This is a genomic window from Streptomyces sp. NPDC048514 (genome assembly GCF_043199955.1).
Lineage (GTDB): Bacteria > Actinomycetota > Actinomycetes > Streptomycetales > Streptomycetaceae > Streptomyces.
This window is the reverse complement of the sequence record NZ_JBICWT010000002.1, coordinates 57672-115342: the sequence shown is the minus strand read 5'-3', so window position 1 is coordinate 115342 and position 57671 is coordinate 57672. Positions and strand designations below refer to the sequence as shown.

41 protein-coding genes and 1 pseudogene (2 of these 42 cut by a window edge) are annotated in these 57671 nt (G+C 74.3%); 19 read left to right on the top strand and 23 right to left on the bottom strand.

The annotated features are described in order from the left end of the window. A protein-coding gene (locus ACGFT2_RS03445) for a nitroreductase family deazaflavin-dependent oxidoreductase (RefSeq protein WP_393273037.1) crosses the window boundary here: on the bottom strand, nucleotides 1-83 show its beginning. 367 nt of this gene lie to the left of the window's left edge; the window shows 83 of its 450 coding nt (coding positions 1-83); its start codon is at nucleotides 81-83; its stop codon lies beyond the left edge, outside the window. Nucleotides 84-394: 311 nt separating this feature from the next. Here ACGFT2_RS03445 and ACGFT2_RS03440 point away from each other — a divergent pair, with 311 nt between their 5' ends. From ACGFT2_RS03440 to ACGFT2_RS03430, 3 genes are read left to right on the top strand one after another with little or no spacing between them, the layout of a single operon-like run. Next, a complete protein-coding gene (locus ACGFT2_RS03440; protein ID WP_393273036.1) occupies nucleotides 395-1618 on the top strand; it encodes a cytochrome P450 in 1224 nt (407 codons plus the stop codon). Between the two features lie 12 nt (nucleotides 1619-1630). Beyond that, nucleotides 1631-1837, top strand: a complete 207-nt coding sequence (locus ACGFT2_RS03435) for a ferredoxin (RefSeq protein ID WP_393273034.1) — start codon at nucleotides 1631-1633, stop codon at nucleotides 1835-1837. 50 nt (nucleotides 1838-1887) lie between these two features. Beyond that, a complete protein-coding gene (locus ACGFT2_RS03430; protein ID WP_393273033.1) occupies nucleotides 1888-2421 on the top strand; it encodes a flavoprotein in 534 nt (177 codons plus the stop codon). On the opposite strand, the gene ACGFT2_RS03425 is transcribed toward ACGFT2_RS03430, so the two are convergent. After that, complete coding sequence (locus ACGFT2_RS03425) at nucleotides 2418-3263, bottom strand: hypothetical protein (protein WP_393273032.1); 846 nt, start codon at nucleotides 3261-3263, stop codon at nucleotides 2418-2420. The two genes, ACGFT2_RS03430 and ACGFT2_RS03425, sit on opposite strands and share 4 nt — an antisense overlap. A gap of 98 nt (nucleotides 3264-3361) precedes the next feature. Next, a complete protein-coding gene (locus ACGFT2_RS03420) occupies nucleotides 3362-4213 on the bottom strand; it encodes an endo alpha-1,4 polygalactosaminidase (RefSeq protein WP_393273030.1) in 852 nt (283 codons plus the stop codon). A gap of 166 nt (nucleotides 4214-4379) precedes the next feature. Between ACGFT2_RS03420 and ACGFT2_RS03415 the strand changes: the two genes are divergently transcribed. After that, entirely contained in the window at nucleotides 4380-5348 is a 969-nt protein-coding gene (locus tag ACGFT2_RS03415; protein ID WP_393273028.1) for an aldo/keto reductase, read from the top strand. Here the strand turns inward: ACGFT2_RS03415 and ACGFT2_RS03410 are convergent. Continuing rightward, entirely contained in the window at nucleotides 5335-6165 is an 831-nt protein-coding gene (locus tag ACGFT2_RS03410) for a phytanoyl-CoA dioxygenase family protein (RefSeq protein ID WP_393273026.1), read from the bottom strand. The two genes, ACGFT2_RS03415 and ACGFT2_RS03410, sit on opposite strands and share 14 nt — an antisense overlap. A gap of 271 nt (nucleotides 6166-6436) precedes the next feature. On the opposite strand from ACGFT2_RS03410, the gene ACGFT2_RS03405 reads away from it, so the two are divergent. Further along, complete coding sequence (locus ACGFT2_RS03405; RefSeq protein ID WP_393273024.1) at nucleotides 6437-7447, top strand: helix-turn-helix domain-containing protein; 1011 nt, start codon at nucleotides 6437-6439, stop codon at nucleotides 7445-7447. Nucleotides 7448-7692: 245 nt separating this feature from the next. Beyond that, complete coding sequence (locus ACGFT2_RS03400; protein WP_393273023.1) at nucleotides 7693-9678, top strand: ricin-type beta-trefoil lectin domain protein; 1986 nt, start codon at nucleotides 7693-7695, stop codon at nucleotides 9676-9678. A gap of 18 nt (nucleotides 9679-9696) precedes the next feature. On the opposite strand, the gene ACGFT2_RS03395 is transcribed toward ACGFT2_RS03400, so the two are convergent. From ACGFT2_RS03395 to ACGFT2_RS03380, 4 genes are all read right to left on the bottom strand, one after another. Then, nucleotides 9697-10209, bottom strand: coding sequence for a universal stress protein (locus tag ACGFT2_RS03395; protein ID WP_393273021.1), 513 nt, complete (start codon nucleotides 10207-10209; stop codon nucleotides 9697-9699). Between the two features lie 43 nt (nucleotides 10210-10252). After that, nucleotides 10253-11506: an SLC13 family permease gene (locus ACGFT2_RS03390; RefSeq protein ID WP_393273859.1), complete on the bottom strand. Its 1254-nt coding sequence runs from the start codon at nucleotides 11504-11506 to the stop codon at nucleotides 10253-10255. A 609-nt stretch (nucleotides 11507-12115) separates the two neighbouring features. After that, entirely contained in the window at nucleotides 12116-12817 is a 702-nt protein-coding gene (locus tag ACGFT2_RS03385) for a DUF4232 domain-containing protein (protein WP_393273019.1), read from the bottom strand. A 152-nt stretch (nucleotides 12818-12969) separates the two neighbouring features. After that, complete coding sequence (locus ACGFT2_RS03380) at nucleotides 12970-14364, bottom strand: serine/threonine-protein kinase (RefSeq protein WP_393273017.1); 1395 nt, start codon at nucleotides 14362-14364, stop codon at nucleotides 12970-12972. 47 nt (nucleotides 14365-14411) lie between these two features. Between ACGFT2_RS03380 and ACGFT2_RS03375 the strand changes: the two genes are divergently transcribed. Continuing rightward, complete coding sequence (locus tag ACGFT2_RS03375) at nucleotides 14412-14960, top strand: RNA polymerase sigma factor (protein ID WP_393273015.1); 549 nt, start codon at nucleotides 14412-14414, stop codon at nucleotides 14958-14960. A gap of 154 nt (nucleotides 14961-15114) precedes the next feature. Here ACGFT2_RS03375 and ACGFT2_RS03370 read toward each other — a convergent pair whose 3' ends face one another. From ACGFT2_RS03370 to ACGFT2_RS03360, 3 genes are all read right to left on the bottom strand, one after another. Then, nucleotides 15115-17505: a SpoIIE family protein phosphatase gene (locus ACGFT2_RS03370; protein ID WP_393273013.1), complete on the bottom strand. Its 2391-nt coding sequence runs from the start codon at nucleotides 17503-17505 to the stop codon at nucleotides 15115-15117. Between the two features lie 422 nt (nucleotides 17506-17927). Then, nucleotides 17928-18650 (bottom strand): 2OG-Fe(II) oxygenase, encoded by a 723-nt coding sequence (locus tag ACGFT2_RS03365; RefSeq protein WP_393273011.1) that lies wholly within the window; start codon nucleotides 18648-18650, stop codon nucleotides 17928-17930. Nucleotides 18651-18682: 32 nt separating this feature from the next. Then, on the bottom strand, nucleotides 18683-19192 hold the full coding sequence (locus tag ACGFT2_RS03360) for a methylated-DNA--[protein]-cysteine S-methyltransferase (protein WP_393273009.1): 510 nt from the start codon (nucleotides 19190-19192) through the stop codon (nucleotides 18683-18685). 190 nt (nucleotides 19193-19382) lie between these two features. Between ACGFT2_RS03360 and ACGFT2_RS03355 the strand changes: the two genes are divergently transcribed. The 3 genes from ACGFT2_RS03355 (at nucleotide 19383) to ACGFT2_RS03345 (ending at nucleotide 22124) form a co-directional block, all read left to right on the top strand. Continuing rightward, nucleotides 19383-19622 (top strand): hypothetical protein, encoded by a 240-nt coding sequence (locus ACGFT2_RS03355; protein WP_393273007.1) that lies wholly within the window; start codon nucleotides 19383-19385, stop codon nucleotides 19620-19622. A gap of 3 nt (nucleotides 19623-19625) precedes the next feature. Further along, entirely contained in the window at nucleotides 19626-20003 is a 378-nt protein-coding gene (locus tag ACGFT2_RS03350) for a toxin Doc (RefSeq protein ID WP_393273005.1), read from the top strand. Between the two features lie 489 nt (nucleotides 20004-20492). After that, nucleotides 20493-22124 carry an RICIN domain-containing protein gene (locus ACGFT2_RS03345; RefSeq protein WP_393273003.1) on the top strand — a complete coding sequence of 544 codons (1632 nt, stop codon included), beginning with the start codon at nucleotides 20493-20495 and terminating at the stop codon, nucleotides 22122-22124. 227 nt (nucleotides 22125-22351) lie between these two features. On the opposite strand, the gene ACGFT2_RS03340 is transcribed toward ACGFT2_RS03345, so the two are convergent. Continuing rightward, complete coding sequence (locus tag ACGFT2_RS03340) at nucleotides 22352-23551, bottom strand: lactate 2-monooxygenase (protein WP_393273001.1); 1200 nt, start codon at nucleotides 23549-23551, stop codon at nucleotides 22352-22354. Nucleotides 23552-24012: 461 nt separating this feature from the next. Between ACGFT2_RS03340 and ACGFT2_RS03335 the strand changes: the two genes are divergently transcribed. Next, a complete protein-coding gene (locus ACGFT2_RS03335) occupies nucleotides 24013-24447 on the top strand; it encodes a protease inhibitor (protein WP_393273000.1) in 435 nt (144 codons plus the stop codon). A gap of 192 nt (nucleotides 24448-24639) precedes the next feature. Here ACGFT2_RS03335 and ACGFT2_RS03330 read toward each other — a convergent pair whose 3' ends face one another. The 5 genes from ACGFT2_RS03330 to ACGFT2_RS03310 all read right to left on the bottom strand — a co-directional run bounded on the left by ACGFT2_RS03330 (nucleotide 24640) and on the right by ACGFT2_RS03310 (nucleotide 28512). Beyond that, the gene (locus ACGFT2_RS03330) at nucleotides 24640-24810 is read right to left on the bottom strand and encodes a CDGSH iron-sulfur domain-containing protein (RefSeq protein ID WP_393273857.1); all 171 of its coding nucleotides are present in this window, start codon (nucleotides 24808-24810) and stop codon (nucleotides 24640-24642) included. Between the two features lie 22 nt (nucleotides 24811-24832). Then, complete coding sequence (locus tag ACGFT2_RS03325; RefSeq protein ID WP_393272998.1) at nucleotides 24833-25507, bottom strand: HemK2/MTQ2 family protein methyltransferase; 675 nt, start codon at nucleotides 25505-25507, stop codon at nucleotides 24833-24835. Further along, complete coding sequence (locus ACGFT2_RS03320) at nucleotides 25508-26521, bottom strand: iron-containing redox enzyme family protein (protein ID WP_393272994.1); 1014 nt, start codon at nucleotides 26519-26521, stop codon at nucleotides 25508-25510. Nucleotides 26522-26574: 53 nt separating this feature from the next. Continuing rightward, nucleotides 26575-26775 (bottom strand): hypothetical protein, encoded by a 201-nt coding sequence (locus ACGFT2_RS03315; RefSeq protein ID WP_393272992.1) that lies wholly within the window; start codon nucleotides 26773-26775, stop codon nucleotides 26575-26577. Nucleotides 26776-27012: 237 nt separating this feature from the next. Further along, nucleotides 27013-28512, bottom strand: coding sequence for an MFS transporter (locus tag ACGFT2_RS03310; protein WP_393272990.1), 1500 nt, complete (start codon nucleotides 28510-28512; stop codon nucleotides 27013-27015). 388 nt (nucleotides 28513-28900) lie between these two features. Between ACGFT2_RS03310 and ACGFT2_RS03305 the strand changes: the two genes are divergently transcribed. The 3 genes and pseudogenes from ACGFT2_RS03305 (at nucleotide 28901) to ACGFT2_RS03295 (ending at nucleotide 31746) form a co-directional block, all read left to right on the top strand. Beyond that, nucleotides 28901-29755 carry an SDR family NAD(P)-dependent oxidoreductase gene (locus ACGFT2_RS03305; RefSeq protein ID WP_393272988.1) on the top strand — a complete coding sequence of 285 codons (855 nt, stop codon included), beginning with the start codon at nucleotides 28901-28903 and terminating at the stop codon, nucleotides 29753-29755. A 6-nt stretch (nucleotides 29756-29761) separates the two neighbouring features. Then, nucleotides 29762-30631: pseudogene (locus tag ACGFT2_RS03300) on the top strand (DMT family transporter); the annotation flags it as partial. Between the two features lie 347 nt (nucleotides 30632-30978). Continuing rightward, nucleotides 30979-31746, top strand: coding sequence for a polysaccharide deacetylase family protein (locus ACGFT2_RS03295; RefSeq protein WP_393272986.1), 768 nt, complete (start codon nucleotides 30979-30981; stop codon nucleotides 31744-31746). Between the two features lie 35 nt (nucleotides 31747-31781). On the opposite strand, the gene ACGFT2_RS03290 is transcribed toward ACGFT2_RS03295, so the two are convergent. Then, nucleotides 31782-32891 carry a galactosyldiacylglycerol synthase gene (locus ACGFT2_RS03290; protein WP_393273855.1) on the bottom strand — a complete coding sequence of 370 codons (1110 nt, stop codon included), beginning with the start codon at nucleotides 32889-32891 and terminating at the stop codon, nucleotides 31782-31784. A gap of 197 nt (nucleotides 32892-33088) precedes the next feature. Here ACGFT2_RS03290 and ACGFT2_RS03285 point away from each other — a divergent pair, with 197 nt between their 5' ends. Then, a complete protein-coding gene (locus ACGFT2_RS03285) occupies nucleotides 33089-33940 on the top strand; it encodes a ribonuclease BN (protein WP_393272984.1) in 852 nt (283 codons plus the stop codon). A gap of 37 nt (nucleotides 33941-33977) precedes the next feature. On the opposite strand, the gene ACGFT2_RS03280 is transcribed toward ACGFT2_RS03285, so the two are convergent. The 4 genes from ACGFT2_RS03280 to ACGFT2_RS03265 all read right to left on the bottom strand — a co-directional run bounded on the left by ACGFT2_RS03280 (nucleotide 33978) and on the right by ACGFT2_RS03265 (nucleotide 40183). After that, complete coding sequence (locus ACGFT2_RS03280; protein ID WP_393272982.1) at nucleotides 33978-36803, bottom strand: NHLP bacteriocin export ABC transporter permease/ATPase subunit; 2826 nt, start codon at nucleotides 36801-36803, stop codon at nucleotides 33978-33980. Between the two features lies 1 nt (nucleotide 36804). Then, entirely contained in the window at nucleotides 36805-39027 is a 2223-nt protein-coding gene (locus ACGFT2_RS03275; RefSeq protein WP_393272980.1) for an NHLP family bacteriocin export ABC transporter peptidase/permease/ATPase subunit, read from the bottom strand. Further along, nucleotides 39024-39830, bottom strand: coding sequence for an HlyD family efflux transporter periplasmic adaptor subunit (locus ACGFT2_RS03270; RefSeq protein ID WP_393272978.1), 807 nt, complete (start codon nucleotides 39828-39830; stop codon nucleotides 39024-39026). Before ACGFT2_RS03270 ends, ACGFT2_RS03275 begins: the two co-directional genes overlap by 4 nt. A 137-nt stretch (nucleotides 39831-39967) precedes the next feature. Next, the gene (locus ACGFT2_RS03265; protein ID WP_393272976.1) at nucleotides 39968-40183 is read right to left on the bottom strand and encodes a type A2 lantipeptide; all 216 of its coding nucleotides are present in this window, start codon (nucleotides 40181-40183) and stop codon (nucleotides 39968-39970) included. 677 nt (nucleotides 40184-40860) lie between these two features. Between ACGFT2_RS03265 and ACGFT2_RS03260 the strand changes: the two genes are divergently transcribed. After that, nucleotides 40861-42327, top strand: coding sequence for a S1 family peptidase (locus tag ACGFT2_RS03260; protein ID WP_393273853.1), 1467 nt, complete (start codon nucleotides 40861-40863; stop codon nucleotides 42325-42327). A gap of 91 nt (nucleotides 42328-42418) precedes the next feature. Here the strand turns inward: ACGFT2_RS03260 and ACGFT2_RS03255 are convergent, their stop codons facing one another. Further along, on the bottom strand, nucleotides 42419-44569 hold the full coding sequence (locus tag ACGFT2_RS03255; protein ID WP_393273851.1) for a SpoIIE family protein phosphatase: 2151 nt from the start codon (nucleotides 44567-44569) through the stop codon (nucleotides 42419-42421). Between the two features lie 1151 nt (nucleotides 44570-45720). Here ACGFT2_RS03255 and ACGFT2_RS03250 point away from each other — a divergent pair. From ACGFT2_RS03250 to ACGFT2_RS03240, 3 genes are all read left to right on the top strand, one after another. Next, on the top strand, nucleotides 45721-46929 hold the full coding sequence (locus ACGFT2_RS03250; RefSeq protein WP_393272974.1) for a cytochrome P450: 1209 nt from the start codon (nucleotides 45721-45723) through the stop codon (nucleotides 46927-46929). A gap of 98 nt (nucleotides 46930-47027) precedes the next feature. Further along, entirely contained in the window at nucleotides 47028-48383 is a 1356-nt protein-coding gene (locus ACGFT2_RS03245) for a serine hydrolase domain-containing protein (protein WP_393272972.1), read from the top strand. Nucleotides 48384-48924: 541 nt separating this feature from the next. Next, nucleotides 48925-57671: the beginning of a non-ribosomal peptide synthase/polyketide synthase gene (locus tag ACGFT2_RS03240; protein WP_393272970.1), read on the top strand. The gene runs 10222 nt beyond the window's last position; the window shows 8747 of its 18969 coding nt (coding positions 1-8747); the start codon lies at nucleotides 48925-48927; its stop codon lies off the right edge, out of view.

Sequence of the window (57671 nt, the reverse complement as noted above, 5' to 3'; positions counted from 1 at the left end):
GTCCCGCCGGAGCTCTCGTACAGCTCGACCTGCTCGCGCACCCACTGCTCGGGGCTGGGCTCGTACTCACCCTCAAGAGGCATGGGATCCGTCTCCTTCGTCGATCCAACGGCTGTCTGCCACCGGCTTCAACACCGGTGCCCGCGTGGATCATCCGTACCTCGGCGCGTTTCACCCGACCGGGTGATCGCGTTCCGCGCCCGGGTCCGCCGGCGCACGGCCCCTCCGGCGTTCCCCCGGCGGCCGACGTAGGCTGGACGGGACCCCGGGGGCTCTGCACTTCGGCCAGATCCCACGCGTCACCGATGTGGCCGAACTTGTCATCGTCATATAGGTGCCTCGGGCATCTAATGAAGATCGGCACGACGCACTCTTCGTCTGCGAGGTCTCTCCCATGACGGAACTGACGGACACGAACGGCCCGGCACCGGCCGGCCCCGTCGCTTTCCCCCAGGACCGCACCTGCCCCTACCACCCACCCACCGGATACGGCCCACTGCGTGACAGCGAGCTGTCCCGCGTCACCCTCTACGACGGCCGCGAGGTCTGGCTGGTCGCCTCACACCCGACCGCCCGCGCCCTGCTGGCCGACCCGCGCCTGTCCAGCGACCGCCGCCGCGAGGGCTTCCCGGCGCCCACGCCCCGCTTCGCGGCCGTACGCGACCGCCGGCTGGCCCTGCTCGGCCTGGACGACCCCCAGCACCAGCAGCAGCGCCGGATGCTGATCCCGCCGTTCACCGTCAAACGCGCGACCGAGCTGCGGCCGAGGATCCAGCGGACGGTGGACGACCTGCTGGACGCGATGATCGAACAGGGGCCGCCGGCCGAGCTGGTCTCCGCCTTCGCGCTCCCGGTGCCGTCGACCGTGATCTGCGGCCTGCTCGGTGTGCCGTACGCCGACCACGAGTTCTTCGAGGAGCAGTCGCGCAGGCTGCTGCGCGGTCCGGAACCGGCCGACACGGAGGACGCGCGCGAGCGGCTGGAGGAGTATCTCGGCGGACTGGTCGACGGCAAGGCGAAGCAGGCCGAACCGGGGGACGGCGTCCTCGACGACCTCGTCCGGCGGCACCTGCGCGACGGTGTCCCGGATCGCCGGGAGATCCTGTCGCTGGCCCTCATCCTGCTGGTCGCGGGCCACGAGACCACCGCCAACATGATCTCCCTCGGCACCTACACGCTGCTCCGGCACCCCGAGCGGCTCGCCGAGCTGCGCGCCGACCCGGCGCTGCTGCCCGCCGCCGTCGAGGAGCTGATGCGCATGCTGTCGATCGCGGACGGGCTGCAACGCGTGGCGCTGGAGGACATCGAGGTCGACGGGCACACGATCCGGGCCGGCGAGGGCGTGCTCTTCTCGACCTCGGTGATCAACCGGGACGCCTCCGTGTACGAGGAACCCGACACCCTGGACTTCCACCGCCCCGCCCGTCACCACGTGGCGTTCGGCTTCGGCATCCACCAGTGCCTCGGCCAGAACCTCGCGCGCACGGAACTGGAGATCGCCCTGGGCAGCCTGTTCGGACGACTGCCCGGGCTGCGGCTGGCCGCCCCGGCAGAGGAGATTCCCTTCAAACCCGGCGACACGATCCAGGGGATGCTGGAACTCCCCGTGACCTGGTAAGAGGCTCAGCACATGCACATCGACATCGACATCGACAAGGACGCCTGCATCGGAGCCGGCCAGTGCGCGCTGACCGCGCCGGGCGTCTTCACCCAGGACGACGACGGCTTCAGCACCCTGCTGCCGGGCCGCGAGGACGGCGCCGGCGACCCGATGGTCCGTGAGGCGGCCCGCGCCTGCCCGGTCGGCGCCATCACCCTGTCCGGAGCCGGCGACTGACCGCCCGGCCGCCCCGGGAGCGGGAGCGGGCGCGTCGGTAGGGTGCCCGGATGACCGAACACGCCCGGAAGCCGTTCCTGTACGTCGTCGTCTGCGCCGCCGGAATCGCCGCGGGCGTGACGGAGCTGATCACCGCCGCACAGGAACGCGACTGGGAGGTCGGGGTCATCGCCACACCGGTCGCGATGGGCGGGTTCTTCGACGCCGGTGCCGCCGAGGCGCGCACCGGCCGGCCCGTCCGGTCGGCCTGGCGCTCCCCGGCCGATCCGCGCCCGTTCCCGCCGCCGGACGCCGTCGTGGTGGCACCCGCCACCTTCAACACCCTCAACAAATGGGCGGCGGGCCTCGCCGACACCCTCGCCGTCGGCACCCTGTGCGAGGCCGCCGGTCTGGGCGCTCCGATCGCCGTCCTGCCCTGCGTGGCCGACGCGCTGGCAGCCCATCCCGCCTATCGGGACAGCCTCGTACGGCTGCGTGGGATGGGCGTGCGCTTCGGCGATCCGTACACCGGGGAACCCCGGGCGGACGGCGGCCGCCCGGGGTTCGCCTGGGAGCGGGCCCTGGACCTGCTGGAGCGGCCCTAGCGGCAGGTCAGCGTCGGGCCCGCCAGCATGCCCCCGGTGTACAGGTCCTGGCCCCTGGGCAGCCAGTAGCCGAGTTTGGAGACCACGGTGGAGCAGGTCGCGCCGACGGTGACGCGGACCTTCACCTTCTCCGGGTGGCCGGGTTGCAGTTCGGTCAGCGCGCAGTCCAGCGAGTGCGGCAGGCGGTTCCTGGCCGGATACCGGCCTACCAGCGGATTGACGCAGCGGGCGTCGTCCGTGGCGATCCGCACGCCGGTGCCCGCCACGCCGACGAGCCCGAACCGTGCGCTGCCGTCGCCCTCGTCGCTGTTCCGGCGGATCGTGTAGGTCAGCGTCGTCGTGGCGCCCCGGCGCAGTGCGGTCCGGTCGACCGTGACGGCGTGGGTGGGACTGGTCCGCGGAGCGGTCAGCGTCAGCGTGGCCTGCACCGTGCCCTTCAGATCGACACCGGCGGGCGCCGACCGTACGTGCACGGCGGCGGTGATGTCGTACGTTCCGGAGCCCGGGTGGGCGAGCGAACCGGCCAGCGTGCCGGAGGCCAGCGTCCGCCCGGCCCGCCGGGCCGTCCAGGTGCCCTCGGTGCGACAGGCGTACCGGACCCGCATGCCGGCCCGCCGGCAGGTCGCCGGCGCCGAGACGACGAGCTGTGGGCTGCCGTCGCCCGCGCACAGACCGACCTCGGCCCGCTGGCCGTGGTCACCGCGCAGGGTGCCGGCGACCGCGCACACCGTCGCCGGGCTCTCGGGCTGCGCCGCGGTCCGCCCCCAGGCGGGGGTGACGAGGGCCAGGGGCAGCAGCGTCGCCCCGGCCAGGGTTCTCAGAGTGGTGGGACGTGTCGGCACCGTGTTCCTCCCGGGCGACCGGGACCGGCCGGACGCCGGTCCACTGCGCCGAGGATGAGCCGACGGTACGACCATCGGCCGGTTCCCACGCCGGACGGTCACCTGGGGGCAGCAACCCGTGCGTCCCCGTGTGCCTTGCGGACGTACTCCGTGCTGGCCGGAGTCGAGACGTCCCGGTCGCGGCGGACGATGCTCAGCCGCCCGCCCCAGCCGGTGACCGCCGAGCGCAGTCCGCCGTCGGTGTACTCGACGTCCACGACGCGGCCGTCGAACGCCTTCGCGTACACCCCGCACTCGTCGTACTGCCCGCACTCCTCGGCCACCGCGAAGTCCAGCCCGGTCCGCCCCCGCCGGCCGGCCAGTTCGGCGGTGTTCTTCTGGGCGATGGCCAGCCGCCGGGCGTGCGCGTGCCGGGAGAGAAGGGTCATGAACGCGGTCGCGTCCTCGGCGGTGAGCAGGTGATGGGAGCGGGTGTAGCTGTCGTAGTTGTCCGGCTCGACGGCGTCGAAGCCCTTCTCCGCGCAGCCGTCGACCCACCGGTTGACCCGCTTGGCGACCCGCTCCCGCTTGGCCGGGGTGCGCAGGTCCAGCAGCGGCTCGTTCCAGTCCTCGTCGATGACCACGTCGCCGTGCGCGTCGCGCAGCAGCAGGTCGCGCGGCCAGGAGGCGCGTTCGGCCGGCTGGGCCTGGAAGGCGTTGACGTAACAGATGTTGTACAGGCCGGGGGCGGGGGAGTCGGACCGGTCGCGGCTGACGATCCGCACACCCTTCGGCGGGGGATAGGCGCCGCCGATCTGGTAGTCGAACCCGGCGCCGCGCGGCGGCAGCCGCACCGCGGCGGGCTTCGGCGAACCGTCCTTCCTCTCGCCCGAGGAGCCGCAGCCGGCCAGTGCCGGCACGGCGGCGATCACGGCTGCTGACAAGGCGGCGAGGGTCCGGCGGGAACCCATGGCACGCAACACACCCTTCCGGGGCAAGTCCGCTCCATCCTGCCCACGCCGGGCGGCGCGGCACGTGGCAGGATCAAATCGCCCGCGCGCTCGCCTCGTCAAGTCGGCTCCGGGCCACGTCGTAGGCTCGGTCCAGACCATCGTCCCGAAGGCAGGAGCGGCAACGATGCAGTACGTGAAGCTCGGTTCGACGGGCCTGGACGTCTCGCGAGTCTGTCTGGGCTGCATGACCTACGGGCTGCCGGACCGCGGCACGCACGAATGGACCCTCGACGAGGAGGCCTCCCGCCCGCTGATCCGGCAGGCGCTGGAGGCGGGCATCAACTTCTTCGACACCGCCAACGTCTACTCCGACGGCACCAGCGAGGAGATCGTCGGCAGGGCCCTGCGCGACTTCGCCCGGCGTGACGAGGTAGTGCTGGCCACCAAGGTGCACGGCAGGATGCGGCCGGGCCCCAACGGCGGCGGGCTGTCCCGCAAGGCCGTCATGAGCGAGATCGACCACAGCCTGCGCCGGCTCGGCACCGACTACGTGGACCTGTACCAGATCCACCGCTACGACCACGCGACTCCGGTCGAGGAGACGATGGAGGCGTTGCACGACCTGGTCAAGGCGGGCAAGGTGCGCTACATCGGGGCGAGTTCGATGTACGCGTGGGAGTTCTCCAAGGCGCAGTACACCGCCGAGCGGCACGGCTGGACGAAGTTCGTGTCCATGCAGAACCACTACAACCTGCTCTACCGCGAGGAGGAGCGGGAGATGCTGCCGCTCTGCGCCGACCAGGGTGTCGGCGTGCTGCCGTGGAGCCCGCTCGCCAGGGGCCGGCTGACCCGGGACTGGAACACGGTCACCGAGCGCAGCGCCACCGACGACTTCGGCAGCCGGCTGTACCAGGAGGGCGACCGCGCGATCGTCGAGGCCGTCACCCGCATCGCGGACGACCGCGGTGTATCGCGCGCCCGGGTGGCCCTCGCCTGGCTGCTGCACCAGGACACCGTGGCCGCGCCGATCGTCGGCGCCGCCAAGCCGCGGCACATCGAGGACGCGGTGGCCGCCGTCGAACTGGAGCTGAGCGACAAGGAGATCGAGGAGCTGCGGCGGCCCTACACCCCACGCGCGATCAGCGGTCACTGACCGGTCGGCGGGGTCCGTGCGGTACGAACTCCGTGCCGCACGGACCGGCGCCCTCGCTCGCCGGCAGTGCCACCCGCGCGCCGGACATCGTCAGCGTCCGGTAGTACGCCCCGATGCGGGTGGCGGAGCGGGCCACGTAGTGCCCGACGAACGAGCGCCGGAAGCGGTCGGCGGTGCGGTTGGGGCCCGAGCCGTGCACCAGGCTGCCGTTGAAGAACAGGACGTCGCCGGGGGCCAGGTCCACGGGAACGGTGACGAGTCCGGGCGGCGGCGGCACGTACTCGCGGGCGAACGACAGCTCCGCGTCGGCGTCCTCGGGGCAGAACAGGCCCATCCGGTGCGTGCCGGGCACCACTTCCAGCCCGCCGTTGTCCCGGTCGGCCGGCTCGCAGGCCAGCCACGCGGCCACGCAGGTGCCCGGCTCGACCCGCAGATAGAAGTTGTCCTGGTGCAGCGCCTGTCCCCGCGCGCCCGGCGGCTTGAAGTAGAACATGCTCTGCGCGGCCAGTACCTCCTCGGCGAACAGCACCTCCAGTACGGCCCGCAGCCGGGCGTCCAGCAGGAAGTCCCGGGCCACGGCGTCGAACTCGTGCGGCTGCATCACCCGCGGGTACCGGCGCAGCGGATCGGGGTCGGCCGGATCGGGCGCGAAGTGGTCCGGCACCGGCCCTGCGGCGTGCAGCGCCGTGAACTCCGCGCACAGCGACTGGGCCTCGCCCACGCCGAACAGCCCGCGTACGACGGTGAATCCGTCCTCCTCGAAGGGGCGCAACAGCACCCCGGCCGGGACGACGGCACCGCCCACGCCCGCACCCACGCCTGCGTCCGTACCTGTGCCTGTACGCCTGCTGGTGCCATCCGCGCCCACGCCTGTGCCCGTACGCATGCTGGTGTCATCCGCACCCGTGCCTGTATCCGTGCCTGTGCCTGTGCCTGTGCCTGTGCCTGTGCCTGTGCCTGTGCCTGTGCCTGTGCCTGTGCCTGTGCCTGTGCCCGTGCTCATGTCTCCGGCTGTCATCGTCGCGCTCCTCGCCTCCGCCGGCCGCTGCCCGTCACGCTAGGGCGACGCGCCCGACGGGAGGATGCCCATGTGTGCTGAGAAGGTGCCCGAGCCCGCTGCCGCCGGTGACCCGTCCCCGCCGCCCGGCCTCGTGGTGACCGGCCGTTACGACCGGCGCCCCGGCTACCGCGTCAACCGCCCGCAGGGCTCGCCGAGCTGGTTGTTCACCTTCACCACGGGCGGTCGCGGTCTGCTCGGCCGGGGCGCCGCCCGCGTCGGGGCCGGCGTCGGGGACCTGGTGGTGCTCGCGCCCGGCACCGGCCATCGCTACACGGTCGCGCCCGGCGCGGCGCACTGGCGGTTCTGGTGGGCGCACTGCCAGGCCCGGCCGTCCTGGACACCCTGGCTCGCCCCGCACGCCCTCGCCGACGGCCTGTACCTCGTCCCCGGCCCGCCAGGCCCGCCAGGCCCGCCAGGCCCGCCAGGCCCGCCAGGCCCGCCCGGCGCGCCTGGCCCGCCTGGTCCGTCCGGGCCGCCCGGCGTCCCGGACCGGCGGATCGTGGCCGCGTTCGGCCGCATGCTCGCCCACGCCCGCGGGCCGGCCCAGCGCGTGTCACGGGGACGGGAGCCGGTGGCCGTGGCGAACGGCAGCCTGGCCCGGGAACTGGCCCTGTGCGCACTGGAGGAGGCCGTCCTGCTCGCCGCCTCCGCCGCGCGGCCCGCCCGCCTCGCGGGCGACGCCGACGACCGGGTGTGCCGCGCGGAGGAGCTGATCGCGGCTGATCCGGGAGCCCCGCACACCGTCCGCTCGCTCGCCGGGAGCGTGGGACTCTCCCCGTCCCGGTTCGCGCATCTGTTCACCCTACGGACCGGCCGGCCGCCCATGCGGGCCCTGCGCGAGGCCCGGCTGGGGCACGCGGCCCGGCTGCTGGAGGTCACCGATCTCACGGTGGAACGGGTGGCCGCGGCCTCCGGATTCCCGAGCCCCTTCCACTTCAGCCGGATCTTCAAGGCCCACTACGGCGTGCCGCCGGGCGCATACCGGACAGGCGGGCTGCCGCAATTGCCGAAAAGGATTCCTTTGACTTCGCGTCAATAAGGAATCAGTTCTGCGGCGTAATGCCGAAAATCGGAAGCTCTCTTGTTACCGCGAGTCGGACTGTGTAAAAGTGTGCGCTGTCGGCGCACGCTCGCCACACATTTTCCCGCTGTGCGCCAGGCTGCTCCCCGTACACCCCCCACGCTTCAAAAGAGCTGCCTCAGGTGGACGTTCGAGCTGCCTCGCGACGTCGCCACACCCGCTGGTACGGACTATTTCCGTATCTTGTCTGGAGGAATGCAGCCGTGAATGAGGCAGGCCTGTCGGACGAGCAGCTGAGTGCCGAACTGAAGAAGTGGACGGGAACGGCACCCGCGCTCCACCCCGTCGGCGAACTCCTCGACAGGCACTGGGAACCGGCCCTCGCCTACGCCCGGCTGTGCACCGACGGCCCGCACGCCGCCGGCATGCTCACCACCGCCGCCTTCACCCGCCTCTTCGGTGAATCGCTCCGGCACAGCGGCCCGACCGCCGCCTGGCGCCCCGAAGTGCTCGTCACCGTCCGCCGGATCGCGGCCGAATGGGAGGCCGGTGACCGCCGGGAGCTGCTGCACCCGCGGTTGCGGACGGGGGACGGCACCGGCGGGCGCGCCGCCGCGAGGCTGCTGCCGCCCGCCGAACGGCGGCTGCTGTCCCGCGCGTTCCAGCGGGTGCCCGCCACCTCCCGCGCGGTCCTGTGGCACATCGAGGTCGAGGCCGAGCCCCCGGCGGTGCCCGCCGCCCTGCTGGGCCTGGACGAGGAGGGCGTCCGCGTCGAACTCCACCGGGGGCGGGAGCGCCTGCGCGAGGAGTGCCTGCAGGCGCACCGCGAACTCGCCTCCGAGACGGAGTGCCGGCGCTATCTGCGCATGCTCGACGTGACCTTCCGGCGCAGCGGCGTCGACATCGATCCGGATCTGCGCCGGCACCTGGCCGGCTGCCCACACTGCAGCCGGACCGCCGAACAGCTCGCCCGGTTCAACACGGGTCTCGGGACGGCGCTGGCCGAGGCGGTGCTCGGCTGGGGCGCCCACGCCTACGTGGAGTCGCGGGTGAGCCGCGCCGAGGCGCCGGCCGAACCGCCCCCCGCCCCCGCCGCCGTGGCACCCACCGCCGGCGAGGCCTTCACCCCCGCCGGTGAGGCCTTCGCGACCGCCGGTGAGGCCTTCGCGACCGCCGGTGAGGCCTTCACCCCCGCCGGTGAGGCCTTCGCCCCCGCGGGCGAGACCTTCGCCCCCACCGGAACGCGGGCCTTCGGCGGCCCCGCGCGTCCGGCCGGCCCGACCGAGGGCGCCGGGTCCGCCGTTCCCCGACGCTCCGCACGCCGCACCCGGCCGGACAACGGCCGTTCCGCGCAGCACGCTCAGCCCGGCGCCGGCCGTTCCGCGCAGCGCGCCGCCCGCCGCGCCCGGCGCCGCAATCTCGCCCTGGCCGTCGCCACCGTCGGCGGCCTGGTCGCCCTGCCGCTGGTGCTGTGGTCCGTGCTCGGCTCCGGCGACACGCCGTCTTCCGGTTCCGGTGCCGGCTCCTCCCCGGCGCCGGGCAAGGTCTCGGCCTCCCCGGGCGCGTCCTGGGCCGGTGCGGGCGGCACCCAGGGCGCCCTGCACGGCCGGCTGCGCAACCTCGCCTCGGGCCTGTGCGTCGGCATCGTCGGCGACAAGGCCGTCGAGGGCGCCGAGACCGAACTCACCGGGTGCTCGGCGGCACCGAGCCGGCAGTGGACGTACGAGACCGACGGACTGCTGCGCAACGCCGCGGCCCCCGACCTGTGCCTGGACTCCCGCCTCGGCTACTCGGTCCGCCTCGCCCCCTGCACCGCCACCGGCTCGGCCGCCCGGAGCATCCGCTACGACTTCACCCTGCAGGGCGCCCTCATTCCCCGGTGGAACCAGGAGCTGGCCCTCACCCCGGCCGCCACCGACGGCTCGGGCGCGCTCGTCTCCAAGCTGCGCGCCACCGGAGCCGCCCAGCGCTGGTCCGTCGAGACCGCCGAGGCCGGCCTGGAGATGCAGAACGTCAACTGGGGCAGCGACAGCGCGCTCTCGCCGCCCCCCGCCACGGGGTCGTCCGCCACCGGCACCTCACCCGCCCCCACGGTGTCAGCCGCCCCCGAGGTCTCCCGGTCCGCCTCGGCGCAGGCCCCCACCCCGACCGCGACCGGTACGGCTTCCGCGTCCGCGCCGTCCGTCACCTTCGGTCCGTGCGGCGAGCATCACTACCGCTGCGGCGGTGGCGGGCGACGGCACCGCTGAGTCAACGGCATCGCTGAGTCAGTGGTGGTGCGGCGGCGGGATCGTCTCCAGGCCCGGAGCCGGTTCCGGCCACACCAGCAGTACCGGGCAGGGCGCGTGGTCGACGGTGAACCGGACGGCCGGGCCGAGGCTCTTCGGCCCCAGCCGGGACCGGTCCCCGTCCCGGGCCAGCACCAGCAGATCGGCGCCCTCGGCGGCGGCGACCACCTCCCGCTCGACCCGGCCCGACCGCTCCTCGCGGCGGCAGGGCCGGCCCAGGCGTTCGGCCGCCGCGGACAGGAGTTCGGCCGCCGAACCGGCGCCGAGCGCGTCCACCAGGTCACCGGGATCGCTGCCCCAGGACTCGTCCGGATGGTGCCCTCGCGTGCGGCCCCGGCCGAGCAGGCCCGCGAACGCACCGTGCGCGAGCCCGGGCACGTCGGGTCCGCTGACGTGCAGCAGCACCACCTCGGCGGCCTGCGGCACGTGGGTGCGCACGGCGTCCACACAGGCGGGCCAGGTGCCCTCGACGAGCCAGGTGATCACTCGCATCCCGCGGTCTCCCTCGGTCGGTGCGAGGGCCCTCGGCCGGCCCTCAGAGAACCTGCAGCGACCCCCACAGTGCCACCACCGCGACGACGAGGGAGGACGGCACGGCGATCAGCCCCAGCCGGGTGAACTCCCCGAGATCCACGCCGTGCTCGTGCTGGTGCACGATCCGCCGCCACAGCAGCGTGGCCAGCGACCCGGCGTACGTCAGGTTCGGGCCGATGTTCACGCCCAGCAGCACCGCGAGGACCGCGCCCGATCCGGCGGGCGCGGCCAGCGGCAGCAGCACCAGCACCGCGGGCAGGTTGTTGATGAGGTTCGCCAGCACGGCGGCCAGCGCGGCCGTCCCGAGCAGGGCGGGCAGCCCGGTGCCGCTCGGCAGGACGTGGGAGAGCGCGTCGGCCAGTCCGTTGTCGACCACCGCCCGCACCACGACGCCGAGCGCGAGCACGAACGCCAGGAACGCCGGCGCCGCCGCCCGGACGACGGCCGGCGCGGTCGCCGTCCCGCGCAGCAGCGCCCGTCCGGCCAGCACCAGCGCCCCGGCGGCGGCCACCCAGGCGGGTTCCACGCCGAACGCGGACGCCACCACGAACCCGGCCAGCGTGCAGGCGACGGTGACCAGCGCGAACAGGGGGGTCTCCGGCGCCTGGCCGGTCTCGCTGCCCGCGGGGGCCGCCGCCGCGAGGTCCCGGGCGAAGAACCGCCGGAACACCACGTACTCGACGCCGATGGCCGCCAGCCACGGCAGTGCCATCAGCGCCGCGAACCGGGTGAAGCCCAGCCCGCTCGCCGCGAACGCGAGCAGGTTGGTCAGGTTGGACACCGGCAGCAGGAGCGAGGCCGTGTTCGACAGATGGGTGCACGCGTACACGTGCGGCTTGGGCCGTACACCGGTCCGCGCGGCGGTGGCGAACACCACCGGCGTCAGCAGCACGATCGTGGCGTCCAGGCTGAGTACGGCGGTGATGGCGGAGGCCAGCGCGAAGACCGCCGTCAGCAGCCGCACCGGACGCCCCGCCGCCCGGTCGGCCATCCACGCCCCGCAGGCCCGGAACAGCCCCTCCACGTCGCAGAAATGGGCGAGCACCAGGACCGCCGCGAGGAATCCGACCACCGGGCCGAGCCGCTCCGCCTCCGCGCGGGCGTGGTCGAGGGAGATCGCGCCGGTCGCGATCGCGATGCCGGCGGCGGGGACGGCCATGACCGCCTCCGGCAGGCCGAGGGGCCGTACCACGGCCCAGGCGAGCACGGCGACGAGCAGCGCGACGGACAGGGCCTCGGCGAGCGGGGTGTTCAGGGCGGGTCCCTCCGGAAACGATCGAGGTGGTGCCCGCCCATGAAAACAGACGACGCCGCACGCGTGAGGAGGAGCGGGTGCCCGCCGCGCCCAGGAACTCGTCCCAGCCACCCTCGGGCGACCGGCCCGGCGTGAGCCTGCGCAGCACCGCTGGGTCCTGTTCCTCCAGCCAGGCCACCAACTGCTTGAAGGGCACGAACCGCACGTCGTCGTACCCCGCCATCCGGCCGGGCCTGCGCGGTACCCCTGCCGTCCGCCGGGTCCGGTCCGTCGACCGAGAGGCCGGTGCCGGAGTGGCAGGCGCCCAGCGTGCCCAGGGCGCCCGCCGCCGCGCCCGCCGCCGGTATCCGCCTGCGTGTGATCCCGCTCATCGTCTCCCCGAATTCCTCGTGCGGCCCCTGCGCGGGGCCTGTTCGCCGTGCGGTCCAGGGGTTCGATGGCGGCGGGGAGAGGAAAGATCGCGGCCGCCGGTGCCTGTGGCCGTGTGACAGTCGGGGCGCGGTCATGGCGAACCCCGCTGCCCGGGGAGTGGGGCAGCGGGGTTCGCGGGCCTGTTCCTGCCGCCGGGTGAGTGGGGCAGGGGGTTCGCGCGCCTTTTCTGCGGGCCGGTCAGGGAGCGGTGCCGGGGCCGAGCACCGTCAGGCGGACGGACGAGGAGTTGCCCGACACCGGCACGGGCCCGCCCGACCACGTCACCTTCAGGTGATCGCGCTCGTCCGGCGGGGTGACCAGCAGCGCGGCCGGAGTGGCCGTCTTCGCCCCGCTGACGCCCGGGTTGGAGAAGGTCAGACCGGCCCAGGCGCTCTGTCCGGGCTTGAGGCTGACCGTCACCGGCGAGCCCGGTTCCCGCTTGGGGTCGGCGCCGAGCGTGCTGCCGGAGCCGTTCACGAAGGCCGCGCCCGGATAGCCGTGCAGCGTGCAGGTCCGGGCGGACCTGTTGGTGAGGACGACGGGGAAGTTCTCCTGGCCGGCGCCCGGATCGTTGCGGCCCACGGAGGCGCGCAGCTCCGAGGTGTGGCATCGGGAGCTCGCGGCGGCCGTCTTTCCGTCCGTGGACGCCGTGGACGCCGTGGACGCCGCCACGCTCGGCGCGGAGGACGAGGCGGTGCCGGCGGAGCCGGACGCGTCGCCGGAGGTGGCCGCCGCCGGGCTCTTCGCGGTGTCCGTCGCGGGCGCGGCCGTACCCGGGGCCGTGATCGGTGGGTCGCTGTGGACGTCCTGGCCGTTGCCGCAGCCGGTCATGAGGCCCAGCACGGCGACCGTGCCGACGAGCAGGGCCCCGTGCCGTGCGGACCGGGGTGTGTACACCATGTCGCTCAACACTCCTGGATCTTCGGGGCGCGCGATGTGCCGCGTGCCTACGGCGCCGGGTGCGCCGTCATTGCGGTCCGATGCGCCCGACGCCGGAAAAGTTCGGCACGCACGGGGTTCTTTTCCCCGTCTTGACCGCGGGACCCGCGTCTTCAGGACACGCGCAGCGAACGGAGTATCCGGTCGGTGGCATCACCGGTGCCCCGCTGGCGCACCTGCACGTACACCTGCGGCTGCGCGGCGCCGCCCGACGGGGTCAGCGCCGTCTCCGTGACCGAGCCGCCGTCGGGGCAGCCGCTCCAGGTGCGTACCAGCCCGTGCCAGTCGGTGCCGGTGAAGGTGCGGCTGCCCGAGTACCGGCAGCCGGCGTGCGCGAGGTCCTTCACCGCGGCGGTCACCTCGCCGTGCTCGCTGACTCCGGCGAACACCCCGTCCACGGCGGCCGTCAGATCCGGCCAGCGCGCCAGATCGTCGGCCACCACCAGGCCCGGCTCGTGCCCCGGCCGCAGCCCCAGCGCATGCGGGTCCCAGCCGGAGCCGCGCAGCTCCCGGCCCCAGCCGGCGGGCACCTGGAGGGCCACCCGGCCGGTGCCGTCGGTGATCCGCGCCGCGTCCGGCGTGCCACCGCCGCGGTGGACCATCGCGGTCACCGCCACCGCGGCGGCCGAGGCCGCGAGGAGGGCGGCGAGCGCCAGGGCCACGGTGTCGAGCCGGCCGCGGAGGCCGTCCAGCCGGCGCGCGGGACGCCCCGCCGGCGGCCCCGCCGCCAGCCGGTCCAGCTCGTGCGCGAAGGCCTGCGCGCCGGGCCAGCGTCTGTTCCGGTCCGGCTCCAGTGCCCGCAGCAGCGCCCGCTGCACGTCCGCACCGAGGTCCGGCCGCAGCCGCCCGGGCGGCACGACCCGGCCCGGCGGCCCCGGCACGGCCCCGGTCACCAGCTCGTAGCCGACCGCGCCCAGGCTGTAGACGTCGGCCCGCTCGTCGATGCCCTCGCCGGGCTCGGCCTGCTCCGGCGGCTGGTAGCCCGCCGAGCCCGCCGCCAGCGTCAGCACCGAGGCCTGCGCGAGGCTCTTCGCCAGCCCCAGGTCGGCCAGCAGCACCCGCCGGGTACCGTCCGGGGCGGTGTGCAACAGCACGTTGGTCGGCTTGATGTCGCGGTGCACGATGCCCGCCTCGTGCAGTGCTGCGGCGCCGCGTGCGGCCTCCGCCGTCAGTGCCAGCGCGTCCCGCACCGGCAGCGGCCCGCCGGACAACAGGTCGGCGAGGGTGCCGCCGTCGGCGTACTGCATCACGAAGTACGGCCTGCCGTCGGCGAGTTCACCGATGTCGTAGACCTGAACCACCCGGCCCGAACCGGCCCGGCGCAGGTGCCGCGCCTCGGCCAGGAAGCGCTCCCTGACGTCGAGCCGGTGCGCCCAGTTCTCGGCGAGGACCTTCACGGCCACCGCGGCCTGCAGCTCGGGATCGTGGGCGAGCCACACCGTGGCGAAGGCGCCGGTGCCCAGCGGCCGTTCGAGACGATAGCGGCCGATCCGCTCCAGGGGGTGCATACGACTATCATGCCTGCCCTGAGATCGACCCGAAGGGGGACCCTTCCGTGCAGGACCAGGCGCCGATGGAAGACCTCGCCCGGCGCGCCGCCGCCGGCGACAGCGCGGCCCTGGACCGGCTGCTGAGCGAGATCCGGCCCGAGGTCCTGCGCCGCTGCGCGCGCTTCCTGCCCTGCCGGGAGGACGCCGAGGAAGCAGCCCAGGACGTACTGCTCCAGGTGGCCCGGCACATCCGTGCCTTCGAGGGCCGCAGCCGGTTCGGCACCTGGCTGTACACGGTGGTCGCCAACTGCTGCCGGCAGAAGTACCGCGAGCTGAAACGGCGGGCCGCCGAGCAGCCCGCCGCGATCGAGCCGTCCCAGGCCGTGGACCCGCGCACCACCAGCGTCATCGCCGGCTCCCGGGTGGACCTCCTGGAGGCGCTGGACCGGCTGGAGCGGGAGCATCCGCACCTGGTCGCACCGCTGGTCTACCGGGACATCTGCCAGCTGGAGTACGCCGAGGCCGCCGAGCGGGTCGGCATCCCGCTCGGCACCCTCAAGTCCCGCCTGCACGAGGCCCGCAAGCAGGTACGCCCCTGGCTGACGGCCCCCTGAGACCCACCGGTCCTACGCGGGCCGGCGTCAGACGTGCCACGGGCTGCACGTGAGCCGGCGTCAGCCGCGCCAGGGGCTCCCCGCGGGCCGGCGTCAGACGTGCCACGGGCTCCCCGCGGGCCGGTGTCGGCCCGCCACCCGTGCTACGCGGGTTCTACGCGGGCCGGTCGTCGCCCTCGTACAGCGGCAGCTCCGCCCAGATCGTCTTGCCCTCCGGGGTGTGCCGGCTGCCCCACCGCTGGGTGAGCTGGGCGACCAGCAGCAGACCCCGGCCGCCCTCGTCGAAGATCTTGGCGCGGCGCAGGTGCGGGGCGGTGGGGCTGGTGTCGGAGACCTCGCAGATCAGCGTGGAGGCGTCATGGATCAGCCGCAGCCGGATCGGCCGGGCGCCGTACCGGATGGCGTTGGTGACCAGTTCGCTGACCACCAGCTCCGTCGTGAACGCGGCCTCGCCCAGCCCCCAGGCGTCCAGCCGCTCGACGACCTGCTTGCGGATCGGGGCGACCAGCGCCGGGTCGTCCGGTACCTCCCAGGTCGCCACCCGCGAGGCGGGCAGGCCCCGGGTCCGGGCCAGCAGCAGCGCCACATCGTCGGGGACCCCGGCCTGGGGCAGCAGGGCCTGCAGGATCAGGTCGCACGTCTCGTGCAGGGAGTCCGCATGCGCCCGGATCGCTTCGAACAGCAGCCCCCGGCCGGCCTCCGGGTCCCGGCTGCGGGACAGCAGCAGGCCGTCCGTGTAGAGGGCCATGAGGGTGCCCTCGGGCAGTTCCACCTCGGTGGACTCGAACGGCAGCCCGCCCAGGCCCAGCGGGGGACCGGCGGGCAGGTCGAGCAGGCGCGGCCGGCCGCCCGGCGGCATCAGCACGGGCGGCGGATGCCCGGCGCGGGCCAGTGTGCAGCGCCGCGACACCGGGTCGTAGACGGCGTACAGACAGGTCGCGCCGACCTCGCCGGGGTTGCCGTCGCCGCTGTGCTCGTCCGACAGCCGCAGCACCAGGTCGTCCAGGTGGGTGAGCAGCTCGTCCGGGGCCAGGTCGATGTCGGCGAGGGTGCGCACGGCGGTACGCAGCCGGCCCATCGTGGCGGAGGCCTGGATGCCGTGCCCGACGACGTCCCCGACGACCATCGCGACCCGCATCCCGGACAGCGGGATCACGTCGAACCAGTCCCCGCCCACCCCGGCCCGCGCGGCCGGCAGATACCGGGAGGCCGCTTCGAGCGCCGCCGTGCGCGGGAGGGTGCGGGGCAGCAGGCTGCGCTGGAGCGCGAGGGCGGTCTCCCGCTCCCGCGAGTAGCGGCGGGCGTTGTCGATGCAGACGGCGGCGCGCGTGGTGATCTCCTCGGCCAGGAGTCTGTCGTCCGCGGTGAAGCCGTCCGGCCGCCGGTGCCGGGTGAAGACCGCCACGCCCAGGGTGAGCCCGCGGGCCAGGATGGGCACCGACATCGAGGAGTGGATGCCGAAGGCGCGCACCTGTTCCCCGCGCGCGGTGTTCCAGGTCAGCCACTTGGCCATGTCGCCCTCGGCCACCGAGGCGGTGATCGTGTGGCCCGCGGTGAGCGAGTCGGCCTGCGGGGAGCCGGCCGGGTACCGCTCGGTCTGCCCGGGCCGCATCACCGCCTCCGGCACGCCGCCGAGGACGGACCAGTGGGCGGCCCGGCGCAGGGTGAGCGGCGCCCTGATGCGTGCCGGGGGCTCACCGCCGTAGTCCTCGGGGTCCAGCAGGTCGACGGTGACGAAGTCGGCGAGGGCGGGCACGCACATGTGTGCCAGCTCCTGCGCCGTGCGGGTGACGTCGAGGGTGGTGCCGATGCGCATGCTCGCCTCGTTCACCAGCTGTAGCCGCTCGCGGGCGCGGTGGTTGTCGGTGACGTCGTGCGCGGCCACGCAGACGCCCCGCACCGTGCCGTCCGCGTCCCTGACCGGGGCCATCCGGGCGAGCCACGCGTGGGCCCGGTCCTCGCCGCCGCTGCGCATGAAGCTCTGCATGTCCAGCGACCGGCCCGAGGCCAGTACCTGGAGCATGCAGCTCTCCAGCTCCTCGCTCTGCGGCCGGCCGCCGATCTCCGACGGCCGCAACCCCCGCAGCCGCTCCTCGGGGAGGCCCACGACGGCGGCCATCCGGTCGTTCATCCGGCGCAGCCGCAGCTGGTCGTCGTACACGGCGACCGCGCACGGTGACTGGATCAGGGCCGCCTCGGCGAGCGGATCGCTCGCGGCGGGCGGATCGGCCGCCATGAGCGGGGTGACCACGAGCCAGTCGCCGCCGTGGTCGTCGCGTGGCGGCCGGCGGTGGGCGAGCAGCCACACCGAGAGGATCCGGCCGTCCCGATGGCGCAGTCCGACCGTGCCCTGCCAGCGGGACCCCGGCGGCGTGGCCGGGGCGCCGTCGCCGGCCAGCAGCTCGGCGGCCGGTCGGCCCACGACGGTGTCGGCCGGGTGGCCGAGCAGGCGCCGGGCGCCCTCGTTCCACTCCAGCAGCGTCCCGGCGTCGTCGATGACAGCCCGGGCCGTCGCCGCGTCGTCGAACGGATAGACCCGGCTCATCGTCGCCGCTCCCAAGCGCACACTCACAGTGAACAGGTGGCACCACTCGGGTTCCAGCCTAGTGCTTCCCGCACTCGCGTGGACCGTGTCCACCGGGCCGCCGTACGAGGGGCCGAACGGGCTCCGGCGGGAATGCGGCCGATCTCCCGACGTGTCCGGCTTCCGGAGACCGGACGGTTGAGGATCACATGTGGTGATCAGTCAGAGTCCGTTCGGTCACGTTCAGTTGTGAGTGAATCTGGGCCCTGATGAGGGACAGCCACCCATGGCGGTCACGCGCAGATCGGTTCTGGCCGCGGCGGGCTCCGTGCGGGTCCGCACCACACCGGCGCGGTCGGCCGCCGGCACCCCGGCCCCGGCTTCCGCCCGGCCATCCCGCGCCGCCGAACCACCCCCGCGCCGAAGCGAGTTGCCCTGCCCGGTCAGGTGGCGTCGTGGAACACCAGGCCCAGGGTCCGCCGCCGCCCCGACCGCACGGTGCTCACCCCGTGCCGCATCGCCCCGGCCGACCAGCCACGACGGGTGCGCACGGGGTGGTCCCGGGTCGTGAACACCAGGCCGTGCCCCTGCCGCAGGGCGGTCGCCGTGCCCCGGGACTGGGCGCGCGGCCGCTGCTCCACCATCAGGAACTCCCCGCCGCTGTAGTCGGTGCCGTACTCGTCGAGTCCCACCACGACCTGGAGCGGGAAGACCAGCTCGCCGAACACGTCCCGGTGCAGGGCGTTCCAGTCGCCCGGTCCGTAGCTCAGCAGGATCTGTGCCGACCGGTCCTGGCCGGCGGCACGGCAGCGCTCCAGCCACTCCTCGAGCGAGTCGGGCCAGGGGGCCGGACGGTCCAGCCGGGCCGCCCAGTCCCGGGCGACCGGCAGCAACCGGGGATAGAGCGCGGCACGCAGCGCGGCCACCGGAGCGGGCAACTCGTGCGTGAAGTAGCGGTACTCGCCGGAGCCGAACCGGTGCCGGGCCAGATCGACCGTCGTACGGAACAGCTCCGGCTCGTCGTACAGGGCCGCAAGGCCGGCGCACTCGGCGGGCGTCAGCAGCGGGCCGGTCGGCGCGCTGCCGTGCTCGTCCAGCCCGGCCGCGAGGGCCGCCCAGTCGGTGCGGGCGGCCCGGCGGTGCGCCTCGGCCGGAGTGAGGGTCATGGTCGCTCCTCCTGTCGTACTTCCTGCGGGGTTCAGGTCAGGGCGGGCTGCAGCGCGCCCTCGTGGGTGAGCAGCCACACCTTGTGCTCCACGCCGCCCGCGTATCCGCGCATCGAGCCGTCCGCGCCGATCACCCGGTGACACGGGCGGACGAGGAGGAGCGGGTTGGCGCCGAGGGCCCGCCCCACGGCGCGGATCTCGGACCGGGGGAGGCCGAGCCGGGCCGTCAGCTCGCCGTACGTGGTCGTGGTGCCGTACGGCACCTCCTCCAGGGCCTGCCACACCGTCCGCTGGAACGGGCTCCCCGTGACGGTGAGCGGCAGGTCGAAACGGGTCCGGCGGCCCGCGAAGTAGGCGTCCAGCTGACGGTGCGCCGCGGTGAACGGCCGGTCGTCGCGGTCCTCCGGACGGACACCGGGCGTGCCCTGCCGCCCGGGCAGGGACAGTGCTGTGAGGTTGAGGCCGGCGGGACCGGCCGCACCGGTCACCAGCAGGTCGCCCAGCGGGCTCGGATGGAGGGTGTGGACGGTACGCGTGTTCATGGCTGCTCCTTCTGCGGCGGTTCCGTGCCGTTCGCGGGCCTTCTCCTTCGGCGCTGTCGAGTCTGCTGCGCCGTGCGCCCGCTGACCGGCGGAAACCGGACATGGCGCTCCCGCCCCGCAGGTACCGTGAAGGCCGCCCTGTGACCTGCGGATATTTACGCGTGAGTACCCCCAGCGGTACCGTGAGGGCATGCCAGCTCTCAACGTGGAGTTCAGCGAACGGGAACTAGAGGACCTGCGGCAGATCGCCAAGGAGCGCGGTACGTCGATGAAGGCCCTGGTGCGTGAGGCGGCCGCCGCCGACATAGCGCGGCACCGGGCCCTGCAGGAGGGCGCTCGGGAGTTCCGGCGCTTCTTCGCCGCCCATGCCGAGGAGTTCGCGGCCGCCTTTCCCGACGACGAGCCCCCTGCCCGGGGCGAGGCCGCCTGAGCGATGGCCCCCGTCGTCCACATCGACGTCCCGTGGCTGCTGCAGCGGCACGAGGAAGTCCTGCCCGACCAGCCCGCGGTGGACGACTTCTCCGCGCTGGTCGCCGCCGTCGCCCGGCACCGGGTGGACCCGCCCCGGCTCGGCGTCGACTCCGACCCCGCCTGGCGCGCCGCCGCCCTGCTGCACACCCTGGCCCTGCTCAAACCGCTGCCCGCCGCCAACGCCCGCTTCGCCTGCGCGACGGCCGTGGCCTACATGTTCGTCAGCGACGTCGGCATCGACCCGCCCTACGGGGCCCTGGCCGACCTCGCCCGCGACCTGATCTCCGGCAAGACCGACGTGTACGGCGCCGCCGACCGGCTGCGCTCCTGGCAGATCTGAACCGGTCCGGCCGGCCGGTCCCGTCCGCTCGCCGGTGACTTCGGCCGGCGGGGGAAGCCGCCGGGGCCGCCGGCCGAGGGCGGAGAGAACGGGGCCGGCGGCCGCTTCACGCGCAGGGGAGCCGCCGTCCCGCGCGGGGCCCCCGAAGAGGGCCGGCATCCAGTCCACCCCAGCGCGCCCGTCCCCCGGGAGCGTGCGCGGACCGCCGATGCGTGCGTTCGCTTCACACGGGGCGCATGCGAAATCGAATGCGCTGGCGGTCGGCGTCCGCTCTGTTTCCTGACTTTCTTTCAAAAGGCTCGATGTCGTACGAGTGCCTTGTTGCCCGTGTGGAGGTTGTGCAAGGGTTGAATCGCCCGTGCGGGGGTAACAGCCGGGACTTTCAAGGTAGTTGGAGTTTGTACCGGCCTGGGTGCCGGTGAATTCCGGCTCCGCGCGGGCGTTCCGGAGCTACGCGACTACGCACCACCCACCAGAGGAATTCCTTCAGTGCCCACCCCCCACCCGCCTCGTCCCCCCTATCCGCCGTCCGGCGAAGACACGGGGGAATCCGACGAGTTCCTCGCCGGCCCGCTGCGCGCCGGCTCCGACGCGGAGGCCTCCCGGTCCACCGCCCTCCTGATGGCCCGGCACTGGCGGCCGGGCCGGGACTACGCGGTCGTCTGCCTGGCCGCGCCGGGATCCCTCGCCCATATGGTCACCGCGACCGCCTTCCACCAGGTCCTCGGCCGGCTCGCCCTCGGCGAACCCGCCGAGGCGCTCCGGCCCCGGCTGCTCGTGGCGGTCCGGGACACGGTCCTCGGCTGGTCCACCACGGACCGGATCACCGCCGTGCTGCCGGGTCTCGTGAAACCGGCCGGGGGCCGCGGGATGCGCGCCGCAACGACCCTGATACCGGAGAACCGCGCTCTCTCCGATCGCGCCTTCCACGGGCTTTCCCGACTCGAGCAGACGCTGCTGTGGCACACCGAGGTCGAGGCGGAGCCGATGGCCATACCCGCCGGACTGCTCGGCATCGACATCGAGAGCGCCGCGGCCGCCCTGGAACAGGCCCGGGAGAAATTCCGGGAAGGCCTGGTACGCGCCCACCGGGAACTCGCGCCGGGAAAGGACTGCCGCTACTACAATCGCCTGCTCGACGTTCCGATCCGCCGCGGCGGCAGCCTGCTGCCCGACGTGCAGGAGCACCTGGCCGCCTGTGCCTACTGCCGGCACGCCGCCGAGCAACTCGGCCATACCGACGCCGCCCTGGGCGTGCTGCTCGCCGAGGCCGTGCTCGGCTGGGGCGCCCGCCGCTACCTCGACTCGCGCCCCGGCCGCCGGCGGCCTGCTCCCGCCCGCGGCGGCTCACGCCGTTCCGGCGGCTCGCGCCGCGGCAGCCCGCGGCGGGGCGGCGGGAGATCCGGCCGGCTCGCCCGGGCCCGGCCGTCGCTGCGCGGCGAGCCCGGTGTCCTCTGGTCGTCCCGGGCGCTGCTCTTCGGCGTCGGCGTGGCCTCGGCAGGGCTGCTGGCCACCGTTCTCGCGATCAGCCTGTGGCCGGAGGGGGGTTCCGGCACCGGCCCGGTCGCCTCCGCCGGCGCCGGCCCCCAGTCCCCGGCCGCCTCCGCCACCGCGCCCGGCACCGCGGGCCTGCCCGCCGCCGGCCGGCCCGTGCGGCTGCGCAACGCCGGCGCCGGCCGGTGCCTGGACGTCGACGGCCGGCCCGCGGCCGGTGCCGGGGTGGTCCTGGCCGCCTGCTCCGGGGCCGCGACCCAGCGGTGGACGTACGAGGCCGACGGCCTCCTGCGCAGCGCGGCAGACTCGCATCTGTGCCTGGACTCGCACGCCGACGCCGGCGTGGTGATCCTCGGAACCTGCGCCGAGGCCGGGTCGGGACGGGGCGACGACGTTCGCTACGAGCTCACGGCACCGGGCGAGTTGCTGCCCCGCTGGGACCTGACCCTCGCGCTCGCCGCCGCCGGTGACGAGCCCGGCGGCGACCTGGTGGTCAGGGTCCGGGACCGCTCCGCCGGCCAGCGCTGGTCGGCCGGCCCGCCCGCGGCGAGCCCCGGTTCGCTCTCGATCGCCGGGGCGGACGGGCCGTCCACGTGGCGGGTGGAACGGCCCGGGAAGGCCATGTGACGCGCAGCCGCCGGGCCCTGGCCCGGGCCGGCCGGCCCGGGACCCGGTGGGCTCGGGCGGGCTCAGGTGGCCCGGGGCCGTCCGGGCCGGGAGCCGGCGGGCTCAGGTGGCGCCGGGGCGTTCGGGCCGGGACCAGGCGGGCTCGGGCCGGGCCATCCGGCCCTGGGCCTTCAGGCGGGGCCGTGCGGGGGGCCGGCCGCCGTGCCGGGCCATCCGGCCCCGGGCCTTCAGGCGGGGCCGTGCGGGGGGCCGGCCACCGGGCCGGGGTCCTGTGCGAGGTCGGCCGCCGTGACCGTTCCCGGTCCGGTGTGCCCCGACAGCGCGAGGGTCAGATCCAGCTCCGCGAGCAGGCAGCGGACGACGTGCTCGACGCCCGCCTGCCCGTCCAGGCCGAGCCCGTAGACGTACGGCCGCCCCAGCAGCACCGCCCGGGCACCGAGGGCCAGAGCCTTGAACACGTCGTCGCCGGTGCGCACACCGCTGTCGAACAGCACCGTCAGCCGGTCGCCGACCGCGGCCGCGACCCCGGGCAGCGCGTCGGCCGCCGCGACCGAGCCGGCCACCTGCCGGCCGCCGTGGTTGGAGACCACCACGCCGTCCATGCCGGTGTCCGCGGCGAGCCGGGCGTCGTCCGGGTGCAGGACGCCCTTGAGGACGATCGGGCCGTCCCAGCGCTCGCGCAGGAACGCCAGGTCCGGCCAGCGGTGGCCCGGGTCCCCGAACAGGCCGAGGAAGTGCAGCACCGCCGCGTTCGGGTCCTCGTGCACGGGCTTGGCGAGCCCCGCCCGGAACGCCGGATCGGTGAAGTAGTTCGCGGTGCCCACACCGTGCAGGAACGGCAGGTACGCCTGGTCCAGATCGCGCGGCCGCCACGCCAGCAGCGGGGTGTCCAGCGTGACGACCAGCACGCGGAACCCGGCCGCCCGCGCCCGGGCGAGGAAACTGCGGGTCACCTCACGGTCCTTGCCCCAGTACAGCTGGAACCACCGCTCGGCGTCCCCCATCGCCTCGGCCACCTGCTCCATCGGCGTGCTGGAGGCCGACGACAGGACGAAGGGCACGCCCTGGGCGGCGGCGGCCCGGGCGGCCGCGGTCTCCGCGTCCGGATGCATGAGCGAGAGCACTCCGACGGGCGCCAGCGCCAGCGGCGCGGGCAGCGCCCGGCCCAGCACCTCGACCGAGAGGTCGCGCTGCTGTACGTCCCGGAGCATCCGCGGCACGATCCGGTGCCGGGCCAGGGCCGCCCGGTTGGCGCGGGCGGTGCTGCCGTCGCCCGCGCTCCCCGCCACATAGCCCACCGGCCCGGGGCCCAGCCGGTGCTCGGCCAGTTCCTCCAGCCGGGTCAGGTCGGTCGGGAGCCGGGGCACGGCACCCGACATCCCGTTCAGATAGATCTCGTACTGGAAGTCGGCCCAGTGCTTCGCCATCTGCCCCTCCCGCTCCTCGGCACCGCCCCTGCGCGAGCCGACGATACCCGTGGGCGGACCCGGGACGGCCGGCCGTCCCGGAGTGGACCTTCCGGCGGCAGCGGTGCCCGGGGGACGGGCCGTCTCCGCTCCGGTTCGCGGTGATCACCGCGACGTGCGCGTGAACACGAGGCGTCACGGAGGGGTTTGGCACGGGCGGCGTCGGAATGTTTCAGGCCGATTAACGAAGAGCTGTTTTTCGGCCATCGGACCACTCGGACCGATCAAGAACCGCTCAGTTGCACGGCCGACCTGTTCGATTTCCGTAACTTCACGCCACTGCTTCAACACGAAAGGTTACCTAAACGTGGGGGGTCGATGTGAGTTTCGCTCGCGGACTCGGCAGAGTGGCGCTCGCCGCTCCCGGTGCCCGACCGGGCCGGAGCCGGCATTCCCGATGTTCGAGCGGAAGGATGCACACAATGCGGAACACCGCGCGCTGGGCAGCGGCCCTCGGCCTCACGGCCGCCGCCGTCTGTGGACCCCTGACCGGGGCCGCCGTCGCTGCACCGGGCGCCGCCCCGTCGTCGCTCTACGCCCCCTCGGCGCTGGTCATGACCACCGGTCACGGCAACGACGCGGCCACGGTCACCCCTGAGCGCGCCGTCACCCTCACCTGCGCCCCCACGGCTTCCGGCACCCACCCCGCCGCGACCCAGGCCTGCGCCGAACTGCGCGGGGCCAACGGCGACTTCGACGCCCTGAAGGGCAAGGGTGACGTGTGGTGCACGAAGCTCTACGACCCCGTGGTCGTCACGGTCCAGGGCGTCTGGCAGGGCCAGCGCGTCTCCTATGAGCGCACCTTCGGAAACGCTTGCGCGAAGGACGCCGCCACCGGCAGCGTCTTCGCGTTCTAGACCGGGATCGCACGGTCCTGCACGCCGGATCAGGTCCGTAACTGGGGAGTGCGGCCCCTGCAGCGGGAACCTGCGATCTCGCGCCGGGACCGACGGGCGGAGTGGGGCCGCCCGCCGGCTCCCGGGCACACAGCCGCTCCCCGGGCCGGCCCGTGGGGGGCCGTCTCGGGGAGCGGCGAAAAACAACCGGTTTCAACCGGCGTTCGGGTCCCTGCGCCGATGACTCGTGTCACACCAGGGATAGCGGCGACTGCGCCGGCATGTGCACAGAGCGACACGGAAACGGTCCGAGGAGACCGTGGTGCCGTCCTCCAGTTCGATCTCCACCGGCCCCTCCACCAGCAGCGGCCCACCCCGCCGCATGGTGATCCGGCGGGTGCGGTCGTCAGCGGACTCGTTCGGCACGGATGACCACCAGCTCTTCCCTGTCGTCGGATGCCGAGAGCAGCCCGCGCCGGCGCAGCCAGTCCTGCCGGGAGCGCAGCACCGGCCCGAAGCCGATCCAGTGGCGCCTGATCACCGCGGCCTTCAGTCCGGCCGCACGCAACAGCCCCACGGTGCGATCGGGATCGCTCAGCGTGGAGTGCACGATTAGCAGCACGCCCCCGGGACCCAGCAGCGCGGGGGCGTCCCGGCAGATCCGGTCCAGCAGCAGCCGTCCGTCGTGGCCCGCGTCCCATGCCCGGGACCGGCCGCGCGGGCCGCGTCCGGTATCGGGCGCCGGGACGTAGGGCGGGTTGGCGAGGATCACGTCGTACGTCCGGCCCCGGACCGGGCCGAAGAGGTTGCCGCGGTGGATGTGCACCGGGAGCCGGGTCAGCCAGGCGTTCAGCCTCGCCGTCCACACCGCCCGGCGAGAGACGTCCACCGCGGTCACCTCGGCGCCCCGCTGGGCTGCTTCCAGCGCCAGCGCCCCGCTTCCGGTGCCCACGTCCAGCACGCGCGCGCCGGGCGGCGGTGCCTCCTCTCGGAGGGCCTCGGCCAGTAGCTGCGTGTCGTCCTGCGGGGCGTACACACCCGGAAGCACCAATGCGATCACCCCGCGCGAGTACCCGCTCATTCAGGATGTATGACTCATTTCCGGCGCCAGGGGTGTCCGCAGGGACGACCGCCCGGCATGCCAGTCGTCGAGCAGCCGCCGGGCCAGCCGGTCCTCCAGGTACTCCGTCGCGTCGATCCCGAAGACGACGTCCGCCGTCAACTCCGGCTCCTGGGCGAGCAGTCCGCCGATCACGTCGTGGCGGACGATCTGCTCGTGCACCGCGTCCGCCTCCACATGCTCGTCGTAGAAGAACTCCGCCGCGGGACCGGCCCCGGTGCGGCGCATCGCCTCGGCGAGCCGCCGGGAACCGGGCGAGGAGGTGATCTCCACCTCGGCGAAATGACCCACCAGCGCGCCGCGCAGCTCGCGGTGCAGCCCGAACAGGGACATCAGGTTGACGACGGCCAGCATCTGCGCGCCCGCCGCGTCCAGATAGTGCCCGTACGCGGTCTCCAGTCCCAGGTCCTCCATCAGGTCGGCGAACAGGCGCGCGTGGACGCGTTCGGCCCGGCCGCCGCCGAACTCGTCGAACTCCACGGCCGCCATCGCCGCCTTGGCCCGGCCCCACAGGCGCGGCAGCACCCAGGCGTGCGGGTCGGCCTCCTTCAGGTGGTACAGGGAACGCTGGGCCGCGTACTCGCGCAGGTGCCACAGCTCGCCCTCGTCGCGCAGGAAGTGGGTGACGCCGGTGCCCTCGACGGGTTCCACCAGCAGGGCACCGAGCGCGTCGTCGAGGCTGTCGTGGCGCGGGGTGTCGGCGCGCAGCGCGGACAGGAAGCACTGCTCCAGCGCGCCGCGGACCCGGAGCAGCCCGGGGTCCCACTCGAGCCGCGGGCCGGCCTCCGCGAAGCCGCGGTAGTGCAGCTCGTAGCAGACGTACAGGGCGAGATGCAGATCGTCGCCGTACGGGTCCGCGTTCTCGGTGTCCACCGGGCCGGGCAGCGGGCCGGCGCCGCGCAGGTACGCGACGACCGCGGCGGACAGGGGACCCCGGGGCGCGGGCAGCCGGGGTTCTCGCACGTGCTGGTTCATGGCGCACGGGTACCCGCGACGCGTGAAAGCACTAGCGACCTGGAGGCACGGTCCTAGCGGTCCCGGTCGCCGTCGCCCTCCGCCTGTTCCTGTGCGCCGGTGTTCGGGGTGACGGCGTCACCGGCCTCCCCCGAACCGCGCTTGTCCTCGTCTCGCTTCTCGGCCTCCTCGACCTCCCGGAGCACCTCCTCCAGGGCCGTCTCGGGCCGTTCGGCGTGGCCGTCGTGGTCGTTGTGGTCGCTCCCGCCGGGCATGGCGCCTCCTTCCCTCACCGAACGCGCTTGATCCGCTGCGGGTTGCCCGCAGGCCACCGACTCACCCGCAGGCACCGACTCAAGCGTCCCGCCGGGGAGTGTGCTGCCGCCACCGGACCGGTACGGGGGCGCCCCCGGTAAGCGAACCGGCTCCGGCGGCCCGGGGGGCCGCCGTCACGCGAGGGGCCGCCGTCACCCCGCGGACGGCGGCCCCTCGGGCCGGGAAGGCGGACGCCGTCACATGTGGACGACCGGGGCGGCGCCCGTGTCCTGGGCCGGCACCCCGCGCCGGTAGAGCAGGAAGGCGATCACCGTACCCACGCCGAAGAAGACCGCGGACCACCAGAAGGCGGTCGTGTAGCTCTCGATCGTGGCCTGCGCCCGCACCGCCTTGCTCGCGGCGTCCCGGCCGGCGAGGTAGTCGGTGGCGGCGCTCGCGGCCAGCGTGTTCAGCAGGGCGGTGCCGATCGAACCGCCCACCTGCTGCATGGCGTTGACGGTCGCCGAGGCAACGCCCGCGTCCTCGGCCTCGACCCCGCCCGTGGCCAGCTGCATGGCCGGCGGCATGACCAGCCCGAGGCCCACGCCGATCACGATCAGCTGCGGGAGCACGGCGCCGGCGTAGTGCGCACCGAGCCCGATGCCGGTCAGCCAGGCCATGCCGGCCGTGGCGATCGCGAAGCCCAGCGGGATGACCGCCTTCGGGCCGAGCCGGGGCACCAGGATCGTCGTGCCGGCCTGCGCGGTCACCATCAGCGCGCCGACCATCGGCAGGAAGGCCACACCGGTCTTCGTGGGGCTGAAGCCCAGATTGAGCTGGAGGTAGTAGGTCAGGAAGAGGAACACGCCGAACATGCCCGCACCGGTGATCAGCACGGCGACGAAGGAGGCCGCCCGGTCCCGGTCGAGCAGGATCCGCAGCGGCAGCAGCGGATGCGCCGCCCGGGTCTGCCACCAGGCGAAGACGGCCAGCAGCAGCGCGCCGGCTATCAGGAAGCCCCAGGTGAGCGGGGAGTCCCAGTCGTGGGACTCGGCGTTGGAGAAGCCGTACACCAGGGAGAACAGGCCGCCGGCGACCAGGATCGTGCCCGGCACGTCGAGCTTGGCGTTCGCCCCGTCCCGGTGGTTGCCCAGCAGGACCCAGCCGCCCGCGAAGGCGACGACCGCGATGGCCACGTTCACATACAGGGTCCAGCGCCAGTCGAGCGCGTCGGTCAGCACACCGCCGAGCAGCAGGCCGACGGCGCCGCCGGCACCGGCGATCGCGCCGTACACGCTGAACGCGCGCGCCCGTTCCCGGGCGTCGGTGAAGGTGGTGTTGAGCAGTGACAGCGCGGCCGGTGCGAGGAGCGCGCCGAAGGCCCCCTGCAGGGCGCGGGCGACGACCAGCATGGTGAAGCCGTTCGCGGCGCCGCCGAGCGCGGAGGCCGCGGCGAAGCCGACGACGCCGACGAGGAAGGCGGGCTTGCGGCCGAACAGGTCGGCGATGCGGCCGCCGAGCAGCAGCAGGGAGGCGAAGGCGAGCGCGTAGGCGGTGACGATCCACTGCCGGCTGCCGTCGGAGAAGCCGAGGTCGGTCTGGGCGGACGGCAGGGCGATGTTCACGATCGTGGCGTCGAGGACCACCATCAGCTGGGCGATGGCGATGACCGCGAGGATCCACCACCGCCTGGGCCCTGCCTCGCCTCGTTGCCGAATCCCGCCTCGGGAGTCTTCGGCCAGGGTCTTCTGGGACATGGGGGAACCGCTCCAGGGAAAGTCGTTCGCGTGCGGGACACACGCTCGGCAAAGAGCGCGTAAACGAAACAGTTTCGTACACATCGAGCTTAGACGAGCGTCAACGAAACGGCAACGTTTCGCTGGAGGGGGCGACGACCGAGGCTTGCCGGGGCCGGCCCCTCTCTCGCGCCGGCTCGGCGAAGCCCCGCGTCCCGTCGCGGCGCCGTGCGGCGCGCAGCGCGGGTTGCGGCGGGTGCTCCGCCGTGCGGCTCGGGGTTCGCGGGGCCGGCGGTTGTGGGTGCTCCGCCGTGCGCGGTGCCTCAGTGTGTGGCGCCCTGGATACACCGCGAGAGTTCGGCCCCGAGGTCCGCGAGCCCGTGCACACCGTCGCAGTGAGGTCGTCACCATGTCCCACGCTCCGTCCCCCGCAGGACCGTCGAAGCGCACCGGGCCGCTCGCGACCACCGTCCCCGGGGCGGCCTCCGCCCCTAGGTCCGCCCGGGAAGGGTCCGGCCGGGGCGGCACCGCCCTGGTGACGGGAGCCTCCTCCGGCATCGGCGCGGCCGTGGCCCACCGGCTGGCCGCCGAGCCGGGCTGGCGGCTTGCGCTGAACGGACGCGACGTCACCCGTCTGGAGCAGGTGGCCACCCGGGCCGGTGCGATCGCCCTGCCCGCCGACCTGACCCGGCCCGGCGCCGAGCGCGAGATCGCCGGCCTCGCCCTGGACCACCTCGGCCGGCTGGACCTGCTGGTGGCCGACGCCGCGGTGGGCTGGGCCGGGGAGTTCACCCGGATGCCCCACGCCAGCATCGACGAGGTCGTCGGCGTCGACCTGCTCGCCACCGTGCACCTGGTGCGCGCCGTGCTGCCCCACATGGTGGCGGCCGGCTCCGGGCGCATCGTGCTGATCGGCTCCTTCGCCGGCACCGTGGGCGTGCGCGACGAGGCCGTCTACTCCGCGGCCAAGGCCGGCCTCGCCGTCTTCGCCGACGCCCTGCGCTACGAGCTGCGCCGCACCGGTGTGGGCGTCAGCCATGTGATCCCCGGCGTGGTCGACACCCCCTTCTTCCACCGGCGGGGCACCCCCTACACGCGTTCCTGGCCGAGGCCGGTGCCGCCCGAGCGCGTGGCGGACGCCGTCTGGTCCGCCGTCCTGCACGGCCGGGACGAGGTCTACGTCCCCGGGTGGCTGCGTCTGCCCGCCAGGGTGCGCGGGACCGCGCCCGGGCTCTACCGGCGGCTCGCCGCACGCTACGGGTGACCGGCCGTGACCGCCGTAACGGTGCTGCTGGCCCTGCTCGCGGCCCTGTCCAACGCCTCCGCGTCGGTGCTGCAGCGCCGGGCCGCCGTGCAGGAGCCGGAAGAGGGCACCGGGGCGAGGTCAGCGCTGCGCCGTCTCGGGCATCTGCTGCGGCGCCCGAACTGGCTGGCCGGCACGGGGCTGCTGGCACTGTCCAGCGTGCTGCAGGCCGGCGCGCTCGCGGTGGGCAGCCTGGCCCTGGTCCAGCCGCTGCTCGCCGCCGAGCTGCTGTTCACCCTGGCCGTGGGGAGTGTCGTCTTCCGGCGCCGGCCGGACCGCCTGACCTGGCTGGCGTTCGCCGCCCTCGCCGTCGGACTGGCCGTGTTCCTCCTGGCGGCCGCGCCGTCCCGGGGCCGGGCGTCCGCACCGCCGGAGGCCTGGCTGCTGGGCGGTGGTGGCGCGTTCGGCGCGGTCGTCGTGCTCTTGGCGATCGCCCGCCCGGCGCGGGGCGCACCCAGGGCCGCGTTGCTGGGCCTCGCCTCCGCGGTGTCGTTCGCCACCACCGCGGCACTGCTCAAAGAGGCCGTCGGGCATCTCTCGCAGGGGCCCGGTGCGATGTTCGCGTCCTGGTCGCTGTACGCCACCGGCGCCGCCGGACTCGTCGCCTTCCTGCTGCTGCAGGGCGCGCTCGGCGCCGGCTCGCTCACGGCCTCCCAGCCCGCCCTCACCCTCGGCGACGCGCTCACCAGCGTCGTACTCGGCTGGGTCCTGTTCGCCGAATCGATCCATCTCGGCCTGCACCTGATTCCGGAGGTGATCGGCGCTGCCCTGATCGGCGGCGGCAGCATCGGCCTGGCGCACGCCCAGTCCGTCGCGGGGGAGTGGGACAGCTCCACACCGGACCACCACCCACGGGACCGGCAGCCGGACCACCCACGGGACCGGCAGCCGGACCACCCACGGGACCAGCCATCCGGCCGCCCTTCGGAGCAGCGGCCGGACCACTCACCGCGCCACCCCCCGGATCCGTCTCCGGACCCCCGGTCGGGTCGGCGGCCGCCGGATCAGGGTGAGGACCGGCTGCGTGCGCCCGGCGGCACTGACCGGTGACCGACCTGCACCCGCGCCGGCCCGCATTCCGGACGGACGAACGGACGGACGGACGGACGGACCGGACGGGCGGCCCCTCCGTCCGGACCGGCCGGGCCGTGCACCCGCTCGCACACCGAGGAGGCAGCCCACCGATGACCCTCGTGTCCGGCCGCTCCTGGCGGACGGCGGCCGTCCTGCTGCCGGCCGGTGCCGCCGTCGCGCACATCGGCCCGGCGGCGACCTGGCTGCCCGGCGTACGACGTCTGCTGTTCCCGGCCCTCGCGGGCACCGGCCGCCGCCGGCACGTCGCGCTCACCTTCGACGACGGCCCCGACCCGGAGTCGACCCCACGCTTCCTCGACGCGCTGGACGCGCTCGGGGTGCGGGCGACCTTCTTCGTGCTCGGCGAGCGGCTGGTGCGCCATCCCGGTGTGGCCCGCGAGACGGTACGGCGGGGGCACGAGCTGGCCGTGCACGGCTGGACCCACGACCGCCCCTGGCGTCCTTCCCTCACCCGGGACACCGAGGACATCGCCCGCACCGTCCACGCGGTGCACGACCTCACCGGCCGGCGCCCGTGCTGGTACCGGCCGCCCTACGGCATCCTCACCACCGGCCGCTGGTCGGCGGCCAGACGGGCCGGACTGCGCACGGTGCTGTGGTCCGCGTGGGGCAGGGACTGGACGTCCGACGCCACCCCGGCCTCCGTGGCCGCACGGGTCGCGGCGGACCTGGGGGGCGGCGGCACCGTCCTGCTGCACGACTCGGACCGGCACTCGGCCCCCGGCTGCTGGCACGCCGCGCTGGGCGCGCTGCCCACCCTCGTGGAGAGCTGCCGGGAAGCGGGCCTGACCGTCGGCCCCCTGCGCGACCACGTTCCGGACCAGGGCCCGTCCGACGGTTCGCGTCGCCGCCCGTAGGCAGCCGCCGTCACCGACCTGTCGGGACAGCACACCTAGAGCCCGGTCGCGTACCGCACGGGGTCGTGGCGGAAGAGCGCGTGCCCTCGGGCCACCCGCAGCGCGCGCTCCCGGCCGCCCTCCGCGAGTCTGCCGAGCGCCGCCAGCAGCGCGGGCCCGTCCGCGGTGAGTTCGGACACCGCTAGCTCGGTCATCCGCCGCACCCCGTCCGCCCCGTGGCCGGGCAGCGGCCGGTGCCCCACCACGGGCAGCCCCGCGGCGAGGGCCTGTACGGCGGTCTGGCCCGCGGCGTTGTCCACCAGGGCGTACCCGGCGGCCAGCAGGCCGGGCATGTCCTCGACCCAGTCCAAGGGGAGCGCCGTCGGTACCCGGGAGACCCGGGCGCGCAGCCGTTCGTTACGGCCGCACAGCACGACCGGCAGATAGCCGGCACCCGCCAGCAGCCGTGCGGTCTCCGCCGGGCGGGACGCCGCTCCCCAGGCGCCCGCGGACAGCAGGACCGGCGGCCGGCCCGGCGCCCGGCCGGCCAGCCGCTCCCGCCAGCGCGCCCCGCCGGCGACCGGCGCCACGAAGGCGGGCGCCACCACCGGACCGGTCGTCACGGCGGCCGTGCCCAGTGCCCGGTGCACCTCCCGCGCCGCCCCGTCCGTCAGGCACAGGTACCGGTCGTTGCCGGGATGCAGCCACTGCCGGTGCACGGCGAAGTCGAGCAGGAAGACGGCGCTCGGCACCCGCAGCGCGCCCCGGGACCTGAGGTGACCGGTCAGCTGCGCGGCAAGATGGAAGACGGACAGCACCACGTCGATCTCCAGGCGGTCCACGAGGTCCGTCAGGCGGTCACCGGCGAGCCGGGCCAGGGGCACCCCGCTCGGGCGCGGGCCGCTGCCGCCGCGCAGGAACGCGCCGTAGACACCGGCGTACACCCAGGGAGCGTGGCGCACCGAGAACTGGTAGGAGCGGCGCAGCCCCGCGCCCAGGCCGCAGGGCAGCAGCCGCAGCACGTCCACCACGTGCGCCTGGTGCCCGCTCGCCGAGGCGCGGCGCGCCAGTTCGGCGGCCACCGTGTCATGGCCGGCCCCCATGCTCGCGCTCACGATGAGCAACCGGCGCCGGCCGCCCGGCGGACGCGGTTCGGTTCGGGGCACCTCGGCAGGAGTACGCACGGGGTCCGATTCTCCGGGGGGAGAACGGGCAAACGGCTCATCAGCCGGCCGTGTCGCCGCATCGGCCGGGCCCGGCCGCACACCGGCGCGCCGTGCGCCCTGCGGCGAGTTGCCCGCCGCGCGCCGGGATGGATGAATCGGCACAGGAGAGAGTGTGGGCGGCGAGCACGGGAGGAGCGGTGAACCTGTTGCGGCGCGGCCTGCACCGCGCGCGGGAGTGGCTCGGCGTCCGGGCCCTGTTCGCGCACGGCCGTGAGCTGGAGCTGATGCACCGGGCCATGGGATTCGCCACGCTGGCCCTGGTGACGCTGGCGCCCCTGCTGATCGTGGTCGCCGCCGCCGACCCCCTGGTGCGCGGCGGTTTCGCCTCGTGGCTCACCGACGGCATGGGGCTGTCGGGCAGGTCCGCCCGGGTGATCACCGACGTCATCAGCCCCCCGCGCAACGTCATCGGCACCACCAGCGCCTGGAGCGCGGTCCTGCTCGCCGTCTTCGGGGTGTCCTTCGGCGGCAGCGTGCAGAACGCGTACGAGCGCATCTGGGGCCTCGCCTCCGGCCCCTGGCACCGGGTGTGGCGGCAGGCGACGTGGCTGATCGTCCTCACGGCCTACCTCTACCAGGAGGTGACGACGAAGACGGCGCTGCACGGCAACGCGCGGATCACACTGTCCGCGGTCAGCGCCGTGGCGTTCTTCTGGTGGGGGCAGCGCTTCCTGCTCGGCGGCCAGGTCCGCTGGCGCGCCCTGTTGCCGGGCGCCGTCGCCACCGTCGTCGGCCTGGCCGGCCTGCGGGCCTTCTCCTACCTCGTCTTCACTCCGCTCATCGTCACCAACGCCCTCAGCTACGGCGCCGTCGGCACCGTACTCGTGGTCGAGTCCTGGCTCATCGGCGTCGGCTTCGTCATCTACGGCGGCGCCCTGTTCGGCCGCTGGTTCTGCGAACACCACTGGATGCCCACGCACACCGACGACCCTGACGACGGCCCTGACGAACGTGACGGCGACGGCCGCGGCGACGAGCCGGCCGCCTGATCGTCGCGAACCCGGCCGCGGCCGGCCTCCGCGGACTCTAGGTCAGCTGCCGGCGTACCAGTGCGTGCAGGCGGCCCGTGGTGTCCGCGAGGAGGTCGGAGGGTGTGCCCTGCTGGACGACCTTGCCGTCCTCCATCACGACCACCCGGTCGGCGTCCAGCACCGTGGACAGCCGGTGGGCGATCACGATGCGGGTCGCGTTCAGCTTGCGGGTGCTGTCGATGACGGTGCGCTGGGTGTCGTTGTCCAGGGCGCTGGTGGCCTCGTCGAAGAAGAGGATGCGCGGGCGCCGGATCAGGGCCTGGGCGATCATCAGACGCTGCCGCTGCCCGCCGGAGATCGCGCCGTTGCCCGCGACGATCGTGTGCAGGCCCATCGGCATCCGCTTGATGTCCTCGGCGAGTCCCGCCAGCTCCGCCGCCGCCATCACCTCCTCCGGCGTGTACGGCTCGGTGCCGCAGATGACGTCCATGATGGAGCCGGTGAAGGGCTGGGCGTGCTGCAGGACCACCCCGCACTGGCGGCGGACCGCCGACTGGTCGAGTGCCGCGAGGTCCTGGCCGTCGTACAGAACGCTGCCCGAGACCGGCCTGTCGAAGCCGATCAGCAGTCGCAGCAGGGTGGACTTGCCGCAGCCGCTCGGGCCGACGACCGCCACGAACTCGCCCGCCCGGACGGCGAAGGACACGTCGTCCAGGACCAGCGGGCCGTCGTCGGCGTAACGGAAGGACAGGCGGCGGACCTCCAGGGCGCCCGACAGCGGGCCGGGCCGGGTGCTCGCCGTGCGCACCTCGGGCGTCGCGTCCAGGACCGGCCTGATCTCCTCGAAGAGGGGCAGCGCCGCCACCGCCGACACGAACGAACCCGTGAGCTGGGTGACCGAGGTCAGCACCATCGTCACCGACGTGCTGAACGTCAGGAACTCCGCCGCCGACATCGAGCCCTTGGCCGGACCCGCCAGCAGCATGAACATCAGCAGGGTGCAGACCGGCAGATAGACCGCGCCCAGCACCGTGGTGACGTTCTTGATCCGGCCGACCTTCTGCTGGAGTTCCCGGCTGCGCGCGAACTGGCGCGCCCAGGCCGCGTACGCGTAGTTCTCGGCCGCCGCCACCCGCAGTTTCGGCAGTCCGCGCAGGGTCTGGAACGCCTGGTTGTTCAGCTTGTTGCCGAGCACCACCAAGCGCCGCTGCCAGCGCACCTGCCACAGCCCCAGACCGGTGAACACGGCCCCGATGACGACGAGCATGCCGACCGCCGCCATCGCCATCGGCACGCTGTAGTAGAACAGCAGGCCGAGGTTCATCGCGCCGACCGTCACCGACTGCGCGACCACCGGGCCGACTCCGGCGAGCAGCCGGCGGATGGCGCTGATGCCCATGGCCGCACTGGCCAGTTCACCGGTCGAGCGCTGGGTGAAGAACCGGGTCGGCAGCCTGAGCAGCCGGTCCCAGACGGCCGGTTGCAGCGCCGCCTCGATACGGCCTTCCAGGCGCAGGATGGACAGGTTCTCCAGCAGCGTGAACGCCGCCGCCACCACCCCGCTCACCATCACCGCGAGGCACACCTGGACGATCAGGCCCTCCTCGGCCCTCGGCACGTACTCGCCGAGCACCTTGCCCGTGGCGATCGGCACCAGCGCGCCGATGGCCACCGTCACCAGCCCCGCCAGCAGCAGGTTCAGCAGGTCGCCGCGGGTGCCGCCCAGGCTGAACCGCAGCAGTCCGAGCGGCCCGAGCCGCCGGTCGGGCAACGGCCGGTAGAACATCACCGCGCGCGGCTCGAACTCCTCCGCGTTCGCCTTCTCGATCGGCGTCTCGCGGCCGGTCGCGGGCTGTACGGCCACATAGCCGCCACGCCGCCACAGCAGCGCGACCGGCGCCCCGGACAGCGCCCGGTGCCCGACCAGCGGGCCCACGTTCTCCCGCCACCAGCGCCCGTCCAGGCGCACGGCACGGGTACGGACCCGGGAGGCCAGCGCCACCCGCTCGACCGGATCGAGGCGCTCGCTCTCGGCGCCGCTCTGCGCGGGCTCGGCGAGGGTGATCCCGGCCGCCTCGGCGACCAGCCTGCAGGCCGCGTGGGTGGCGTCCGCGTCGGCGGCCGTCGCCGGGCGGGCCGAGCGCCGGCCGATGGAGGCCAGCAGGGTCTGGTCCGCCTGGGCGCGGACCGCCTCACCGGCCTTGATCCCGGCGGCGGTGCGGGTCTCGTGGGTGCGCTCCAGCTGCTCGATCCACCGGTCCAGGGCGGTCAGCAGCCGGTACTGCTGGTCGACCATGCCCTGCCACAGCGCAGGGTCCATCAGCAGGTCGGCGGCGGCCTCCGCGCCGTACACCGAGCCGTACCCCACGCTGCCCGGCGGGACCTGCATCCAGAACACGTCGTCGTCCGCGGGCGTGGCGGTCGGCTCCTCGGCCAGCGGAGCCTGGAACAGGACGGACAGGCCACGGCCCACGCCGAGGGCGACCGCGTACTCCAGCGGGCTGGAGGCCGGCGGCACGTACTGCGGGTTGCCGTACTCGTCGTACGACCAGGTCTGGGTGTGTGCGGGCTGGTACAGCTCGCGCAGGCCGACGCGGTGCACCACGCAGTCGCGGACCGGGCGGGCCACCAGGGTGTGCTCGGGCCCGGCGACCGGGCCGAGCAGCAGCGCGCCCGCCTCCAGCCGGCCCAGGTGGTGCCAGTGGCCCTGCTGGGCGGCGTCCACCGCGAAGAGGTCCAGGGCGCCCGCCGCCACCAGCCACAGCACCTGGGGGCCTTCCAGGTCCAGGCGGCTCAGGCCGGCGCAGTCGAACCGCGTGCCCAGCGAGCCGAGCGCGCCGAGGACCACATCGCCCCCGTACTCCTCCTGAACACTCGTCATCTCAGCGCTCCCTGACCAGCGCGGCGTAGGCGCCACCGCGCGCCACCAGTTCCTCGTGCCGCCCGCGCTCGACGACCGTGCCGTGTTCGAGCACGACGATCTCGTCGCTGTCGCGGACCGTGCTCAGCCGGTGGGCGATCACCACGCAGGCACAGCCGCGCCGGCGCAGGTTGTCCATCACGACCTGCTCGGTCTGCGCGTCCAGGGCGCTGGTCACCTCGTCCAGGACGAGGATGCTGGGCCGGCGCACCAAGGCCCGCGCGATCTCCAGCCGCTGGCGCTGCCCGCCGGAGAAGTTGCGGCCGTCCTGCTCGACCCTGCCGTGGATGCCGCCGGGCCGGCGCAGCACCACGTCCTGCAGCGCCGCGTCCTTCAGCGCCTCCAGCACGGCGTCGTCGGGGATCGACGGGTCCCACAGCGCCACGTTGTCGCGGATCGAGCCCTCGAAGAGGAAGACGTCCTGGTCGACGAAGGAGACGGAGGCGGCGAGCGCGCCGCGCGGAATGTCCTCCAGGCGGCGGCCGTCGATGCGGATCACGCCGTCCCAGGGCGTGTACAGGCCCGAGATCAGCCTGGACACCGTCGACTTGCCGCTGCCCGAGCCGCCGACCAGCGCCACCTGCCGGCCCGGTCCGACGGTCAGGTCGAACCCGGTGAGCAGCGGCTGGTCCAGTGGGCTGTAGCCGAAGGTGACGTTCTCCAGCTCGATGTGCCCCTGCAGCCGCCGCGTGGAGTCGGCGCCGCCGGGGCGGGCGTAGAGCGGGTCGGCCTGGAAGTTCTCGACGTCCTTCAGCCGGGCCACGTCGGCCGCGAAGTCCTGGATGCGGCCCGCCACGCCGTTGAGCCGGGTGAGCGGGGCCGTGAAGCGGGTGACCAGTGCCTGGAAGGCGACCAGCAGACCCACGGAGATGTGGCCCTCGACCGCGCGCACACCGCCGATCCACAGGATGAGCGCACTGTTGAAGGTGGCCAGCGCGGGGGCGACCACCCCAAGCCAGGCGCTCGGCACGCCGAGCCGCTGCTGTTCCTCCAGGGTGGTGGCGTGCTGCCCGGCCCACTTGCGGAAGTAGCCGTCCTCGCCGCCGGTCGCCTTCATCGTCTCGATCAGCTGAAGACCCGTGTACGAGGTGTTGGTCAGGCGCGCGGTGTCCGCCCGCAGTTTCGCGGTCCGGGTCGCCCGCAGCCGTACGACCAGCCGCATCGCCACCACGTTCAGCAGGGCCACGCCGATCCCGACGAACGTCAGCTGGGGGTCGTAGGTGTAGAGGAGCACCGCGTAGAGCACGACGACGATCGCGTCCACGCCGGCCGCCGCCAGGTCACGGGCCAGGGTCTCCGCCACCTGGTCGTTGGACTGCAGCCGCTGCACCAGGTCGGCCGGCGAGCGCTGGGCGAAGAAGGTCACCGGGAGGCGCAGCAGATGGCGCAGGAACCGGGCGCTGGAGAGGGTGGAGGAGATGATCCGGCCGTGCAGCAGATTGGTCTGCTGCAGCCAGGTCAGCACCAGGGTGAGCAGCACACAGGCGGCCATCGAGGCGAACAGCACACCCAGCAGCGAGGTCTGGCCGCCGATGAGGAACGTGTCGATGTAGGTGCGACTCAGCGCGGGTACGGCCGCGCCGACCGCGACCAGCAGCAGGCTGGCCAGCACGGCGGCGGGCAGCGTGCCGGCGGTGCCGCGCAGCCGGGCCGGCATGGCGCCGAGGACGCCCGGTCGGCGCCCGCCCCGGGTGAAGTTCTCGCCGGGCTCCAGCACCAGCACGACACCGGTGAAGCTGCCGTCGAACTCCTCCAGCGGCACGAAACGCCGGCCCTTGGCGGGATCGTTGACGAACACCCCGCGCCGGCCGAAGCGGCGGCCCAGGCCGTCGTAGACGACGTAGTGGTTGAACTCCCAGAAGAGGATGGCCGGTGAGCGCACCTCGGCGAGGGCGGCCAGGTCCATCTGCATGCCCTTGGCCGTCAGGCCGTAACTCCTGGCCGCCTTCAGCAGGTTGCTGGCGCGCGAACCGTCCCGGGAGACACCGCAGGCGATGCGCAGTTCCTCCAGCGGCACATGCCGGCCGTAGTGGCCGAGGACCATCGCGAGGGAGGCGGCGCCGCACTCGACGGCCTCCATCTGGAGCACGGTGGGGGTACGGACCGTGCCCGTACGGGGCTTGGGGACCGGCCGCTTGGCGGGGGCGGCGCGTCTGCGGCCGCGGGTCTCCTGCTGGGTGGTCACGGGAGCAGCCAATCGACGGGGCGCTGGTCGGCCAGCTTGATCGAACCGGAGGCGAGGGTCATCGAGTCCAGCGCGAACGGCGGTCCGCCGGTGGTGGACCAGCGGTAGCCGCTCTTCGTGGCCTTGGTCCCCTCCAGTTCGACGAGGACGGCGACCGGGCGGCCCTTGCTGGTGAACTGCTCGCCGAGCTGGCTGTCGCCGAGGAAGGCGGCGATGGACCGGTCGGACTGCGCGGTGCGGTCCACCGACCGCACCCGGCCGCGCAGTACGCCGTACTTCTGGCTCGGCACCGAGGCCACGGTGAGGTCCACCGGGGCGTGGGCCGGGACGGCGGCCGCGTTCTCGGCGGGGACGTACACCGTCGCGTACAGCGGGTCGCCGGCGTGGGCGACCTTCTCGACCGCGGCGATGTCGCTGCCGGTGTGGATGATCTGGCCGATGGTGGCGGCGAGCGTGGTCACGCGGCCCGCGGCCACGGTGCGGACCACCGAAGTGCCCTGCGGCGTACGGACCTTCACGACGGGCGTGCCGGCGGGCAGCCGTTCGCCCTGCCGGGCGAGGACGTCCGTCACCTGGCCGGCCACCGGGCTCTGGAGCACATAACTGCCCTGCGCGTGCGTGAGGATGGCCGGTGCGCTCACGGTGGAGGCGACCGAACCGGTCACCGCCCAGACGGAGGCGGCCGCCATCACGACGACGGTGACGCCCAGCGCGAGCCAGCCCTGCGGACGGGCGAGCCGCACCGGGAGGTCCAGCTCGTCCGGTGACTGGAGCTTGGCGAGGGCCTGTTGGCGGAACTGCACGGAACTTCCCTCACCCGAGGAGAGACGGCGTTACGGCGGTTCGGGCGCCCCGCCAGGGCCGGCGGGGCGCCCGCGGGCACCCGAGAGCCCCGGAGCCGAGGGACGGCTCCGGGACCAAAGGTGACACCGAGGTGCGATCAGAGACCGGCGACCAGGTTGGTGACCGGCTGGGTGTTCAGGCCGGTGACGCCCTCGACGGTGCCGATGGCGGTGTCGAGCAGGCCGGAAACCGGGGCGATGCCGTTGACGGCGCCGGTCACGGAGTTCAGGGCGTTCACGGCGAGGCCGCCGGAGACGTTGTCCAGCTCGGCGTCCGAGATCTCGACGGTCTCAACCTGGGGGGTGGAGTTCATGGTGGAACTTCCCTTCGTATGGATATTTCACAAGGGGGAGAGCGGCCCCCTCTGGGGACAGACGGACGGCCGCGACCGCAGGCACCGGGCACCCGTCTCCGGGACCCGGGCTGTTCCTGCGGTGCGATGGATCAAAGCACGCACGCCACCCGGGCTTCCAATCAATCAGGGCTCCCACCTGCGCACTTGGCTCCCGCAGAAACGCATCCGTGCAGGTGTGCGCACGGCTTGTCGGCGACTCCTTCACATGCCGCACGGCATCGTCGCGCCCGATCCCTTGCTCGCCGGGCGACGAATCCGGCAGACCGCGCCAAAGGCGTGCCCGGGGGTGTGGGGATGTGCAGATCCGCGGGTGGCGGTGACTTGGTTGAGTATTCAATGTGCAGATTCCCTGAAGCAGGCATTCCGCTACGGGTTCGGGACCGAGCGTCACCGGCCGGTGCCCGAGCGTGCCGGCGGGGAGCGGCCGCCGCCGTGCGGCAGGGACCTTCTCCGGGCTCCGGCCGCGGCCCACGGATCGCGGCCGACTGGCTTGCCGGACGGGGCTGTTGGCAAACGGAATTGAACGCACCGGCCGTCGGGTGCGTACCTACGGCCATCCAGGCGCCCCGATACGAACTGCCGGACCGCGGCAGACCCCCCGTCCCAGGAGGTCGAGAAGTTTGAGTCACAAGCGAATGCCGAAGCGCAAGGCCGCGATAGCGGTGGGCGGTGTCGCGGCACTCGGAGCGGCGGCTCTGCTGCTGCCCCACGCCAACGCGTCCCAGGACGGGAGCCAGGCCTCGGGCACCACCGGCACCGCGAAGACCCTGAAGGCCACGGACGCCTCGGACCTCGCCGCCCAGCTCCAGAAGGCCCTCGGTGACGCCTTCGCCGGGTCGTACTACGACAGCGGCAAGCAGCAGCTCGTCGTCAACGTCGTCAACGGCGACAGCAATGTGCTCGTCCAGGCGAAGAAGGCGGGCGCGGCCGTCCGTCAGGTGGAGAACAGCACGGCCGAACTCGCCGCGGCCGCGAAGAAGCTGAGGACCAGGGCGACCATCCCCGGCACCTCGTGGGCGGTCGACCCGCGCACCGACAAGGTCCTCGTCACCGCGGACTCCACCGTCACCGGCGCCAAGTGGAACAGACTGCAGTCGACCGTGCAGGGCCTCGGGTCCGGCATGGCGACCCTGAAGAAGTCGGCCGGCACCTTCAAGACGTTCGTCTCGGGCGGCGACGCCATCTTCTCCCAGGTGCAGGGCGGCAACGTCCGCTGTTCCCTCGGCTTCAACGTCACCGCCTCCGACGGCAGTCCCGCCTTCCTGACGGCCGGTCACTGCGGTGTCGCCGCGAAGCAGTGGTCCGACTCCGAGACCGGGCAGCCCATCGCCACCGTCGACCAGGCCACCTTCCCGGGCAGCGACTTCTCGCTGGTCAAGTACGACGACGCGGCCACCCAGGCGCCCAGCGAGGTGAACGCCGGCAACGGCCAGACCGTGCAGATCAACCAGGCCGCCGACGCCACGGTCGGCGAGACGGTGTTCCGGATGGGGTCCACCACCGGGCTGCACGACGGCCAGGTCACCGGTCTCGACGCCACCGTCAACTTCCAGAGCGAGACCGACCCGAGCGGCGTCGACACCGTCAACGGCCTGATCCAGACCAACGTCTGCGCCGAAGCGGGCGACAGCGGCGGCTCCCTGTTCACCCAGGACGGCAGCGCCCTCGGCCTCACCTCCGGTGGCAGCGGCGACTGCACCAGCGGCGGCGAGACCTTCTTCCAGCCCGTCACCGCCGCCCTGCAGGCCACCGGCGCGACCCTCGGCGCGGGTGACAACGGCGCCGGCGGCAACGGCGCGGGTGACAACGGTGCCGGAGACCAGGCCGGCGCCGGGGACCAGGCCGGCGCCGGGGACCAGGCCGGCGCCGGGGATCAGGCCGGCGCCGGGGATCAGGCCGGTGCCGGAGACCAGGCCGGTGCTGGGGATCAGGCCGGTGCCGGCGACCAGGCCGGTGCTGGGGATCAGGCCGGTGCCGGCGGGGACCAGATCGGCGGCGGCGAGGACCCGTCGGCCGGTGACCAGTCCGGCAGCGGTTCGGCGGACGACCAGTCCGGAACCGGTCCGGCGGACGACGGCTCGTCGGCCTCCGACGGTCACTGAGCCGCACGCCCAAAGGCCCCGCCGGTCCGGCGGGGTCCGGGCGGCAGCGCACGGTCCGGCTCTCCCGGGGGGAGGGCCGGACCGCCGTGCGTCAGGCCTCGACGCGGGCCCGCAGCAGCAGCAGCGCCACGTCGTCCAGCCGCTCGCGGGCCGCAGGGCTCTGCCGGAGGATCTCGTCCGCGAGGTTCTCCAGCGGCTGGTCCCCGATCTCCGAGAGCAGCCCGCCCAGCTCGACCAGCGCGTCCTCGATGTCGATACCGGGCGACTCCACCAGCCCGTCGGTGTAGAGGACGAGGACCGAGCCCGGCGCGAGGGAGACCTCGGTCGTCGGATAGACCGCCGCCGAGTCGATCCCCAGCAGCGGGCCACCGGCCAGGTCCAGCACCCGTACCCGGCCGTCCGGCCGTCTCAGCAACGGCGGCGGATGCCCGGCGCGCGCCATCACGGCATTCCCGCGCGCCGGGTCCAGCCGCAGATACAGACAGCTGGCGAACAGCTCGGCACCGAGATCGATCAGCAGCCGGTTGGTGCTGCCCATCACCTCGTGCGGCGCCTGCCCGACCGTGGTGTACGCGCGAACCCCGGTGCGGATCTGCCCCATCAGCCCCGCCGCCGTCACATTGTGGCCCTGGACGTCCCCGATCACCGCCGCCGCCAGCGGCCGGGTCGGCACCAGGTCGTAGAAGTCGCCGCCGATCTCCATGCCGTGAGTGGCCGGCAGATAGCGGGCCGCCGCGTCGAGGCCGGGCGGCGGGACCAGCGAACGGGGCAGCAGCGCCTGCTGCAGACCGTTCGCCAGCCGGTGCTTGGCGTCGTAGAGCAGGGCCCGCTCCAGGGCCTGCGCGATCAGCCCGCCCAGCGAGGTCAGCACGGCCCGTTCGTCGGTGGTGAAAGGATGCGGCTCGGCGTACGCCAGCACGCACGTGCCCACCGGCCGCCCGGACGCGATCAGCGGCAGGTAGGCCCAGGCCGAGAAGCCGTCGGGGGTCTCGTGCCGGCCCGGATACAGCCGTTCCAGCTCCTCCCGGGACTCGAAGAACGCCGGCACCCCGCTGCTCAGGGCCTGGGTGCCCGGGGTGCGCTCGGTCAGCGGCAGCCCGGTGAACCGCTCCACGACGCGCGCGTCCTCGTATCCCCGGTGCCCCAGCACATGCAACCGCCCGCCCTGCGAGCCGAGGATCGCGAACGCCTGGCTGCCGACCGCCGGGGCCACCTCGTCCCAGACCAGCTGGACCACGTCCTGCACGCCCACCGCCTCGGTCAGCGCACCCGCCAGGCTCAGTACCTGGGAGATCGTCACCAGCCGGGCCGGGTGCGGCTCCACCGCCGGCGCCCGCCGCGCCGGCTCCGCCACCGTCCGGGCCCGGCTGACCCGTACGGTCAGTCCGGTCCTGCCGGGATACAAGCGGAACGACAGCCACTCGCCCGGCGGACGCAGCGCCACGAACGACATCACCTGCTGGCTGATCAGCGCCGCCCGGTAACGGTCCTCGTACACCGGGTCGTTCAGCCAGGGCACCGCCACCCACAGCAGGCTGCCGAGCAGGTCCCCGGGCCGCCTGCCGAGCAGACCGGCCGCCGCCGTGTTGACGAAGCCGATCCGGCCGTGCAGATCGAGCGAGACCAGGCCGTACGGCAACCTGGACGCCATCCGCGCCGCCTCGACCGACCCCAGCGTGTCCGCCACGCCCGGCACGGGCGTCGCGAGCACATCGGCCTCGGGGCCGACCGGCCGGTTCTCCGCGGCGGCCCGCTCCAGCCGCAGGGCCAGCCGCTCGCAGGCCCCCGTCAGATGCTCGCGCTCCGCATCGGACAGTTCCGGCGCGTGCCGGCCGGGCCAGGTCACGAACACCGCGCCGTACACGGCGGCCGGCGTCGCCACCGGCACCGCGGCCAGCGCGAACGGGTACGGCAGCACCACCGAGATCCACGGATAGCGGCGGGCCATCTCCTCCTCGCCGTGCACCCACACCAGCCGCCTGCCGCGCACCGCGTCGGCGACCGGGATCGGCGCGTTGAGCCCGACCCGCTGCCACGGCGCGGCGAAGGCCCGCGGCATGCCCGCCGTCACGGCCATCTCCAGGACCGTCTCGTCGGGGCTGAGCAGGTACACCGCACCGGAGTGGGCCCCGACCTCCGCCATCATCGAGGCCAGCGCGAGCGACAGTATCGGCTGCCCGAGCGGCACCCCGTGGGCGGCCGGTGCCCCTGCCGGGCCGGGCCCGTCGGACACGCCGACCACCTCCTCGTACGGCCGCGCGTCGCATCCAAGGGACAAGACTCCCTCGAGGGGACGTCCCGCGCACGGCGAGCGCGCCGCTCACGCCCGCGCGTGTGCGCCGAGGGGCCGTCGCTACCCTGCAGCTCCCCGCTCAAGCCCGCGCAGCCGAAGCATGCGGCGGCACACCGGTCCACCTGTGCGCCCCCACGCGCCCGGATGGCTGATTTCGCATGGGTGATGGCCCTCGGCCGGCACTTCGGCTCGTTCTCGACGGTGCGGCGGTGGCGTGGCTCTCCTCGCTCCGGCCGCCGGAACCGTCCGCGTCCGCCGGCCGGTGGCGAGAAGCGCTCCGGTGTGCCCGCTCGATCCGGCCGCCGTCGGCGTCCGGATCGTCTCCCCTGTTCAGAGGCCGCGTCGGCCCCGCACCGGGCGGCCCGCCACGGCCCGGCACGGCGGGTGGAGAGGTCCGGTCGCAGGTCCGCGTCCGGTTCCCGGAGCGGATTTTTTCCGAGCCACCCTGTTTGGCGGCGGGGTGCCGGGGCACACGCGGGGGCGGCGACCCGGTCGGAGAGTCACCTGAGCGCGTGGGTGGTCGAAGTGGCTGGGTGGTGACGCAAAAGCACGGCAGAAGTACTCTCCGTTCAACCTCACGGGGTTGCTATCAGGTGACCCGGCGTGAAGACTGTGGCCGGGTTCCATCGAAACGAAGGTGTTCCGAGGTGTGGATCGTGCCATTCCTGGGTCAGTACGACTCAGGGCTACGTATTCTCTCACCTCGTTTCGAGCGGTCGGGTCCTCGGACCCTGTCGACCGTTCACGAGCCGGGAGGGTCCGCGCGCTCACCGCGCCGGAGGTGTCACCAAGGGGGAAGTGTTATGCCGGGTTGGTCCGCCGGAAGGGCGGGTGCGGAACGGGCCCGTGGCCGGCCGCGCAGCGGCGGCACCTGTCATCGGATGTGCTGAGGTGTTCCCATCCGTCGTGGCGGCGAGCTGACGCCGTCTGACCGCCGGACCGCGCACCGATGACTCACGTGGGTCACCCGGCGTCCGCCCATGCGCGGCGATCGTGGCGAGGCCCCGTCCGGGCCGTCCGGTCCGTCCGCAGTGCCCGTCCCGGGGCACCACGCTGTCTGCGATCCCTCCGCGCCCGTGCGCCGAAACCAAGGAGAAGACGTGACCAGTGAGCAACTGACCGAGGAGGCACTCCTCCTGGAGGCGTTACCCGAGCGCTGGCGGAGGTTACGCGACGCCGGCCCGGTGCGCTTCGACGAGAGCCAGGGCGTGTGGCAGGTGCTGGACCACGCCACGGTCTCCACCGTGCTCGCCGACCCGGCGACGTACTCCTCCGACCTCTCCGCCCTGACGCCCACCCAGGAGGACTTCGAGACCTTCCGGCAGGGCAACTTCGTCGGGATGGACCCGCCGGAACACCGCAAGCTGCGCACCCTGGTGAGCCAGGCCTTCACCCCGCGGGTGGTGCAGGAACTCGGGCCCCGCATCGAGGACGTGAGCGCGCGGCTGCTGGACGCCGTGGCCGACCGCGACCGGTTCGACCTCGTCGACGCGCTGGCCTACCCGCTCCCCATCATCGTGATCGCCGAACTGCTCGGCATCCCGGCCGAGGAACACCGGCTCTTCCAGGACTGGGCGAGCGTCCTGTTCGGCGGCGAACAGCTCGGCGAGGCCCCCGACATGGCCGACCTGGAACGGGCGCTGGAGGCCATCGCCCCCACGGTGCGCGAGATGAACGGCTACATGCTGGACCACATCCGCCACCGCCGCGCCCACCCCGGGGACGACCTGACCAGCAGACTCATCGCCGCCGAGGTGGACGGTGACCGTCTCGAGGACCAGGAGATGGTCGGGTTCGTGGCCCTGCTGCTGGTCGCGGGACACATCACCACGACCGCACTGCTCGGCAACGCCGTCGTCACCTTCGACCGCCACCCCGGAACCGACGCCGCGCTGCGCGCGGATCCGGCCCTGCTGCCCCGGGCCATCGAGGAAGTGCTGCGCTGGCTGCCCCCCTTCCCCGAGCTGGGGCGCCGCGTCGCCCGGCCCGTGGTCCTCGGTGGTCACGAACTGCCCACCGACACACTGCTGATGACACATCTCGGTGCCGCCAACCGCGACCCGGCCCGTTTCGACCGGCCCGATGTGTTCGACGTGACCCGGCAGCCCAATCCCCACCTGACCTTCGGTCACGGCATTCATTTCTGCTTCGGCGCGCCGCTGGCCCGGCTGGAGGCGCGGATCGCGCTCCGTATGTTGCATGAACGATTCCGCATACTGGCGGTCCCCTCCTACGAGGAGGTCACCTTCCAGAACCCCGCCGTCCTCATCGGCGTACGCCACCTGCCGGTCGAGGTCGGCAGAGCCTAGCGCCGCGCGCAGGCGCCCCGGCCGGACCCCGCACCGTTCACCCACGGGCCGGACCGATCACCCGCACAGGAGACCCACTCAACGGGAGTCCTCTTCTCATGCCCTACACCGTCCCCACCGCTCCTGCCCGCTCCACGGCGCCCTCCCCGTCATTACGCCAGGAACTGCAGGCCCGCCTCGACACCCTCGCCCACCGGCACCGTGTGCCCGGCGCCCAGCTGGCCCTGGACACCGGCTCGGACGTCCTCACCCTGCACACCGGGACCGCCGACGTCACGACCGGCGCTCCGGTCACGGACGACACGGCCGTACCCCTCGGTTCGCTCACCAAGCCCTACACCGCGGCCCTCGTGCTGCTCCTGGCCGACGACGGCGACCTCGACCCGGACGAACCCGCCGCCGCTCATCTGCCCGAGCTGCGGCAGCTGCCCGAGGTGACCATCCGCCAGCTGCTCAGTCACACCTCAGGTCTGCCCACCGGACCCGACTCCGACACCGCGGCGGCGACCACGGGCGCCCGCTACCTCACCGCCCTCTGCACCCCCGGCGGTCTGGTGTTCGCGCCGGGGACCGACTTCTCGTACTCCAACGCCGGCTATGTCGCCGCCGGACGGCTGGTGGAGGCGGTCACCGGAATGCCCTGGCACGAGGCCGTGCGGGCGCTCATCCTCGAACCCCTCGGCACGGTACCCGCGTTCCTCGGTGACAGCGGCGCCGACCGCCCCCTGGCCGCCGGTCACGCGGTCAACACCGCGACGGGCAGGGCCCGTCCGGCCGGGCAGAACCTGGCACCGCTGGAGGCGCCGGCCGGGGCTCTGCTGGCGAGCGCCCGCGACCTGCGGGAGTTCGGCAGGCTGCTGGCCGACCGCTCGGACGCCCTGCCGCCTTCCGTGGCCAAGGAGATGCGCAGCGCCGAGAGCGCCGCGCGGCCGAGTGCGCTGGCCGACGGCTGGGGGCCGGGCCTCGCGCTGTACCGGCAGGACGACCGGGTGTGGTGCGGCCACGACGGCAACGCCCAGGGCACCTCCTGTCATCTGCGGGTCGACCCCGCCGCTGGCACGGTGGTCGCCTTCACCGCCAACGCCGGCGGTGGCACCGCGCTCTGGCGCGACCTCGCCGAGGACCTGGCCCGGATCGCCGGCGTACGGGTGCCCGCCGCGCCGCCGACCAGGCGACGGGCCGCCCGAACCGCCCTGCCCGACGGGTTCGGCACCTACCGCAACGGGGACATCACCTACCGGGTGGCGCCGGGGCCCGACGGCTCACCGGCCCTCTCGGTGGACGGCGACGTGGACCTGCCGCTGGTCTGTTACACCGACCTGTCGTGCGATCTGCTCGACCCGGTCACCGGCCGCCTCGAACCCGGCGGGCGCTTCCACCGTGACCCCCTCACCGGCAGGATCGACCGCGTGCAGATATCCGGGCGCACGGCCCGCCGTACCGACGACGGCTGACCGCGCGCAAAGGCCGCCGCGCCAGGACCGTTCGGACGGACCGGAGCGGCCGGACCCGGACCAGCACTCGGACCCGATCGGCCGGACCTCCGGCCTGTTCGGCCGGATGGGGACCCGATTCGGCCGGACCTCCGCCCCGATCCGAGCCGGACCCGGACCGGATCGGCCGGACCCCGGCCGTCGGACGGGACCTCCGGGCCGCCGGACCCCTGCCGTCGGACGGGACCTCCGGGTCGCCGGGCCGCCGGACGCCGGGGGCACCGCGGGACGGCGACGCCGACGCCGGTCCGCACCGCCCGGTTCCGGGCCCATGTGCGCCGCGCGGCTTTCCGGCCACCGGCCCCTCGCCCTCGGTGTGACGGCCGGCGTTCCGGACACCGGTTCACCCCCCAAGTGCGCCGGTCCGGGCCCCACGGCACCGGTGTACCGCCCCGGCCTGACCGCACCGGGCTCCCGCACCACCGACGCCGATGCGCGGGCCGCGCGCGTCCGCCTTCGCACCCCGCGCCGCATCGTCCAGCTCTCCAGAAGGACTTCACCCATGACGGACCTGCACGACAAGCCCGCACCGGCGTCCGCACCGGCACCGTCCGGCCGCACCGCCGGCTCTCCGGAGAGCGCCGTGGCCCCGGCGCGGCCGCGGCCCACGCTCGGCGAGTTGTTCACCGCGTGGGTGACCCGCACACCGGACGCGCCGGCGCTCACCGACGGCCGCCGCACCTGGAGCTACCGCGAACTCGCCGCCCGAGCCGACCGGTTGGCCGGCCACCTGGTGCGCCGGGGTGCGGGCCCGGACCGCGTGGTGGCACTGGTCCTGCCGCGCTCGATGGAACTGGTCGCGGCCGAGCTGGCCGTCGCCCGGACGGGCGCCGCCTTCCTCCCCGTGGACCCCGCCTACCCGGCCGAGCGGCGGGCGCTGATGCTCGACGACGCCGAGCCGGCGGTCATCGTCGACGACCTGCGCCACGTCGGCCGGTTGATGGAGACCGAGGACACCGTGGAGACCGCCGCGGGTGCCGCGGACACCCCGGGCGTAGCGGAGGTCGCCGACGCCGCGGGCACCTCCGGCGTAGCGGAGGTCGCCGACGCCGCGGGCACCTCCGGCGTCGCGGAGGTCACCGGCGCCACGGGCACCCCGGGCGTCACGGAGGTCGCCGACGCCGCGGGCATTTCGGGCGACGCGCGCACGGCGGATGCCGTGATGGCCCCCGGCACCGGACACATATCCGGCCGTGGAGGCGTGCCCGGAACCGGAGATGCGCCCGGTGCAGGGGATGTCCCCGGTGCAGGAGACGGGTCGGGTTACGGAGCCGGGCCGGGTGGTGGCGCGGTGGTCGGCGCCGACCACATGGCGTATGTGATCTACACGTCCGGTTCGACCGGGACGCCCAAGGGCGTGGCGGTGACCCACCGCGGCATCGGCGGCTTCACGGCGGCCGCCGGCGAACGCTACGCCGTGGGCCCCGGCGACCGCGTGCTGCAGTTCTCGTCGCCCAGTTTCGACGCCTCCGTACTGGAGTTGTGCATATCCGTGCTGTCCGGCGCGACGCTCGTGGTGCCGCCGGACGGCCCGTGGCTGGGCGACGAACTCGCCGCCGTCCTGGACGGCCACCGGATCACCCACGCCCTCATCCCGCCGGCCGCCCTGGCCACCCTCCCCGACCCGGCCCGGGGCACCGCCCGCCAGCTGCGCACGCTGATCGTCGGAGCCGAGGCCTGCCCCGCCGGACTCGTCGACCGCTGGGCACCCGGCCGCCGCATGATCAACTCCTACGGGCCCACCGAGGCCACCATCGTCGCCACCTGGACCGGGCCGCTGACCGCCGGCCGCGGCACGCCGACGATCGGCGGCGCCCTGCCGCACACCCGGGTGTACGTCCTCGACGCTGCCATGCGGCCCGTACCGCCCGGCACGGACGGTGAGTTGTACGTGGGCGGCGACGCGGTCGCCCGCGGCTACCTGGGCCGCCCGGGACTGACCGCCGCCCGTTTCGTCGCCGACCCCTTCGAGGCGCCCGGCGGCCGCCTCTACCGCACCGGGGACCGGGCCCGCTGGACCGCCGACGGGGAACTGGAGTTCCTCGGCCGGCTCGACCGGCAGGTGAAGATCCGTGGTTTCCGCATCGAACCGGGCGAGATCGAGGCCGCTTTGGTGCGGGCCGGCGGTGTCGGCGAGGCCGTGGTCGTCGTACGGGAGGACGAGCCCGGCAGACAGCGCCTCGTCGGCTACGTCACACCCGCCGGCCCGGCACCCGCTCCCGGCCCGGCCGCCCTGCGTGCCGCGCTGGCCGCTGCCCTGCCCGCGCACATGGTGCCGTCCGCCGTCGTCGTGCTGGACCGGTTCCCGCTCACCGAGAACGGCAAGACCGACCGGGCCGCCCTGCCCGCCCCGGACCGGGCTCCGGCGGCCGGCCACGTGCCGCCGCGCACCGCCCGGGAGCAGGCCCTGGCCGCCATCTGGTCGGACGCCCTGGGCGCCGGACCGGTCGGCGTCACCGACGACTTCTTCGAGCTGGGCGGCGACTCGATCCTCGCCGCCCGCACCCTGGGCCGGATCCGGGACGACCTCGGCGTCCGGCTGACGATGCGGGACGTCTTCACCGCGCGCACCGTCGCCGCGCTGGCCCCCCTGCTCGGCGAACCGTCCGCCGCCGCGCCGCCGGAGCCGATCCCGGCCGCCCCCCGGACGGGCACCCTCCCCCTGTCCAGCGCCCAGCGGCGGCTGTGGTTCCTCGACGACCTCACCGGCGGCGGCACCGAGTACAACACCGGCGTGTCCCTGCGGCTGAGCGGCCCGCTGGACACGGACGCCCTGCGCCGGTCCCTGGACCGCCTCGCCGCCCGCCACGACGCCCTGCGCACCACGTTCGCCACCGTCGACGGCCAGGGAGTCCAGCGCGTCGCCCCGGAGCCCCGGCTGCCGCTGCGCACGGCCGACCTGCGCGACGCCCCCGCGGCCCGGCGCGCCGAGAACGCGCAACGGCTGCTCACCGACGAGCTGAGCCACCCCTTCGACCTCGCGGCCGGCCCGCTCACCCGCGCCCTGCTCGTCCGTCTCGCCGACGAGGACCACCTGCTGCTCCTGGCGCAGCACCACATCGTCACCGACGGCTGGTCCGTGGGCGTCCTCACCCGTGAACTCGCCGCCCTGTACCACGCGGAGGCCACCGGCGAGCCGGACGGACTGCCCGCACCGGCCGTGCAGTACCCCGACTTCGCCGTGTGGGAGCAGCGGCAGCGGGCCACCGGAACGGACGCGGAGGACCTCGCCTACTGGAAGCGGCACCTGGCGGGCATCCAGCACCTGGAACTGCCCACGGACCGGCCCCGGCCCGCCGTCCGCACCGCCGTCGGCGCGGCACACCGGCACCACCTCCCCGCGGACCTGGTGACCCGGCTGCGGCAGCTGGCCGGGGGACGGGGCACGACGGTGTTCACCCTGTTCGCGGCCGCCTCCGCGCTGCTGTTCTCGCGCTACTCCGGCCAGCGGGACGTGGCCTTCGGCACCGTCACCAACGGGCGGGGCCGCCCGGACCTGGAGGACGTGGCCGGCTTCTTCGCCAACACCCTGGTGCTGCGCGGCGACGTGGACGAGACCACGACCGTGGACCGGTTCGTCGAGCACATGCGCGCGACGGTACTGGACGCCTTCGCCCACGACGGGGTGCCCTTCGACCGGGTGGTGGAGGAGCTGGCGCCGCCCCGCGACCCGAGCCGTACCCCCCTGGTGCAGGCGCTCGTCGTGCAGCAGACCGCCACCGGCGTGCCCCGGCGGGCGGGCGGCCTGCGCCTCGACGGCCATCCGCTGCCCCGCCCCGCCGCCCGCTTCGACCTGGTCCTGGAGTTCGCGCCGGACGCGGACGGCGGCTGCGTGCTGACCGCCGAGTTCAACACCGACCTGTTCGAGGCGTCCACCGTGGCCCGCGTCTGCCGTCACCTGCACCGCCTGCTGGACGGCATGGCCGACGGACCGAGCCGGACGCTGACCGAGCTGCCCATGCTCGCGGACGACGAGCAGCGCACCCTGGTCGACAGCTGGAACCCGCCCGTGCGGCGCGCCCGCGACACCGGGACCAGCACGCTGCCGGACCTGTTCCGGGCACAGGTGGCCCGCACCCCTGGCCGGACCGCCGTCGTCTGCGGCTCCCTCCGGCTCGACTACGCCGAGACCGACCGGCGGGCCAACCGCCTGGCCCGGCTGCTCGTCGCCCGCGGGGCGGGCCCGGAGACGCTGGTCGCACTGTGCCTGCCGCGCTCCGCCGACCTCGTGCCGGTGCTGTGGGCCGTGCTGAAGGCGGGCGCCGGCTACCTCCCGGTCGACCCCGCCTATCCGGCCGAACGCGTCCGCTTCATGCTCGACGACGCCCGCCCCACACTCGTGCTCGCCACCGGCGAGACCGCCACCGCCCTCCCCGAGGGCTGCGACCCGCTGCTCCTGGAGGACTGCGACCGGTTGGTCCGGCAGGTCTGCCCGGACCCGGAGACGGCCGCGGGCGACCTGGGCGACGACGACCGGCTCCGCCCGCTCGCTCCGGACCATCCCGCGTACGTCATCTACACCTCGGGCTCGACCGGCCGCCCCAAGGGCGTCGTGGTCACCCACCGCAGCGTCGCCGCCCTCGCCGCCTGGGCGGCGGAGCGGTTCGGCCCGGACCGGCTGTCGCACGTGATCGCCTCCACCTCCCTCAACTTCGACGTCTCCGTCTTCGAGCTGCTGTGCCCGCTGCTCGCCGGCGGCAGCGTGGAGGTGGTCGCCGATCTGCCCTCCCTCGCCGACGCTCCGGACGGCCCCCGGCGGGCCGGCCTCGTCAGCGGGGTGCCGTCCGTCATCTCCCGGCTGGTCGCGGACGGGGCCTCGCCCGTCGCGGCGGACACGATCGTCCTCGCGGGCGAGGCCCTGCCCCTGCAGACGGTGCGCGACCTGCGCGCCGCCATGCCCGGCTGCGAGATAGCCAACGTGTACGGCCCCACCGAGGCCACCGTGTACGCGACCGCCTGGTCCGCCGGCGACCGGACCCCCGATCAGGCCCCGCCCATCGGCCGTCCGGTCGCCCTCACCCGGGCCTACGTCCTCGACCGTGCCCTGCGTCCGCAACCTCTCGGAGTCACCGGCGAGTTGTACCTCGGCGGCGCCGGCCTCGCCCGCGGCTACCTGCGCCGGCCCGGTCTGACCGCCGGCCGGTTCGTCGCCGATCCCTTCGGCGCCCCCGGCGAACGCATGTACCGCACCGGGGACCTGGCGCGCTGGAGCGCGGACGGTGAACTGGAGTACGTCGGCCGGATCGACCAGCAGGTCAAGGTGCGGGGCTTCCGCATCGAACTCGGCGAGGTGGAGGAGGCGCTGCGCGGCTGCCCGGGCGTGGCGGAGGCGGCGGCCACCGCCTCCGAGAGCGACGGGCACCGGCGCCTGGTCGGGTACGTCGTCCCCGTCCCCGGGGAACACGTGGAACCGGAGGCGGTCCGCCGGGCGCTCGGCCGCACCCTGCCCGACTACATGGTCCCCTCGACCGTCGTACCGCTGGACGCCCTGCCGCTCAACCCCAACGGCAAGCTCGACCGCGGCCGGCTGCCCGAGCCGGGCCCGGCCGTGCGCGCCGTACGTCACGTGCCGCCCCGCACGCCGGCCGAGCGCACCCTCGCCGCCATCCTGGCCGACGTGCTGCGGGTGGAACGCGTCGGCGTCGACGACAACTTCTTCGAGCTCGGCGGCGATTCGATCCTCAGCATCCAGGTCGTGGCCCGGGCCCGCCAGGAGGGCCTGCTGCTGACCTCCCGCGACGTCTACCAGCACCAGACGGTGGCGGCCCTCGCCCGGTGCGCGACCGCCGCCGCGGCACAGCCGGTGGCCGGCGCCGGCACGGCGGAGGCCACCGGCACGACGCCCCTGACGCCCATCCAGCACTGGCTGTTCGACACCGCCGCCGACCGGGCCGCCCACTTCGCACAGGCGCTGTCCCTCGAACTGCCCGACGACCTGGACCCCGCGGCGCTGCGCGACGCGCTGGACGACCTGGTCGCCCACCACGACGCCCTGCGCTCCCGGTTCGTCGTCGCCGACGACGGTTCCGGCGCGGTCCACTGGCACATCGACGAGCGGGCGGCCCCCCTCACCCTGGCCCACCACACCGGCCCCGACACCGACACCCCCCACTTCGGCCCCTTCGACCTGGCCCGGGGGCCGCTGCTGCGGGCCGTGCTGCACGACCGTGGTCCCGGCCGGTCCCCCGTGCTGCATCTGGCCGTGCACCACCTGGTCGTCGACGGGGTCTCCTGGCGGCTGCTGCTGGAGGACCTCGACCACGCCTACCGGGCCCGGCGCGCCGGCGACGACGGCGCGGCGGCGCTGCCCGCCCGGTCCTCGGCACTGCGGCACTGGGCCCGCCGGCTGACCGCGCTCGCCGCCGACGGCGGATTCGCCGACGAGACGGAGTACTGGAACACGGCGCTCCCGGACGGCGAGCCACCGCTTCCCGCCGACCTGACCGGCGCCGACACCTACGCCTCGGCCCGGGCGGTGACCGTACGGCTGAGCCCCGAGGACACCGCCGTCCTGCTGCGCACCCTGCCCGACACCTACCGCACCCAGGTCAACGACGTGCTGCTCAGCGCCCTCGGGCGGGCGCTGTGCGGCTGGAGCGGCCGGGACCGGGTGGTGGTGGACGTCGAGGGGCACGGCCGCGAGGAGCTCTTCGCCGACGTCGACCTCAGCCGTACCGTCGGCTGGTTCACCACCCGCCACCCGGTCGCCCTCGCCGTCCCCGCCGAGAGCGGCTGGGACGCCGTACTGAAGCAGGTCAAGGAACAGCTGCGCGCCGTACCCCGGCACGGGCTGGGCCACGACGCGCTGCGCCATCTCGCCACGCCGGAGCCGGCACCGCGCACTCCGGCGGCCCAGGTGAGCTTCAACTACCTGGGGCGGATGGGGGTGTCGGACGAGCCGGACGGCCTGTACCGCGGCACCGTGCGGCCGCTGGAACTGGACGCCGACCCCCGCTCCGCGCGCCCGCACCCGCTGGAGGTCGTGGGCCGGCTGGACGGCGACGCACTGGAGTTCAGCTGGTTCTACTCCGGCGGGCGGTACCGGGACGACACGGTCGCGGCGCTGGCCGGCCGGTTCGCCGACGCACTGGCGGACCTCGCCCGGCACGCCGCCGGGCCGGGAGCCGCCGGGCGCACCCCGTCCGACTTCCCGCTCACCTCGCTGGACCAGGCCACCGTGGACCGGCTCGCGGGGCAGGACCCCGCGGCGGTGGAGGACGTCCTGCCGCTGACCCCGACCCAGGCCGGCATGCTCTTCCACGGCCTCTCCCAGGACGACCGCGGCGTCTACTTCCAGCAGCTGACCTTCGTCCTGGACGGCGTCCCCGACCCGGGGGCCCTCGAAGCCGCCTGGCAGCGGGTCACGGACCGCACCGCGGTGCTGCGCGGCCGGGTCGTCTGGCAGGACGTACCCGAACCGCTCTTCGTGGTGCAGCGCCACGCCGCCGTGCCCGTCACGCACCTCGACTGGCGCGAACTGACGGAGGACGAGCGCGCCGGCCGGCTGGACGAGCTGATGGGCCGGGACCGCGCGGCCGGCATCGACCTGGGCCTGGCCCCCCTCCAGCGGCTGGCGCTCGCCCGCGTCTCGGACACCGCCGTGCGCGTGGTGTGGTCCTTCCACCATCTGGTCCTCGACGGCTGGAGCCTCTTCCAGGTGCTCTCGGACGTCTTCGCGGCCCACGGCGGATCAGGTTCGGGCGCCCTGCCGGACCGCCGCCCCTACCGGGACTACGTGGCCTGGCTGCGCACCCGCGACCGGGACGAGGCCGAGGGGCACTGGCGCCGGCGCCTGGAGGGGCTGACCGAGGCCACGCCGCTGCCCTTCGACCGCGAGCCGCGCGAGACCCACCGTGCCGAGTCCACCCGGGCGGTGCGCGTCACGCTGCCCGACGACACGACCCGGGCGCTGGAGGAACTCGCCCGGACCTGCGGGATCACCCTGAACACGCTCGTCCAGGGCGCCTGGGCGCTGCTGCTGGCCCGGCAGGCGGGCCGGGACGAGGTGGTCTTCGGCACCACCGTGTCCGGGCGGCCGCCCGAGCTGCCCGGTGCCGACTCCATGACCGGGCTGTTCATCGCCACCCTGCCGACCCGCGTCACGGTCCCCTCCGACGGCAGCCTGCGCGACTGGCTGCGCCGCCTCCAGCACGAGCAGAGCGAGGACCGGCGCTTCGACCACGTGGCACTCACCCGGATGCGGACGTTCACCGAACTCCCGGAACGCGTCGCCCTGTTCGACAGCATCGTCGTCTTCGAGAACTACCCGGTGGACGACCGCCGGGCCGCCGCCCACGGGCTGCGCCTGAGCGGTCTCGACGGCATCGAGACCACCAACTACCCGCTGAGCCTGGTCGCCTATCCGGGTGCCGCGCTGGCGCTGCGCCTGGGCTACGACCCGGAGCTGTTCGACGAGCCGACCGTCCAGCGGCTGGCCGAGTACCTCACGGTCCTGCTGCACGGCATGGTCACCGGTGCCGAACGGCCGCCCGCACGCCTGCCGTTGCTGGCGCCCGGCCGCCGTGCACAGGTACTGCGCGAGTGGAACGACACCGCGACCGGCCTCCCCGAGTGCACCGTCGCGGACCTCTTCGCCGCACAGGTCCGGCGCACGCCCGACGCCGTGGCCCTGGAGGCCGGCGACGCAAGCGTCACCTACCGCGAACTCGACTCGCTGGCCGCCGGACTGGCGGACCGCCTCGCCGGTCTCGGGGTGCGGGCCGAACGCCCGGTGGGCGTGCTGATGGACCGTTCCGTGCAGTTGATCGTCGCCCAGCTGGCACTGGTGCGCACCGGCGGGGTGTACGTACCCCTGGACGGCAGGGCGCCGCACGAACGGCTGCGCCGCATGCTGACCGAGTCCGGAGCCGACCTGCTGCTCACCGACGCGACGTGGGAGGAGACCGCCGGGCACATACTGCCCGCCGACGGCATCCTGCGGCTGGGCGACGGGGGCGTGGTGGGCGCCGGCTCGCGGGGTGCCTGGGCGGTCCATCCCGACAACGTGCAGTACCTGATGTTCACCTCCGGCTCCACCGGCGTGCCCAAGGGGGTCGCGGTACGCCAGCGGGACGTCGCCGCGCTCGCCCTCGACCGGGCCTTCAGCGGCCACGACCGGGTCCTCGTACACTCCCCGCACGCCTTCGACGCCGCCACCTACGAGGTGTGGGTGCCGCTGCTGCGCGGCGGCACGGCGGTCCTGGCCCCGCCGGCCGACCTGGACGCCGCCGCCGTCCGCCACGCCGTCAC

Coding starts and splice junctions, on each gene's coding strand:
- ACGFT2_RS03385 (WP_393273019.1), bottom strand. CDS start 12,817: ATGGTGTACACACCCCGGTCCGCACGGCACGGGGCCCTGCTCGTCGGC.
- ACGFT2_RS03325 (WP_393272998.1), bottom strand. CDS start 25,507: ATGAGCGGGTACTCGCGCGGGGTGATCGCATTGGTGCTTCCGGGTGTG.
- ACGFT2_RS03415 (WP_393273028.1), top strand. CDS start 4,380: ATGCAGTACGTGAAGCTCGGTTCGACGGGCCTGGACGTCTCGCGAGTC.
- ACGFT2_RS03350 (WP_393273005.1), top strand. CDS start 19,626: ATGGCCCCCGTCGTCCACATCGACGTCCCGTGGCTGCTGCAGCGGCAC.
- ACGFT2_RS03245 (WP_393272972.1), top strand. CDS start 47,028: ATGCCCTACACCGTCCCCACCGCTCCTGCCCGCTCCACGGCGCCCTCC.
- ACGFT2_RS03440 (WP_393273036.1), top strand. CDS start 395: ATGACGGAACTGACGGACACGAACGGCCCGGCACCGGCCGGCCCCGTC.
- ACGFT2_RS03330 (WP_393273857.1), bottom strand. CDS start 24,810: ATGCGGCGGGGTGGGCCGCTGCTGGTGGAGGGGCCGGTGGAGATCGAA.
- ACGFT2_RS03305 (WP_393272988.1), top strand. CDS start 28,901: ATGTCCCACGCTCCGTCCCCCGCAGGACCGTCGAAGCGCACCGGGCCG.
- ACGFT2_RS03395 (WP_393273021.1), bottom strand. CDS start 10,209: ATGCGAGTGATCACCTGGCTCGTCGAGGGCACCTGGCCCGCCTGTGTG.
- ACGFT2_RS03335 (WP_393273000.1), top strand. CDS start 24,013: ATGCGGAACACCGCGCGCTGGGCAGCGGCCCTCGGCCTCACGGCCGCC.
- ACGFT2_RS03435 (WP_393273034.1), top strand. CDS start 1,631: ATGCACATCGACATCGACATCGACAAGGACGCCTGCATCGGAGCCGGC.
- ACGFT2_RS03295 (WP_393272986.1), top strand. CDS start 30,979: ATGACCCTCGTGTCCGGCCGCTCCTGGCGGACGGCGGCCGTCCTGCTG.
- ACGFT2_RS03360 (WP_393273009.1), bottom strand. CDS start 19,192: ATGAACACGCGTACCGTCCACACCCTCCATCCGAGCCCGCTGGGCGAC.
- ACGFT2_RS03310 (WP_393272990.1), bottom strand. CDS start 28,512: ATGTCCCAGAAGACCCTGGCCGAAGACTCCCGAGGCGGGATTCGGCAA.
- ACGFT2_RS03405 (WP_393273024.1), top strand. CDS start 6,437: ATGTGTGCTGAGAAGGTGCCCGAGCCCGCTGCCGCCGGTGACCCGTCC.
- ACGFT2_RS03340 (WP_393273001.1), bottom strand. CDS start 23,551: ATGGCGAAGCACTGGGCCGACTTCCAGTACGAGATCTATCTGAACGGG.
- ACGFT2_RS03355 (WP_393273007.1), top strand. CDS start 19,383: ATGCCAGCTCTCAACGTGGAGTTCAGCGAACGGGAACTAGAGGACCTG.
- ACGFT2_RS03380 (WP_393273017.1), bottom strand. CDS start 14,364: ATGCACCCCCTGGAGCGGATCGGCCGCTATCGTCTCGAACGGCCGCTG.
- ACGFT2_RS03260 (WP_393273853.1), top strand. CDS start 40,861: ATGCCGAAGCGCAAGGCCGCGATAGCGGTGGGCGGTGTCGCGGCACTC.
- ACGFT2_RS03365 (WP_393273011.1), bottom strand. CDS start 18,650: ATGACCCTCACTCCGGCCGAGGCGCACCGCCGGGCCGCCCGCACCGAC.
- ACGFT2_RS03420 (WP_393273030.1), bottom strand. CDS start 4,213: ATGGGTTCCCGCCGGACCCTCGCCGCCTTGTCAGCAGCCGTGATCGCC.
- ACGFT2_RS03430 (WP_393273033.1), top strand. CDS start 1,888: ATGACCGAACACGCCCGGAAGCCGTTCCTGTACGTCGTCGTCTGCGCC.
- ACGFT2_RS03315 (WP_393272992.1), bottom strand. CDS start 26,775: ATGCCCGGCGGGAGCGACCACAACGACCACGACGGCCACGCCGAACGG.
- ACGFT2_RS03280 (WP_393272982.1), bottom strand. CDS start 36,803: ATGACGAGTGTTCAGGAGGAGTACGGGGGCGATGTGGTCCTCGGCGCG.
- ACGFT2_RS03265 (WP_393272976.1), bottom strand. CDS start 40,183: ATGAACTCCACCCCCCAGGTTGAGACCGTCGAGATCTCGGACGCCGAG.
- ACGFT2_RS03320 (WP_393272994.1), bottom strand. CDS start 26,521: ATGAACCAGCACGTGCGAGAACCCCGGCTGCCCGCGCCCCGGGGTCCC.
- ACGFT2_RS03370 (WP_393273013.1), bottom strand. CDS start 17,505: ATGAGCCGGGTCTATCCGTTCGACGACGCGGCGACGGCCCGGGCTGTC.